This is a genomic window from Mucilaginibacter sp. PAMC 26640, assembly GCA_001596135.1.
Classification (GTDB): Bacteria; Bacteroidota; Bacteroidia; order Sphingobacteriales; family Sphingobacteriaceae; genus Mucilaginibacter.
In genome coordinates, this window is the sequence record CP014773.1 from 1,614,804 (window position 1) to 1,672,474 (window position 57,671).

At 43.1% G+C, this 57,671-nt stretch carries 61 protein-coding genes and 1 pseudogene (2 of these 62 cut by a window edge); 14 read left to right on the forward strand and 48 right to left on the reverse strand.

Features of this window, described 5'->3' with window-relative positions:
* The 4 genes from A0256_06990 to A0256_07005 form a co-directional block, all read left to right on the forward strand.
* A protein-coding gene (locus A0256_06990) for a tRNA-specific adenosine deaminase (protein AMR31187.1) crosses the window boundary here: on the forward strand, positions 1-128 show its final stretch. 340 nt of this gene lie to the left of the window's left edge; only the last 128 of its 468 coding nucleotides appear in the window; the start codon falls outside the window, past its left edge; it ends in the stop codon at positions 126-128.
* 242 nt (positions 129-370) lie between these two features.
* Entirely contained in the window at positions 371-982 is a 612-nt protein-coding gene (locus A0256_06995; GenBank protein AMR31188.1) for a superoxide dismutase, read from the forward strand.
* Between the two features lie 72 nt (positions 983-1,054).
* Entirely contained in the window at positions 1,055-2,047 is a 993-nt protein-coding gene (locus tag A0256_07000) for an alcohol dehydrogenase (protein AMR31189.1), read from the forward strand.
* Positions 2,048-2,271: 224 nt separating this feature from the next.
* A complete protein-coding gene (locus tag A0256_07005) occupies positions 2,272-3,930 on the forward strand; it encodes a glutamine--tRNA ligase (GenBank protein AMR31190.1) in 1,659 nt (552 codons plus the stop codon).
* A 78-nt stretch (positions 3,931-4,008) separates the two neighbouring features.
* Here the strand turns inward: A0256_07005 and A0256_07010 are convergent, their stop codons facing one another.
* From A0256_07010 to A0256_07065, 12 genes are all read right to left on the reverse strand, one after another.
* Positions 4,009-5,487, reverse strand: coding sequence for a hypothetical protein (locus tag A0256_07010; protein ID AMR31191.1), 1,479 nt, complete (start codon positions 5,485-5,487; stop codon positions 4,009-4,011).
* A gap of 4 nt (positions 5,488-5,491) precedes the next feature.
* The gene (locus tag A0256_07015; protein AMR31192.1) at positions 5,492-6,289 is read right to left on the reverse strand and encodes a hypothetical protein; all 798 of its coding nucleotides are present in this window, start codon (positions 6,287-6,289) and stop codon (positions 5,492-5,494) included.
* Between the two features lie 22 nt (positions 6,290-6,311).
* Positions 6,312-6,809, reverse strand: coding sequence for a hypothetical protein (locus tag A0256_07020; protein AMR31193.1), 498 nt, complete (start codon positions 6,807-6,809; stop codon positions 6,312-6,314).
* Between the two features lie 56 nt (positions 6,810-6,865).
* Positions 6,866-7,261: a hypothetical protein gene (locus tag A0256_07025; GenBank protein AMR31194.1), complete on the reverse strand. Its 396-nt coding sequence runs from the start codon at positions 7,259-7,261 to the stop codon at positions 6,866-6,868.
* Positions 7,262-7,324: 63 nt separating this feature from the next.
* Positions 7,325-7,822 (reverse strand): hypothetical protein, encoded by a 498-nt coding sequence (locus A0256_07030; GenBank protein ID AMR31195.1) that lies wholly within the window; start codon positions 7,820-7,822, stop codon positions 7,325-7,327.
* Positions 7,819-8,232 (reverse strand): hypothetical protein, encoded by a 414-nt coding sequence (locus A0256_07035; protein AMR31196.1) that lies wholly within the window; start codon positions 8,230-8,232, stop codon positions 7,819-7,821. Before A0256_07035 ends, A0256_07030 begins: the two co-directional genes overlap by 4 nt.
* A complete protein-coding gene (locus tag A0256_07040; GenBank protein ID AMR31197.1) occupies positions 8,222-8,446 on the reverse strand; it encodes a hypothetical protein in 225 nt (74 codons plus the stop codon). Before A0256_07040 ends, A0256_07035 begins: the two co-directional genes overlap by 11 nt.
* Before the next feature lie 36 nt (positions 8,447-8,482).
* Complete coding sequence (locus A0256_07045; GenBank protein ID AMR31198.1) at positions 8,483-8,923, reverse strand: protein tyrosine phosphatase; 441 nt, start codon at positions 8,921-8,923, stop codon at positions 8,483-8,485.
* A gap of 85 nt (positions 8,924-9,008) precedes the next feature.
* Complete coding sequence (locus tag A0256_07050) at positions 9,009-9,806, reverse strand: S1/P1 Nuclease (protein ID AMR31199.1); 798 nt, start codon at positions 9,804-9,806, stop codon at positions 9,009-9,011.
* Position 9,807: 1 nt separating this feature from the next.
* Positions 9,808-10,284, reverse strand: a complete 477-nt coding sequence (locus A0256_07055; GenBank protein ID AMR31200.1) for a hypothetical protein — start codon at positions 10,282-10,284, stop codon at positions 9,808-9,810.
* 151 nt (positions 10,285-10,435) lie between these two features.
* Positions 10,436-11,833 (reverse strand): class II fumarate hydratase, encoded by a 1,398-nt coding sequence (gene fumC / locus A0256_07060; GenBank protein ID AMR31201.1) that lies wholly within the window; start codon positions 11,831-11,833, stop codon positions 10,436-10,438.
* Positions 11,834-11,922: 89 nt separating this feature from the next.
* Positions 11,923-12,891, reverse strand: a complete 969-nt coding sequence (locus tag A0256_07065) for a hypothetical protein (GenBank protein ID AMR31202.1) — start codon at positions 12,889-12,891, stop codon at positions 11,923-11,925.
* 145 nt (positions 12,892-13,036) lie between these two features.
* Between A0256_07065 and A0256_07070 the strand changes: the two genes are divergently transcribed.
* The 3 genes from A0256_07070 to A0256_07080 all read left to right on the forward strand — a co-directional run bounded on the left by A0256_07070 (position 13,037) and on the right by A0256_07080 (position 15,423).
* Positions 13,037-14,245, forward strand: coding sequence for a serine hydrolase (locus A0256_07070; GenBank protein ID AMR31203.1), 1,209 nt, complete (start codon positions 13,037-13,039; stop codon positions 14,243-14,245).
* Between the two features lie 98 nt (positions 14,246-14,343).
* Positions 14,344-14,649: a hypothetical protein gene (locus A0256_07075; protein AMR31204.1), complete on the forward strand. Its 306-nt coding sequence runs from the start codon at positions 14,344-14,346 to the stop codon at positions 14,647-14,649.
* A 93-nt stretch (positions 14,650-14,742) separates the two neighbouring features.
* Positions 14,743-15,423 (forward strand): hydrolase, encoded by a 681-nt coding sequence (locus A0256_07080; protein ID AMR31205.1) that lies wholly within the window; start codon positions 14,743-14,745, stop codon positions 15,421-15,423.
* 49 nt (positions 15,424-15,472) lie between these two features.
* Here A0256_07080 and A0256_07085 read toward each other — a convergent pair whose 3' ends face one another.
* The 7 genes and pseudogenes from A0256_07085 to A0256_07115 all read right to left on the reverse strand — a co-directional run bounded on the left by A0256_07085 (position 15,473) and on the right by A0256_07115 (position 23,224).
* Positions 15,473-15,661, reverse strand: coding sequence for a hypothetical protein (locus A0256_07085; protein ID AMR31206.1), 189 nt, complete (start codon positions 15,659-15,661; stop codon positions 15,473-15,475).
* A gap of 68 nt (positions 15,662-15,729) precedes the next feature.
* Positions 15,730-16,992: a glucose-1-phosphate adenylyltransferase gene (glgC, locus tag A0256_07090; GenBank protein AMR31207.1), complete on the reverse strand. Its 1,263-nt coding sequence runs from the start codon at positions 16,990-16,992 to the stop codon at positions 15,730-15,732.
* A complete protein-coding gene (locus tag A0256_07095; GenBank protein AMR31208.1) occupies positions 16,989-18,413 on the reverse strand; it encodes a glycogen synthase in 1,425 nt (474 codons plus the stop codon). The genes glgC and A0256_07095 overlap by 4 nt, the downstream gene beginning before the upstream one ends.
* A gap of 205 nt (positions 18,414-18,618) precedes the next feature.
* Complete coding sequence (locus A0256_07100; GenBank protein ID AMR31209.1) at positions 18,619-19,170, reverse strand: hypothetical protein; 552 nt, start codon at positions 19,168-19,170, stop codon at positions 18,619-18,621.
* A gap of 236 nt (positions 19,171-19,406) precedes the next feature.
* The gene (locus tag A0256_07105; protein ID AMR31210.1) at positions 19,407-22,217 is read right to left on the reverse strand and encodes a DNA polymerase I; all 2,811 of its coding nucleotides are present in this window, start codon (positions 22,215-22,217) and stop codon (positions 19,407-19,409) included.
* A gap of 147 nt (positions 22,218-22,364) precedes the next feature.
* Positions 22,365-22,916 carry a DNA-3-methyladenine glycosylase gene (locus A0256_07110; GenBank protein ID AMR31211.1) on the reverse strand — a complete coding sequence of 184 codons (552 nt, stop codon included), beginning with the start codon at positions 22,914-22,916 and terminating at the stop codon, positions 22,365-22,367.
* Positions 22,909-23,224 (reverse strand): annotated as a pseudogene (locus A0256_07115) (hypothetical protein). The gene A0256_07110 and the pseudogene A0256_07115 overlap by 8 nt, the downstream one beginning before the upstream one ends.
* Positions 23,225-23,305: 81 nt before the next feature.
* Between A0256_07115 and A0256_07120 the strand changes: the two are divergent.
* The 4 genes from A0256_07120 to A0256_07135 all read left to right on the forward strand — a co-directional run bounded on the left by A0256_07120 (position 23,306) and on the right by A0256_07135 (position 26,024).
* A complete protein-coding gene (locus A0256_07120; GenBank protein ID AMR31212.1) occupies positions 23,306-24,535 on the forward strand; it encodes a hypothetical protein in 1,230 nt (409 codons plus the stop codon).
* Positions 24,536-24,547: 12 nt separating this feature from the next.
* Positions 24,548-24,934: a glyoxalase gene (locus A0256_07125; GenBank protein AMR31213.1), complete on the forward strand. Its 387-nt coding sequence runs from the start codon at positions 24,548-24,550 to the stop codon at positions 24,932-24,934.
* A 164-nt stretch (positions 24,935-25,098) separates the two neighbouring features.
* Positions 25,099-25,464: a hypothetical protein gene (locus tag A0256_07130; GenBank protein AMR31214.1), complete on the forward strand. Its 366-nt coding sequence runs from the start codon at positions 25,099-25,101 to the stop codon at positions 25,462-25,464.
* A 179-nt stretch (positions 25,465-25,643) separates the two neighbouring features.
* Entirely contained in the window at positions 25,644-26,024 is a 381-nt protein-coding gene (locus A0256_07135) for a hypothetical protein (protein ID AMR31215.1), read from the forward strand.
* Here the strand turns inward: A0256_07135 and A0256_07140 are convergent.
* The 16 genes from A0256_07140 to A0256_07215 all read right to left on the reverse strand — a co-directional run bounded on the left by A0256_07140 (position 25,981) and on the right by A0256_07215 (position 41,704).
* A complete protein-coding gene (locus tag A0256_07140) occupies positions 25,981-26,313 on the reverse strand; it encodes a cysteine methyltransferase (protein ID AMR31216.1) in 333 nt (110 codons plus the stop codon). The genes A0256_07135 and A0256_07140 overlap by 44 nt on opposite strands.
* Positions 26,314-26,318: 5 nt before the next feature.
* Positions 26,319-26,966, reverse strand: a complete 648-nt coding sequence (locus tag A0256_07145; GenBank protein AMR31217.1) for a tRNA (guanine(46)-N(7))-methyltransferase — start codon at positions 26,964-26,966, stop codon at positions 26,319-26,321.
* Positions 26,967-27,102: 136 nt separating this feature from the next.
* Entirely contained in the window at positions 27,103-27,585 is a 483-nt protein-coding gene (locus A0256_07150) for a hypothetical protein (protein ID AMR31218.1), read from the reverse strand.
* Between the two features lie 2 nt (positions 27,586-27,587).
* Positions 27,588-27,926, reverse strand: a complete 339-nt coding sequence (locus tag A0256_07155) for a hypothetical protein (protein ID AMR31219.1) — start codon at positions 27,924-27,926, stop codon at positions 27,588-27,590.
* Positions 27,927-27,973: 47 nt separating this feature from the next.
* Positions 27,974-28,240 carry a hypothetical protein gene (locus A0256_07160; protein ID AMR31220.1) on the reverse strand — a complete coding sequence of 89 codons (267 nt, stop codon included), beginning with the start codon at positions 28,238-28,240 and terminating at the stop codon, positions 27,974-27,976.
* Positions 28,241-28,356: 116 nt separating this feature from the next.
* Positions 28,357-29,400 carry an AI-2E family transporter gene (locus A0256_07165; GenBank protein ID AMR31221.1) on the reverse strand — a complete coding sequence of 348 codons (1,044 nt, stop codon included), beginning with the start codon at positions 29,398-29,400 and terminating at the stop codon, positions 28,357-28,359.
* A gap of 76 nt (positions 29,401-29,476) precedes the next feature.
* Positions 29,477-29,671: a hypothetical protein gene (locus A0256_07170; protein AMR31222.1), complete on the reverse strand. Its 195-nt coding sequence runs from the start codon at positions 29,669-29,671 to the stop codon at positions 29,477-29,479.
* A gap of 24 nt (positions 29,672-29,695) precedes the next feature.
* Positions 29,696-31,126: a sigma-54-dependent Fis family transcriptional regulator gene (locus A0256_07175; GenBank protein ID AMR31223.1), complete on the reverse strand. Its 1,431-nt coding sequence runs from the start codon at positions 31,124-31,126 to the stop codon at positions 29,696-29,698.
* Between the two features lie 193 nt (positions 31,127-31,319).
* Positions 31,320-32,102 (reverse strand): enoyl-CoA hydratase, encoded by a 783-nt coding sequence (locus A0256_07180; GenBank protein AMR31224.1) that lies wholly within the window; start codon positions 32,100-32,102, stop codon positions 31,320-31,322.
* Positions 32,103-32,111: 9 nt separating this feature from the next.
* Entirely contained in the window at positions 32,112-32,534 is a 423-nt protein-coding gene (locus A0256_07185) for a methylmalonyl-CoA mutase (protein AMR31225.1), read from the reverse strand.
* A 294-nt stretch (positions 32,535-32,828) separates the two neighbouring features.
* Positions 32,829-33,995, reverse strand: a complete 1,167-nt coding sequence (locus A0256_07190) for a hypothetical protein (protein AMR31226.1) — start codon at positions 33,993-33,995, stop codon at positions 32,829-32,831.
* A gap of 2 nt (positions 33,996-33,997) precedes the next feature.
* Positions 33,998-36,484, reverse strand: a complete 2,487-nt coding sequence (locus A0256_07195) for a hypothetical protein (GenBank protein AMR31227.1) — start codon at positions 36,482-36,484, stop codon at positions 33,998-34,000.
* A gap of 93 nt (positions 36,485-36,577) precedes the next feature.
* Complete coding sequence (locus tag A0256_07200) at positions 36,578-37,165, reverse strand: crossover junction endodeoxyribonuclease RuvC (GenBank protein AMR31228.1); 588 nt, start codon at positions 37,163-37,165, stop codon at positions 36,578-36,580.
* A 22-nt stretch (positions 37,166-37,187) separates the two neighbouring features.
* Entirely contained in the window at positions 37,188-37,826 is a 639-nt protein-coding gene (locus A0256_07205; protein ID AMR31229.1) for a leucyl/phenylalanyl-tRNA--protein transferase, read from the reverse strand.
* 10 nt (positions 37,827-37,836) lie between these two features.
* On the reverse strand, positions 37,837-39,768 hold the full coding sequence (locus A0256_07210; protein AMR31230.1) for a hypothetical protein: 1,932 nt from the start codon (positions 39,766-39,768) through the stop codon (positions 37,837-37,839).
* A 7-nt stretch (positions 39,769-39,775) separates the two neighbouring features.
* On the reverse strand, positions 39,776-41,704 hold the full coding sequence (locus tag A0256_07215) for a hypothetical protein (protein ID AMR31231.1): 1,929 nt from the start codon (positions 41,702-41,704) through the stop codon (positions 39,776-39,778).
* A 126-nt stretch (positions 41,705-41,830) separates the two neighbouring features.
* Here A0256_07215 and A0256_07220 point away from each other — a divergent pair, with 126 nt between their 5' ends.
* Both A0256_07220 and A0256_07225 read left to right on the forward strand, forming a co-directional pair.
* Complete coding sequence (locus A0256_07220) at positions 41,831-43,213, forward strand: hypothetical protein (protein AMR31232.1); 1,383 nt, start codon at positions 41,831-41,833, stop codon at positions 43,211-43,213.
* A gap of 88 nt (positions 43,214-43,301) precedes the next feature.
* Positions 43,302-44,501 carry a twin-arginine translocation pathway signal gene (locus A0256_07225; GenBank protein ID AMR31233.1) on the forward strand — a complete coding sequence of 400 codons (1,200 nt, stop codon included), beginning with the start codon at positions 43,302-43,304 and terminating at the stop codon, positions 44,499-44,501.
* A gap of 12 nt (positions 44,502-44,513) precedes the next feature.
* Here A0256_07225 and A0256_07230 read toward each other — a convergent pair whose 3' ends face one another.
* The 11 genes from A0256_07230 to A0256_07280 form a co-directional block, all read right to left on the reverse strand.
* Entirely contained in the window at positions 44,514-45,884 is a 1,371-nt protein-coding gene (locus A0256_07230) for a histidine--tRNA ligase (protein AMR31234.1), read from the reverse strand.
* Between the two features lie 196 nt (positions 45,885-46,080).
* Positions 46,081-46,758: a hypothetical protein gene (locus A0256_07235; protein ID AMR31235.1), complete on the reverse strand. Its 678-nt coding sequence runs from the start codon at positions 46,756-46,758 to the stop codon at positions 46,081-46,083.
* 208 nt (positions 46,759-46,966) lie between these two features.
* Complete coding sequence (locus A0256_07240) at positions 46,967-48,295, reverse strand: hypothetical protein (GenBank protein AMR31236.1); 1,329 nt, start codon at positions 48,293-48,295, stop codon at positions 46,967-46,969.
* Between the two features lie 4 nt (positions 48,296-48,299).
* On the reverse strand, positions 48,300-48,983 hold the full coding sequence (locus A0256_07245) for a DNA-binding response regulator (GenBank protein AMR31237.1): 684 nt from the start codon (positions 48,981-48,983) through the stop codon (positions 48,300-48,302).
* A gap of 9 nt (positions 48,984-48,992) precedes the next feature.
* On the reverse strand, positions 48,993-49,901 hold the full coding sequence (locus A0256_07250) for a hypothetical protein (GenBank protein AMR31238.1): 909 nt from the start codon (positions 49,899-49,901) through the stop codon (positions 48,993-48,995).
* A gap of 24 nt (positions 49,902-49,925) precedes the next feature.
* Positions 49,926-50,270 (reverse strand): hypothetical protein, encoded by a 345-nt coding sequence (locus A0256_07255; GenBank protein ID AMR31239.1) that lies wholly within the window; start codon positions 50,268-50,270, stop codon positions 49,926-49,928.
* A 153-nt stretch (positions 50,271-50,423) separates the two neighbouring features.
* Entirely contained in the window at positions 50,424-51,344 is a 921-nt protein-coding gene (locus tag A0256_07260) for a thiamine biosynthesis protein ApbE (GenBank protein AMR31240.1), read from the reverse strand.
* A gap of 183 nt (positions 51,345-51,527) precedes the next feature.
* Positions 51,528-52,601, reverse strand: coding sequence for a peptide chain release factor 1 (locus A0256_07265; GenBank protein ID AMR31241.1), 1,074 nt, complete (start codon positions 52,599-52,601; stop codon positions 51,528-51,530).
* Positions 52,602-52,903: 302 nt separating this feature from the next.
* On the reverse strand, positions 52,904-53,659 hold the full coding sequence (locus tag A0256_07270; GenBank protein AMR31242.1) for a UDP-2,3-diacylglucosamine hydrolase: 756 nt from the start codon (positions 53,657-53,659) through the stop codon (positions 52,904-52,906).
* A 59-nt stretch (positions 53,660-53,718) separates the two neighbouring features.
* The gene (locus tag A0256_07275) at positions 53,719-54,276 is read right to left on the reverse strand and encodes a hypothetical protein (protein AMR31243.1); all 558 of its coding nucleotides are present in this window, start codon (positions 54,274-54,276) and stop codon (positions 53,719-53,721) included.
* A 19-nt stretch (positions 54,277-54,295) separates the two neighbouring features.
* A complete protein-coding gene (locus A0256_07280; GenBank protein ID AMR31244.1) occupies positions 54,296-55,237 on the reverse strand; it encodes a protease in 942 nt (313 codons plus the stop codon).
* 157 nt (positions 55,238-55,394) lie between these two features.
* Between A0256_07280 and A0256_07285 the strand changes: the two genes are divergently transcribed.
* Positions 55,395-55,916 (forward strand): hypothetical protein, encoded by a 522-nt coding sequence (locus A0256_07285; GenBank protein AMR31245.1) that lies wholly within the window; start codon positions 55,395-55,397, stop codon positions 55,914-55,916.
* 279 nt (positions 55,917-56,195) lie between these two features.
* Here the strand turns inward: A0256_07285 and A0256_07290 are convergent, their stop codons facing one another.
* Both A0256_07290 and A0256_07295 read right to left on the reverse strand, forming a co-directional pair.
* Positions 56,196-57,191, reverse strand: a complete 996-nt coding sequence (locus tag A0256_07290; GenBank protein AMR31246.1) for a dimethylhistidine N-methyltransferase — start codon at positions 57,189-57,191, stop codon at positions 56,196-56,198.
* A 21-nt stretch (positions 57,192-57,212) separates the two neighbouring features.
* Positions 57,213-57,671: the 3' end of a sulfatase maturase gene (locus A0256_07295; protein AMR31247.1), read on the reverse strand. 696 nt of this gene lie beyond the right edge of the window; only the last 459 of its 1,155 coding nucleotides appear in the window; its start codon lies beyond the right edge, outside the window — the gene reads right to left on this strand; it ends in the stop codon at positions 57,213-57,215.

Below are 57,671 nucleotides of genomic sequence, written 5' to 3' on the forward strand. Positions count from 1 at the left end.
ACGATGCCCAGCGCGGTTTCGGCAGGCTCAATCAAAAGATCACCCACCCAAAAACGGTTGTAACGGGTGGCATTTTCGAGAACGAATGTTCGCAGCTGGTGAAGGATTTTTTTAAATCGAAGAGATAGATTGTAGTGGGGCAGTCGGAAGTCCGAAAGTCGGCAGCTCGAAAGTCCGCAGTGTGGGGTCCGAAAGTCCGCGGTCCGAAAGTCAGTAAAGACGCTCACTGGTTTGACTTCTTCTTCCGGACTTACCGACTTTCGGACTGCAGACTCATATAAATGACAATCCTTTAGAACAAAAAGCCGTTTCGTCTCTTATATTTGCTCAACACGAATTGTTTAACCACAAATACTAAATATTAAACATTATGGCATTTACACTACCGGCGTTATCTTACGCTACTGATGCATTAGAACCGCATATTGATAAAGCTACTATGGAAATTCACCATGGCAAGCACCACCAGGCTTATGTTACCAACTTAAACAAAGCTTTGGAAGGTAAACCAGAAGCAGATGCGAAAATCGAAGACATCATTAAAAACATCTCTAAGTTTCCGCCTGCTGTACGTAATAATGGTGGTGGTCACTATAACCACACTATGTTCTGGACTTTGTTATCTCCAAGCGGTGGTGGCGAGCCAACAGGCGCATTAGCCGATGCGATCAAAAGCACGTTCGGTTCATTTGCTGATTTCAAAACTAAAGTATCTGAAGCTGGTGCAACCCGTTTCGGTTCGGGCTGGGCATGGTTAATTGTTACTGCTGATAAAAAACTGGCTGTAACTTCAACCCCTAACCAGGATAACCCTCTAATGGATATTGCTGAAGTAAAAGGCACACCGATTTTAGGTATTGATGTTTGGGAACATGCTTACTACTTAAAATACCAAAACCGTCGCCCTGATTATTTGGCGGCTATCTGGAATGTAATTAACTGGGCACACGTGTCTGAGTTATACACTAAAGCAATCGCTTAATAAGCAAATTGATATAAAGGGAAGCGGCAGATTGGCAACAATTCTGCCGCTTTTTGGTTAAGTAAAATACCTATGAAAGCTATCGTTCTCGAATCTGCAGAAAACCCGATCGTATTTAAAGAAGTTGAAAACCCTGTTGCCGGCCCCGGTGAGGTTTTGGTGAAAATAAAAGCTGCTGCCCTTAACCGCCGCGATTATTGGATCACCATTGGTAGGTACGCGGGCATTAAATACCCAACCATTTTGGGTGCCGATGGCGCTGGCATTGTAGCCGAAGCCGGCGAGGGTGCCCAGGAATGGCTGAATAAAGAAGTGATCATCAATCCATCGCATCACTGGGGTGAGCACCCGGAATATCAGGGGAAGGATTTCAAGATCCTCGGCCTGCCGGATGATGGCACTTTAGCCGAATATGTGAAAGTAAAGGCGGAGTACTTACTGCCAAAACCCGCTCATTTAAGCTTTGAACAGACTGCTGCTTTACCTTTAGCCGGCCTTACCGCCTACCGCGCCTTGTTTACCAAGGCCCGGATCAAGAAAGGTGATAAAGTCTTGATCGTCGGCGTGGGTGCGGGAACCGGTACTTTTTTGTTGCAGATGGCTGTAGCGGCAGGTTGCCAGGTATTTGTAACATCGGGCACCAGTGAGAAGCTGGCGAGGGCCAAACAGCTGGGCGCTGCAGCGGGTGTAAACTATAAAGCGCAGGACTGGGCCGAAGAACTTAAACACCTGGCCGGTGGTTTTGATGCGGTTATTGACAGTGCCCTTGGTGAGGGCTTTGCCAAAATACCTGACCTGTGCAACCCCGGCGCAAGGATCGTTTTCTTTGGTGGAACGGCGGGCAATATTCCCGAACTGGGTGGCAGGGTTATCTTCTGGAAGCAATTGCAGATCTTGGGTACCACCATGGGTACGCAGGAAGAATTTGAGGCCATGCTGGATTTTGTTGCCACGCACGGAATTGTGCCGGTGATAGATGAAGTTTTTCCTATTGCGCAAGCCAAAGACGCTTTTGAGCGGATGGGTAATTCGGCACAATTTGGCAAGCTGGTTATTACAGTTTAGGTACTGGTTTTAGCCACAGCGCCCGCAATAGCGATTGCAGCGGATACCGGCCATTGTGGCTAAGGCCCGTGCAGTATGAGCGTAAAGCGCGGGCCGGAGGCATTGCCAAAAAACGCTTGTTTCTCTGCAAAACTTTCCGCAAACTGCAGAATTTTGCGGAAAAATAGAGGCGCACTGCAAAAATTTTCGTATCTGCCTGATACTATACTTACTTTTGCGCCACCATGAGCGAAGAAAGATCACTGAATTTTATAGAGGAAATTGTTGAGGGCGATATTGCTGCCGGCAAGAATGATGGCCGGGTTTTAACCCGTTTCCCGCCGGAACCTAACGGTTATCTGCATATCGGGCACGCTAAGTCGATATGCCTTAATTTTGGTTTGGCGCAGCGCTACGGCGGTAAAACCAACCTGCGCTTTGATGATACCAACCCTGTAAAGGAGGATGTGGAGTATGTGGACAGTATTAAGGAAGATGTAAAGTGGCTGGGGTTCGATTGGGCCGAAGAACTTTATGCATCTGACTACTTTGATAAACTGTACGACTTAGCTGTAGAACTGATTAAACAGGACCTGGCTTATGTTGACGATAGCACTGCCGAAGAAATTGCCGTACAGAAAGGTACGCCAACCGAGCCTGGGGTAGCTAATGCATTCCGGAGCCGCTCTGTTGAGGAGAATCTGCAGTTGTTTGCCGATATGAAAGCCGGTAAATACCCGGACGGCGCTAAAGTGCTGCGTGCTAAAGTTGATTTAGCCGCGGCCAATATGCAGCTGCGCGACCCATTGATGTACCGCATTAAGCATGCTCACCATCACCGCACGGGCGATGCCTGGTGCATTTACCCGATGTATGATTTTGCACATGGGCAAAGTGATGCCATTGAGGAAATTACGCACTCTATCTGTACAGTGGAGTTTATACCTCACCGCCCGCTGTATGAGTGGTTTATAGAGAAATTAAACTTGTTTCCGAGTAAGCAATATGAGTTTGCCCGCTTAAACCTTAACTATACGGTAATGAGCAAGCGCAAGCTGCTGCAATTGGTTACCGATGGCCATGTGGATGGCTGGGATGATCCGCGGATGCCCACCATTAGCGGTTTGCGCCGCCGTGGCTACACACCCGCCAGTATCCGTGAGTTTTGCGAGCGCATTGGCGTGGCCAAGCGCGAAAATATGATAGATGTTGGCTTGCTGGAATTCTGTATCCGCGAGGATCTGAACAAAACCGCATGGCGCCGTATGGCAGTGCTTGACCCGGTTAAGCTGGTGATCACTAATTACCCGGAGGGCAAAACGGAGATCTTTCATGGAGAGAATAACCCTGAAGCAGAAGGTGGAGATGGCAGCCGGGAGTTTGGTTTTGGTCGCGAGATATGGATAGAACGCGACGACTTTATGGAAGTACCTACCAAGAAGTATTTCCGCCTGGGTGTTGGCCTGATGGTGCGTTTGAAGAGCGCCTATATTGTTAAAGGCGAAAGCGTAGTGAAGGATGCAGACGGTAATATTACGGAAATTCATTGCACGTACATCCCCGAATCGCAAAGTGGGAACGATACCAGCGGTATCAACGTAAAGGGTACCATCCATTGGGTGAGCGTTGCACATGCCAAAACTGCCGAAGTGCGCCTGTACGACCGCCTTTTCCAAGTGGAAGACCCTAGTAACGAGGACGGTGATTTTAAGGACTATATTAACCCAAACAGTCTGCACATATTGCCGGCTGCCTTTATAGAAGCCGATTTGGCTAATGCCAAAGTGGGTACCCCGGTACAGTTTATGCGTAAAGGTTACTTTACATTAGATAAAAATTCAACTGCAGATAAGCCCGTATTTAACCGTACGGTAACGTTGAAGGACGGTTGGGTGAAGAAATAGCAGCCTCCCTTCAAAAGGTGCTTTTAAAAAATAAAATAAGCCGGCCATGTTGTTAGTGATAACTTGGCCGGTTTTATTTTACATATCCATATCATCCATCATTTTACCATTCATTTTATGTTTGCCGCCCATTTTCATGAGCGCCGGTGTTACCCGCAGGTAAACCTGGAAACCAACCGGACTGCTGCCATACAACGGCTTTAGTTGATTTGGGGACAGGTTAAGGGTTGCTTGTGCCCCAACGGTAAGGTTGGTTTGCTTAAATGTAGTAACAATGCGGTTGGTGCCTAAAGTAAAAGCATTGATGTTGAACCGCGGATCGGTTGGGTAAATTTGTTCCAGGTCCAGTTCTTCTGCATCTTTTTGGACAAATTCATAACGGCCGTAAATGGCTGTTTTATGCAGCTGCAGTGCATTTTCCAATAATAGGGCAGGCTCATTCCGGCCGGTGCTGTTGTGGTGGTTTTGCCCGAAAACTAATGTAGTGGCAACATAGCTATCCCCGTTAAGCATTTTAGTGTGGATAGCAGATGCTGAAAACCGCCTGATGTTTTCCAGCGGCTCGGCCTCTTCCGGGCTTTTTAACCAGCCGTTGGATACCTGCAGCGCCCATTCTTTAGATGGGTTGACCGACAGCCTTACAGAATAAGAATCAAACTTAGCTTTATCAAAATCGTAGCGGTGCTCGTCAGGTTCGCGCCCGGTAAATACTGATCCTTCCAGTTTTACATTTTTATACCTGAAACCCAGTGTGGCAGTACCAAAAGTAATATGGGTAGCATCGGCATAATGATGGCTCAGGGGCGCATCGGGGTTGTTCATGGCCGAGAGCCTGTGCATAAATACCGGTGGGCCTAAAGCAGGTTCGCCAGGGTAGCCAACAGACAGCGACAGATCTGTATTTTTAGCCACTCGCTGGGTATAAGCAATACTTAATTCGGCAAACAGATCATGCGGATGCTGGCGATCTACCAGTTTTCGGCCCTTGTATGATTCGCCCGTTTGATAAAGCAGGGGATAGCCACCTGCACCAACCGTAAAAGGATCGAATGAGAACATGGTATTGATAGCGAACAGGCCGTTATGGCCTACTTTACGCTGCGCCATGTACATGAGCCAGTTGGGTGCATCAACCTGGCTGCCGCCACGGCTGCCTTTATTAAAAAGGTCCTGCTTATTGTATCTGGCGAATACACTCCCATGAATCATCTGCATCCATTTTCTACCATGGATCATATACATATACATGGGTGTTTCGTCCGGCACCCATGATGTGCCCGAGCCATCACGGTTCATCGGCAGATCCAGCGAGAACTGGCTGCTCATCGTATTCATTTTCTTAACGGTATCCGCCTGCATATGCATCATGCCCATATGCCCGGAGTGCTGATCCATTTTGCCGGCGGTATCGCGTTTTATAGGTTTGGTGTCTGCAGATTTGCCCTTTACTGTCTTTTTCAAAACAGTATCTTTTTTCATGTGCATATTACGCATATCCTGGGCGTAGGTAAGCTGCGTAACAAGCGCGGCAATCACCAGTATTATATATTTCTTCATTTGGCTAAAGGTTAAAAAAATTGTACTCCAAACGTACCAGGTACATGTTTTGGCTATTGCGCTTCATGCTGTTATAGATTGGAGTGCGGTACGAAAAATCAACCCGGAAAACACTGTTAAAGATCAACTGTACAGCCGGTGCCACATCAAGGTAGCTTTGTGCATAGCCGGGATTGGATTTACCGAGCAATTCTGCATACACATTCAAATTGACCTGATTATAGCTGGTGTAGTTTTTAGGCAGCAATAAATATCCGGCCGACAGGGTATAAGCTACCGCGTTTTTAGCCCCTGAAACAGGCATTGCGTTGCCAGCATTATCAAAGGCATGCAGGTAACTGGCAGAACCTGATACAGCCAGTTTGTGGATCAACTTGGTAAAAACTACCCCGCCCTGCAAGCCACTGTTATCGCCCTCCAGTGCTATTTCCTGCAAATTGTACGGATTGCGGCTTATAGATGCTTTTCCAAAAAATGCTCCCCGAAAATGGGATTGTATCGTATCTGCAGAGTAGAACCTGTACTTGGCATAAAAGCTGCCGCCCTCAAAACTTTGATTTGGCCGGTACATATCAGAAACATAGGCCGAGCCGTGTACCATTAGTTTCCCTGTTGCACCATACATCATCTCGAGTGTTGTACGGTTTTTAAACGTGGGCGAGTAAAAGCTTTGATTCTCTAAGCGGATCCCAAGCGAACCGGTAGCCATATTGCTGGCCGGTTCGGTATTTACATACAATTCTTGCGCACAGGCGGAATAGGCCAATGCCGTAAGGCAAAAAGCCAATAAAATGGTCTTCATAAAAATTTAATTTAGAAGACGCTTAAATTGCTAAATGATAAGTTTTGCCTGCTGCTGCCGGCGTTTCCGGGGTTTTACCCAAGTATTTTTTAGATACTGAGTTTGGCGCAAAGCCTTTATCCACAATGGTTAATGATACTTCGCCATTTAATGGTTTATCAGCGTTTAAAACCTTAAAGGTATCGCCTCCGGAAGTAAATGCATTGTCGGCAAGGGTGGTGCCTGTGAAGTTATAGGTGGTTTTAAGATAGTTCACAAAAAAACCGGCACCCAACACTTTTTTGCTGATCTGCGAAAAATCGACAGGAACACCGCTTTTGAAGGTGATGTTGTAGATATTGTGGATCAGATCGGGCTTAATTTCGCTTACAAACGGCAAGGCTTTGATCGCTTTTTCGGTTGATTTTGCGCAAAGAGAACAGGTAAGGCCGCTAACTTGTAGCTCGGCTTTGGTGAATTGTGCTTTTGCAACGGTTACTGTTGCTAATAAAAGAAAGATATATACTTTAAGCGTTTTCATGTTTTTAAAATTGAATTTGAATTGATAGAATAACTAATGCAGCGATTGGTTATTTATCAGATCCTGAAAACGCAATTTTTTATAAACACAGCAATGCTTTCCGAGGGAACATCGGGAGGGCCGCGGCCGAAGACTTTTTCTAAAAAAGCCTGCTGAGCAGCAAATAAAAAGTCTGCTACCTGGAATTTAGGCAGATCGAAAGCAAACAGACGGGAGAAAAATGATGTCGATTCTTTTTGGTGACCATCTTTAACCTTAACGGTAAGCTTACTATTCTTGCAGCAATTCATTTTGCTTTTGGCCATCGCCATAGGTTTGGCACAGCTTTTAGCAGGGGCGTTGATCTGTACATCGGCTACCTTATTGCCGCAATAATGAAGATTCAAAGCAAAGCCGGCCACTGTAACGGTGTACAGTAACGCCAATAGCAACGCCCCTCCTCTTTTTATCATATTACAAAAATACTGTTTAACTTATTGATTACAAATATTATCGGTAGATAAAATTAATGCAGTTTATTTTCCGGCAGGTTTTAGCGTTGCCGTAACTTTGCCGCATTCCATCATTCCCTCGCCATAATATGGGTTGCGGATCTCCTCAGATTCGCTTAGCCAATACGATTTTTTCATCGGGCAGTATTGCTGGTAAACCGTGGTGGTATTCAATTTTAAGCCGGTGAGCAAGGCGTACATGTTTTTTGAAAGGCTGGCAAAATGTTCCCGCTGATGATCGATCACGGTTGTTTCGCTAATGTGGCGGCTATCAAACTTTAGTTTTTCCAGGTAGGTGGTGAGTAGCTTTTGCTGCTGTGCTGTCATTCCTTTGGCCTGCTGTGCAGTTAGCACCGAAAGCAGGTCCTTTGCGCGGCTTTTCGCTAAAGCAGCATTACTGCCTACCAAAGCATCTTTTAGGCCAATGTAGGAAGTCGTTATTTTGTCGATACTGTTTGTGTCCGTTGCTTTAGCGCTTACTATACTAAAAGCGAGGATGAAACTTAAAATGAGTGTTTTCATGAAAATTGATTTAAAAAACAATTTGCGGTGATGATATCGATGCCATGGAATGGATGTAAGCGTAAAAGATCTTTATCTCCCGATACCAATGTAGAACAGCCGCTATCAAATGCCAGGTTTAAAAATTTGTTATCTTTTTCGTCTCTGCAATCGGTAAATTGACTAATGATTTTGTATTTGCTTCCCCTTAATTCCCATCGTTGTACAAATTCCAGCCGCTCACTCACCGGGAGATATTTATCAAATTTAGTTCTTACGATAACTAGCTTCAATTCATCTAAAGTCTCAGTTGAGAAGGCTAATTTGCCAATATCGTCGGCTCTTCGTAATGCCTGCCTACTAACAGAAGTTGGAATAAGTAGGGCGCTAATTAATGCGTTTGTATCAAAAACGAACTCATTAATCTTCATTAAGCATTTTGTTGAGCTCGTCCTCCGTTAAGCCATTCTCGGTGGCCTGCTTTCCTGCTCTTTCCATAAAGTCCCAGAAATCATCATCGGATTTTTCAAGACTTTTGCTGAGCATCCTACTAACCACTCCTGTTATTTCCTTTTTCTTATCCGCAGAAGCATATCTATACTTTTTTGCTAAAGTGTCGTCAATATCGAAAACTACTCTATCCATAATTTCAGCGTTTAACGTGTGAATCAAATATACAACTTACTTGTCTTTATACTGCCTGATAATTTCTTTGCACCCGGTCTCTATTAGTTTAAAAACAGGTGCAAATTGCGTATCGTCATAATAAGGATCGGGCACTATTTTATCGCCCAGTAGCATCTTCACTTTTTGCCTGTCGGAGTCATTACGTGATAACGCTAATATATTGGATAAATTACTTTTATCCATCACCAGGATAAGATCAAATTCATCAAAATCGCTGGTAGTGAACAATCTGCAAACTTGTTTGCTGATATCCACACCCTGTTCATAAGCGGCGCGGATAGATCGCCTGTCGGGAGGGGAGCCGACATGCCAGTTGCCCGTTCCGGCAGAATCCACCTCCCAATTTAAACCTTCCTTATCGGCAAGGTGCTGCATAATACCCTCCGCCAGCGGCGAGCGGCAAATATTGCCGAGGCAAACCATCAGTATCTTCATTTAGTTGTGCAAATGTGCAAATAGGCAGATGTGCAAATCAAACTCGTGTGCATTCATTTGCACATTTGAAATCTGCACATCTGCGTTATCCAAATATCTGGTTCAAAACACCCGCCAGTCTAACCCCGCCTTTCAAAAGCTGATCATTAAGGATGGCAATAAATTTAAAGTTATACTTATAGGTGTTGATCTTGTCGCCCGGTTTAGCATCCGCATAAATTTTATCGGCTAACTGGTTCGATTCAAATAACCACTGGCTTACCGGGGCCTTTTGAAGGGTAGCCCTGCCGGCTGGTGTAGTGTGATTGATCCAGGATACGTATTCGGTATAACTTAATTGCTGTGCATCTATCAGCTGCGAATCCCAGATAGAGTGCAGGTTGCTTTCCTTATCAAACCACATCACTTTCACATCGTTGCCGCCTTTATCGCTCAGGTGCCCGGTATGCAATGGCTGGTGCACATCCTCCACAATATGGATCAGCATTCTTAGATAAAGCAATTTGCTTTCCTGAGGCAGGTTTTTGTTTTTTAGCTGGCCGGTTAAAAAGTTTATTTTGGTATAAGCATTTGTGGTGGTGTCCGCTTTTAAGTAAGTCTCCATCTCAGGATAAGTAAGCGTTTTATCAAAATTTATAAAATGCCAGTTATACAGGTAATTGAAATTTGGATCTGATTTGATAAAATCAGCCCAGTTACTGGTAATGGCGATGGATTCATTGCCGAGAATGGCTTTAATTGCTGCACGGGCCTTGGGTGTAAGGTAGCTGTCTGCTATTTGGCCGCAAATCCGGTGTCCGTTGGTACCCCATGCCATACTTTGTATGGGCAGATACATTACGGCTACTGCCAGTATTAATTTTTTTAACAATTTGATTTTCATGTTATAGTGGTTTTGGGATGCAGGTATAATGCTTGATTAAGCGAGCACTGAAGGGTACAACGCTGGATGTTGGTGTAAACTGAAAAACGGAATCGCTTTTTTTATCTATCTTAAAAAACTCTTCGTAATTGCCGTACCGGAAGCAGCCGCCTTCGTCTTTATAGCTATAATTGGCGTTACAAAACAAGCCTTTTAAATGCAGCGTGTCGTTTTGTTGATTGTAATAGCCCTTGGCATATTCGCTCCATTGCCCGTTTTTAACGCAGCTATCCGGATTGCCGCCATTGGCTTTGCTGAATGATTGCAGGCTTACAAAAAAAGAATCGCAGGTAAACTTAAACCGGTACAGCGAATAATTAAGCAATTTCTTTTGCAAAGCGGATGTGTCCTGTTTCCATTCACCCTGCAGGTATTTTTCGCCCTTGCCTTGCAGGTTGGGATTAAATTTGCAACCGCAGGCACTCAACGCCATAAGCATTATGCAAAAAACTATTGGTTTATTTAGGAGCAAGGGGAGTTTAATGAGGGACTGGTGCATAGCATGCTTTGGACAAGTTTCTAAAAAACCCTCTCTTAAAGCAGAGAGGGTTTATGTAGTGCTTTATTCCCTTTTAGGGGGCTGGAGCGCGTTATTTTAAACCGCCGATCATGTCTTCCGGGCGTACCCACTCGTCAAATTGTTCATTGGTGAGGTAACCTAAACCAACAGCGGCTTCACGAAGTGACTGGTTTTCTTTCAGCGCTGTTTTGGCAATTTTGGCCGCTTTCTCGTACCCGATGTGCGGGTTAAGTGCAGTAACCAGCATCAGCGAATTTTCAAGATGCTTTTTGATGCCTTCGTAGTTTGGCTCAATGCCTACAGCGCAATGATCATTGAAAGAAACGCAAGCATCACCAATCAGGCGGGCCGACTGCAAAAAGTTGGCAGCCATTAATGGCTTAAATACGTTGAGTTCATAATGCCCGTTTGAACCACCGATAGAGATAGCTACATCGTTCCCCATCACCTGTGCAGCAACCATAGTTACCGCTTCGTTTTGTGTAGGGTTAACTTTGCCGGGCATAATAGATGATCCCGGCTCGTTATCCGGAATATGAATTTCGCCTATACCCGAGCGTGGGCCAGATGCCAGCATCCGGATATCGTTGGCAATTTTCATTAGCGATACTGCAATTTGTTTTAATGCACCGTGGCTCTCCACAATAGCATCATGTGCAGCTAAGGCCTCAAATTTATTTTCGGCAGTAATAAATGGCAAATTGGTGAATTGCGCAATGTATTCGGCCACCTTTACATCATAACCTTTAGGCGTGTTGATACCGGTGCCTACGGCGGTTCCACCAAGTGCTAATTCGCTTAAATGCTCGAAAGTATTACGCAGGGCCTTTAGGCCGTGGTTCAGTTGTGATACATAGCCCGAGAACTCCTGTCCCAATGTTAATGGGGTAGCATCCATTAAATGGGTGCGGCCAATCTTCACAACCGATTTAAAAGCTTCGCTCTTTGCTTTCAGTGTGTCGCGAAGTTTTTCGATCCCGGGTATCGTTACGTCGATCAGGATCTTATAGGCGGCAATGTGCATTGCGGTTGGGTAGGTATCGTTTGATGACTGGGATTTATTTACATCATCATTTGGGTGGATAAAGGTTTTGCCTTCGCCTAAAGTATTACCCTGCAATACGTGGCTGCGGTTAGCTACCACTTCGTTTACGTTCATGTTTGATTGCGTGCCCGAACCGGTCTGCCAGATTACCAGAGGGAATTCTGCATCCAGTTTACCAGCCAGGATCTCATCACATACCTGCGCAATCATATCGCGTTTCTCTGCAGGTAGTACACCCAGGTCTGTGTTGGTATAAGCGGCAGCTTTCTTTAAAAAAGCAAATGCTTCTATGATCTCCTTCGGCATAGATGCCTCGGGGCCAATTTTGAAGTTGTTGCGGCTGCGTTCGGTTTGTGCGCCCCAGTATTTATCGGCCGGTACCTGTACCGCGCCCATGGTATCATATTCGGTTCTGAAACTCATAACTATACTATGTTTTTGCGGTGGCAAATTTATGGTTTTATATGGAGTACGCGGAATGCAATGTGGTAATCTTTTTGGTACAGAAAAATTTAATAGGCAGGTTGATTTGCAGCTACCCAATTGTTTAGTGCTTTCGCTTTTTCGGGGTTATCCATTAGCCACTTTGCGTTAGCCGCGTTAGCAGGCTGGCTGATATAACGTACAAAGGCGGGCATGTTTTCGGTTTGAGAAAGCTGATTAAAATAACCCGAAAACAGGAATTGCCCTATGGATGTATCGTTTACGGAAAATACAGCGCTAAGCTGCCCGGCAAGCAAATCAGCAGAAGAACTGTATCTCCTGGACGCCAGGGGTGAAAGTGCTTTCTTTAATAACAATTTCTGCCTGTTTGCTTCGGTAAGCGCAGCACTTGATGGCTTGTAACCCGGTTCGGGCTTAAGCTGCCCGCCCTGCAGGATATTTTGCAGATTATTGAAAGCCTCCGAACTTTGCGGTGAATTGGGTTGTAGGGTTAAAAACCTGCAAAACCCATAAACGGCTTCCAATCTTTTGTTTTGATGGAAAGCAGCTAACGCATACATGCGGGTGCTGCCGGCGTCATTCGCATCTTTTGTTATTGCCGCAGCAAAGGTGAGGCCGGCCTCGTTGTATTGTTTGTTGCGAAAGTATGCAATGCCTAAGTTGTAATAAATGCGCTGGTTAGTTGTATCAGCCGCAATGCCCTTTCTATACGCTTCGATGGCGTTAAGCAATTGGTTGCTGCTGCTATAAATGCTGCCAGACAGGCTGTACGCAGCTGCTGTAAATTTAGCGTTCGTGCTTAACCGGATTGTCCGTTTGATATAAGGGATCGCCTCCATATTTTTTCCACTTGAAAAAAGAGTAAAGGCCAGCTGATAATTGGCTTGGATATGATTGCTATCGACGCCTAAGGCGGCCCTGAATTTTTCAATAGCATCGGTATATTTTTTTTGGCTGGTCAGCCCGATGCCTTGCTGCACCAGGTCATTAGTATTGTTTTGCGCCTGCCCATAAACCAAACCCGTGCCAGCAACCATCGAGGAAACAATTAAAACCCTAACCCACACACTCATGCCTAAAATTAACCTGTTTTTAATTATGTTGAAACATTAATTGAATTTTAATCTAATACGTGCTATATAATTTCCATTTTTGCTTTCGTTTAACGAAGTATTTTTTCCTATGAATTTTGTTCTAAAAGCTACTGCTACCTTTGTAGCTTCTTTGTTTATATTGGCTTCCTGTTCCAACGGCAAAACTGATAAAAAATCCAATGCCGATCCGCTAAAACCCTTTGATTCTTCGGGATTATTAAAATATGACGCTAAAAAAGGCGACAAAAAGATAGATGATTTTATGCAACACCTGCACAAGGTGAGCGGGTTTAACGGGAATGTGCTGGTAGCAAAAAAAGGTAAAATCCTGTACGAGGGTACCTTCGGCTGGGCCAACCACCTCACCCGCGACAGTTTGAAGATCAACTCTCAATTTGAACTGGCATCGGTTACTAAAACCATGACGGGTACTGCCATCATGCAGCTTTGGGAACGTGGCAAAATAAAACTGGATCAGGATGTACGAGATTTCTTCCCGGATTTTCCATACGAAGGTGTAACGATCAGATTGCTGCTCACCCACCGGTCTGGCATGATGAACTATGTTTACTTTGTAGATAATATTTACCGTACCCAGCATTTAAATCAAAAAAAGGGTTTAACGAATGCCGAGGCAATGGCCATGATAGCGAAATACAAACCGGCCCGGTTTAATAAGCCCAACGTTAGGTTTTTATACAACAACAGCAATTTTATGGTGCTGGGTGCTATTATAGAAAAGGTAACCGGTAAAACCTATGCTGATTATATGATGGAGAATGTGTTTAAACCTGCTGGGATGAAGCACACGGCCGTATATTCCAAAGCGGTTTATGAAAAGATACCCGCGGATGTTGTAGGACACGACCGTAACAGCTGGAAATATTCGGTAGCGCAAAACTACCTCGATGGCCCTGTGGGCGATAAGGGGATTTACAGTACAGTAGGAGACCTGTATATTTTTGACCAGGCGTTAAGGGCTGGGCACTTGATCAAACCTGCCACACAAGACTCTGCTTATACCCCGCATAACCCAATGGTTCGCGGGCACTTTAACTATGGTTATGGCTGGCGCTTATTTGAAGCACCAGGCCAGAAGGTAGTTTATCATACCGGTTGGTGGCACGGCTTTCGCCACATATTTTTGCGCGATATGAAAAACGATGTTACGATTGTTTTGTTAGGTAATATGGTTAACGGGAGCCTTTTACACTTGGATGATCTGTTTAAAATTACAGGAATGCCAGTGGTACGTAAAGGAGCCTACAACGGGGCAGGTGATACGGCGGAAGATTAGCGTGCCCCCCGCCCCCCTGAAGGGGGAGTTAATATTTGAGATGTTTATAATAAATCCCTACTCCCCCTTCAGGGGGCTAGGGGGCTTTAGGAGGTAATATGTTTGATAAATTAATGGAAGCTCAGCAAAAAGCTGGCGAAGTAAAGCAAAGGTTAGATGCCATTACCGTTACCGGTACGGCAGAGGGTGGTAAAATTACGGTTCAGGCCAACGCCAACAAAGTGGTGAAATCGATCGCTATCGACGAGTCGTTTTTAAAAGAAGCGGATAAAGAGGAATTGGAAGAATTGCTGGTTGTTGCCATAAATAAAGCAATGGCGGAGGCTGATAACGTAAGCCAAAGTGAAATGGCGGCCATGACCAGTGCCATGTTTGGCGGTATGGGTGGTTTGTTTGGTAAATAAATGTTGCAACATTGTAATATTGATGATATAGCAAACAGGGTATAGTTTTTACCGTTGTGTACTTGATAGTTTACCAAATTTAAAAAATTAGCTATGAAAGTTACCTATTATGGCCAGTCGACAATAGAACTCGAGGCCGACGGCAAAAAATTATTGTTCGATCCATTTATCACCTACAACGAATTAGCAAAAGGTATTGTTGAGGTTTCGGCTTTAAAGCCGGATTATATCCTGGTATCCCACGGCCACGGCGATCATGTTGCCGATTTGGTGGAGGTGCAAAAACAAAGTGGCGCAAAAGTTATCTGTATTGCCGAAATAGCCGATTGGCTGGGCAAGCAAGGCATTGACAATGTGCACGGGATGAATATCGGCGGCGGCTTTAATTTCGATTTTGGACGTGTGAAAATGGTGAATGCCATACACTCCAGTGCACTGCCCGATGGTTCTAACGGTGGCAACCCTGCCGGTTTTGTGATTTATAGCGAAGGTAAAGTAATTTACTTTGCAGGTGATACAGCACTTACCTATGATATGAAGCTATTGGAGGGTGAAAACCTCGATTGGGCTTTTTTACCATTAGGCGATAATTACACGATGGGCGCGGATGACGCTATTAAAGCAGCAGGTTTTATCAACTGTAAAGACATTATTGGTATCCATTACGATTCCTTCCCGGTGATCAAGATAGATAAGGAAGAGGTGAAAGGAAAATTCATTAAGGCCGGGCTAAATTTAAAATTGCCGGCTATAGGCGAAAGCTTAGATCTGTAATAAAACAATAAAGGCTCCGGGTTACGGAGCCTTTATTGTTTTGGATGAATTACATCTTCATGGTGTCTTTCTTCATTGTTGAATCTTTCATCATTTTGTGTTTCTTCATCATTTTTTTCTTCACTGGCTTCTTCTTCATCGTAGTGTCTTGCTGAGTTTGCACTGGCGTTGCCGCGAATGCATTAATGCTGCCAAACGAGATCGTAGCGACAGCAACCATACAGATAGCTTTTTTCATGATTAGTAAGTTTATTTAGTTGTTGTTATATAACAAATTAACCTGGGAATGTTCAATGCTATTGCAGATTAAATCACCGTCCCGCTCGGTATAACTGCACGTTTTTTAACAATAACAATACCATCAACTACTGTGTAGGTTGGGAAGTCTCCATCCGGTAACCTGCCGCCACAATTAATTTTCACATCGTCTCCAATATAGGTGTTCTTATCTATAATGGCATTTCGCAATGTACACCGGTCGCCTATCCCCATAATAGCTTCCCCTTTTGCTTTTGCTGCAGCAATTTCATCAAGGGTTTGATAATTATCGCTGCCCATTATATAACAGCTGTCGATGGTGGTGTACAAGCCTATCCGGGTACGGATCCCAACGATTGACCGGGTTATTAAACTGGCGTTGATAATACAGCCATCTGCAATGATTGATCTGTCCAGATGCGTGCCAGAGATCTTTGTTGGCGGCAGCATACGCGCCCGTGTGTAGATGTGGTTTTTATCAAACAGATTAAACTGCGGGATATCATCTGTAAGGCCGAGATTCGCGTCAAAGAAAGAAGGGATAGTACCAATATCTGTCCAGTAACCTTCATATTGATAACTAACTACTTTATGCCCTTCTATAGATTGCGGGATGATCTCTTTGCCGAAATCGGTATGGTCGTTACCTTCCAACAATTCATATAAAAGTTGACGGTTAAATATATAAATACCCATCGAAGCCAGGTAAATACGCCCCTGCGCCTTCATTTCCGGACTAACTTCTGACACCCAATTTTCAAAACCGCTTTTTGGTTTTTCGATAAAAGAAGTGATCAGATTGTCGCTATCGGTTTTTAAAATCCCGAAACCAGGAACATCGCTTACATCAACGGGTATAGTAGCTATAGAAATGTCAGCCTTCTTTTCGATATGCTGGTTGATCATTTCTTCAAAATCCATCTGGTATAGCTGATCGCCGGATAGAATCAGCACATAATCAAATTCGTGCACGGCCAGGTGGTGCAAACTTTGCCTTACTGCATCGGCAGTGCCCTGGAACCAGCCTGCACTGGTAGGGGTTTGTTCTGCAGCCAATATATCAACGAAAGCAGTGCTGAACGTGCTGAAGTGATAAGTGTTTTTGATGTGTTTATTTAACGATGCTGAGTTAAACTGCGTTAACACGAAGATCCTGTCGATACCTGAGTGTAAACAATTAGAGATAGGGATATCAACCAAACGATATTTACCAGCAATTGGCACTGCAGGTTTTGAGCGTGTTTGTGTTAGCGGTGCTAAACGGCTGCCCTGGCCGCCGCCAAGTACAATGCTGATTACTTTTGATGTCATATTTTCGGGATTAAGCTTTCATAGAGGTCAATATATTCTTTTGCCGACCGGTACCAGGAAAAATCGAGGCCCATCATGCGCTTGCGCAATAGTTGCATTTTTTTAGTGTCGCGGTACAATTCAACCGCCCGCGTAACTGATGTACTGATGTCATCAACACTCGTATTATTAAAACGGATGCCGTAACCACCCTCGTCGGCGAAATCGATAACGGTATCAGCCAGCCCCCCGGTGGTGCGTACCATCGGCACCGTACCGTATTTGATGGCGTAAAGCTGGTTGAGTCCGCATGGTTCCACACGTGATGGCATCAATAAAAAATCGGCCCCGGCATAGATCAAATGTGCAAGCGATTCATCGTAGCCTATAAATACATTGCAATTATCCGGGTACAAATCTTTTAGTTTTTGAAGTGCCATTTCGGTTTCGGCATCGCCGGCACCTAATATCAGGAAGTTAACTTCATCACCATGTTGCTGGATGCTTTTTTCGATAGCAGCCGGCAGCATATCGGCTCCTTTTTCAACCACCAGCCGGCCTATAAATACAATCAGGGGTTTGTCCGGTGAAAGATGAAAACGTGTGCATAACTCTTCTTTATTCTTTTGTTTGCCCTTACTAACCGTAGCCGCGCTGAATTTGTTTGGCACCATCGGGTCTGTTTCTGCATTCCAAACATCGGTATCAATACCATTGATGATTCCGTGCCCCTTAAAGCGTTCTACATAAAATAGATATTCCAGTCCGTTTGAGCTAACGGATAGTTCTTTTAAATAATTGGGCGATACCGTAGTAAACTTCCAGCAGCATTTAACCGCACAGGCAAGGGGATTTATGCCGCCGTTCCAATCCAACAGGCCGGTTTTATAAAAATCAACTTCGGGTAACAGGTGGAAGTGTTCCCAGCCAAAAGCCCCGTGGTATTGGCCGTTATGGATGGTAAATATGGTTGGGATATGTGCCAGCCTGCGATACAATGCGGAGTGATACATCAGGAAAGGAACCAGCCCGGAATGGTGGTCGTGGCAGTGCACCAGGTCAGGGGTTTGGCCGCTCCAATTGATCCAATCCAGGAAACAGATCTGAAAGGCCAGGAATTGCTCGCGCTCATCAGGGTAGCTGTAGATATTTTCACGATCCAGTAAACCCGGGATTTTGATCATATACAGCTCAAACCCTAGTTCGTCGGTGCTTTCCTTTATTACTTCGAAATAAATTCTCCGTGTGCCCAATAATGTAGCTCCCTGGAAAACTATATCAAAAGTATGCTCATGTACAAATTTGCGGTTATAAAAAGGCATAACCACTGCCGCGTTTTGCCCGGCCTGGTTTTGGTATTTTGGCAGTGCGCCAACAACATCTGCAAGCCCGCCAACTTTGGCAATTGGGTAGCATTCGGCACTGAGGTGGAATATTCTCATTTGGGTTTATATAGAGGTTAAGGTACTAAACATTTCCCCAAATGAACAAACACATTATTTGAAAAATGTGTTTGAATTGCTGTTATTATTTAATTAAAAAGGTTCAATAGTTGTCATTTCAATATTTTTTGAAAATAGGCAGATACCCCAATTGCCAATTTCGAAATCTGCTGTAAAGCGGTAGGATAGAAAAAGAATCTGGAATTTAAAACGTTAGATCACAAGCCAACACGGCAGACCTTAAGACGCCCGTTTCTTCATAAGTTTGCTGGTAAACGCCGGTAGTAGCTAACGTAAGCAAAGTTGTTTTTTTGTTTTCAGGATCAATTAAGAAATATTCTTTGATACCTGCTTTTTCGTAAAGTGAGCGTTTACGCTGGGGATCATAAGTGCGGTTTCGTGACAATATTTCTAAGGCAATATCTGGTGAGCCGTATATACCGTCGTTTTTAATTTTATTTAGGTTGTGATTTAAAAGCACAATTAAATCCGGCTGTACCACAGAATCCATAGTTACCAGATAAACATCAATAGGCGAGGGGATCACTTTGCCTAAATTCGAATCTTTTAAAAAGAAATAAAGTAAAGCATGCAAATCCGACAGTAAAAGCTGATGCAAGGGTGTAGGCGATGGCGACATAGTTAGCTCGTTAAATATAACTTCACAGCGCGTACCCTCGGGGAGCACGCGGTAAATATCCACTGCTGTAGCAGGTATTTCTGTTATTACTTGTTGATATTTATGCTTGTCGTCCATACAACTCCTAAAGCGCCTTAAACAAATATAACCATTGTAATAAATAAACCTTAAGTGGATAAATTATTTGAACACTCATTTTTCGAACATCGATACAGTGGGCGTGCGTTGGAGTCGGTCGGTCTGAATTATTTTAAGTTCGCCATAGTGGATATCATTAAAGCTTTGAAATGAGTAAACTTTTAGAAATATAGCCTATCATCGCCGGCAGGCAAATATTAAATTTCTGAAATTTATCAATGTGCCTCCAGCCAGTTCTTTCCCGTGCCTATTTCCACCATGATCGGTACTTCGGTTTTAATGGCGTTCTTCATGTTTTCCAGTATGATCGGCTTTACAATCTCAATCTCATGATTCGGCACATCAAACACCAGCTCATCATGCACCTGCATCGTCATACGGGCATCCAATTTTAAGGTTTTAAATTCACGGTGAATATTGATCATGGCTATTTTGATCATATCTGCAGCCGATCCCTGGATAGGGGCGTTTATAGCGTTTCGTTCGGCAAAGCCGCGTACAGTTTGATTGGCTGAGTTGATATCGCGCAAATACCTGCGACGGCCCATCAACGTGGTTACATATCCGTTCTCACGGGCAAAGTTCATGGTATCGGCCATGTATTGTTTTATGCCGGGGTACTGGGCAAAATAGTTTTCGATGATATCGGCCGCTTCTTTCCTCGGGATACCAAGGTTTTGCGATAAGCCAAAGGCAGATTGCCCGTAAATGATTCCGAAGTTTACCGCTTTGGCGTTTCGGCGCTGGGTGCTATCCACATCTTCAATACCCACACCATATACTTTAGCTGCAGTAGCCGTATGGATGTCGATGTTATCGATAAAAGCCTGGCGCATGTTAGGGTCTTTGCTGATCTCAGCAATAATGCGTAACTCTATCTGCGAATAATCCGCAGATACGATGCTGTGATTTGCGTCGCGGGGGATAAAAGCTTTCCGCACTTCGCGCCCCCGTTCTGTACGGATCGGGATATTCTGCAGATTGGGATTGTTGGAGCTTAAACGCCCGGTAGCCGCAACCGCCTGGTTATAGCTGGTATGAATGCGGCCGGTTTTGGTATTTACCATTGTTGGCAATGCATCCACATAGGTAGATTTAAGCTTTTGCAGCTGCCTGAAATCAAGGATGTCTCTCACGATATCGCTTTTAGCCGCCAGGGCCAGCAGCACATCCTCCCCGGTTTGGTACTGGCCTGTTTTAGTTTTTTTAGCTTTAGGGTCAAGCATTAGCTTCTCAAACAGCACTTCGCCCAATTGCTTTGGAGAGGCAATATTGAATCTGACGCCCGCCTTTTCAAAAACGGTTTTTTCCAGTTTGGCTATATCAGTTTCTAGTTCTTTACTAAATTCCTTCAAAGTTTCATGGTCTATTTTTACACCTTCGTGCTCCACATCAGCCAGTACATATATCAGTGGGTTCTCAATCTCATGCAGTAGTTTTTCGGCACCAACTTCTTTAATCTTAGGTTCGAAAATGGTTTTCAGCTGCAGGGTAACATCTGCATCTTCTGCGGCGTAATCTTTAATTTTTTCAATTTCCACATCCCGCATGTTACCCTGATTTTTTCCTTTAGGTCCAATTAGTTCGGTGATGGAAACCGGTTTATAATTCAGGTAATTCTCTGATAATACGTCCATGCCGTGGCGGGTATCCGGATCGATCACATAGTGCGCCATCATGGTGTCAAACAAATCACCTTTCATTTCAACATCGTACCACTTCAGCATCAGGATGTCGAATTTTAAATTCTGGCCTGTTTTGCCGATCGTTTCATCTTCAAACAGCGATTTAAATTCTGCAACAATGGCTTTAGATTGCATTTCATCAATGGGTACCGGTACATACCAGCCCTGGTTATGTTTTACAGCGAAGGAAAGGCCCACCAATTCACATTGATTGGCATCTGTGCCGGTAGTTTCGGTATCAAAACAAAAAGTTTTCTGCTGTTTTAAAATGTTGATGAGTTCGGCCCGTTTTTCAATTGTATCTGCTAAGATATAGTCATGCGGTACGGTGTTTATGTTTTTAATTTCAACCGGCGTAGGGGCTTCATAAATATCTTCTACATCCACCGTGAGCGTAGTGCGCCCGCCTGCTACCGCATTGCCGAACAAGTCGGTTTGTACCGATACGGCCCGGGTTTCGGTAATGCTAAAATCGTCACCAAACACGCGGCGGCCCAGTGTTCTAAATTCCAGATCAGCAAATAAGGGCTCCAAAAGATCCTTACTTGGCGCACACATTTCCAGCCCTTCTTCATCCAGCTCCACCGGGGAATTCAAATTGATAGTAGCCAGCCTTTTAGACATCAGTCCCTGCTCGGCAAAGTTCTCTACGTTCTCGCGTAGCTTCCCTTTTAATTCATGACTATGCGCTATGATCTCTTCAACAGAGCCATATTGTTTAATCAACAGCTTTGCGGTCTTTTCGCCCACACCGGGGATGCCCGGGATACCATCAACGGCATCGCCCCACAAACCCAATATATCTATCACCTGTTCCGGGCGTTCAATTTCCCACTTGGCCAATACTTCCTTTACACCAAGGATCTCCATATCGTTACCCATGCGGGCCGGTTTGTATATGCGGATGTTCTCGGAAACCAGCTGTGCAAAGTCTTTGTCAGGGGTCATACAATAAACCTGGTAGCCTTTTAGCTCAGCTTTTTTGGCGAGGGTGCCAATGATATCATCTGCTTCGTAGCCATCACTGGTAATGAGCGGAATGTTGAAGCCCAGCACCACTTTAAATATGTAAGGCAATGCTTTGCTCAAATCTTCGGGCATCGCTTCGCGGTGAGCTTTGTACTTTTCGTATTCGGTATGGCGTTCTGTTGGCACATCTGTATCAAATACCACGGCCATATGCGTAGGTTTTTCTTTTTTCAATACATCCAGCAAGGTATTGGTAAAGCCCATAACTGCCGATGTATTGAGCCCGCCGGATGTAAAGCGGGGAGATTTACTTAATGCAAAATGCGCCCGGTAAATTAGGGCCATACCATCAAGGAGAAAAAGCTTCTTCATATATAGAGTGAATTACACTGATTGTAAAAATGATTACACCGATTGGCGTTTGTTTTCAAAAGTACGATTATTGTTGCCGACGGCCCAAAATCTAACGCATCATTTTTACAGTTATGTTATCGGTGCAATTGTGAGAAACCAATGCAATTATCTGAAATCGCACTGCGGTACATGGTCGTTAACCATACCGGTAGCCTGCATAAAAGCGTAGCAAATGGTAGTGCCAAAAAATTTAAAACCTCGTTTTTTCATGTCTTTCGCAATCGCGTCAGACTCGGCTGTGCTAACCTGCGGGCCATTATAAACCGTTACAGGCTTCCCATGCGGCATAAAGCCGTATAGATAGTTATCGAAGGAGCCAAATTCTTTTTGCACCTCCATAAACAATTGCGCGTTCCGGATGGCCGACGATACTTTTAACCGGTTGCGAATAATGCCTGCATCCTGTAATAAACGCTGTTGGTCCTCATCAGTGAAGGCCGAAACCTTTTCTACATCAAACCCGGCAAATGCATTTCGGTAGCCATCGCGCCGGCGCAAAATGGTAATCCAGCTTAACCCGGCCTGGGCAGATTCCAGCGTCAAAAATTCAAAGAAGATCTTATCATCATGCACAGTTTTGCCCCATTCTTTATCATGGTACTCCATATAAAGCGGATCGGTGCCGCACCAGGTGCAGCGGGTTAATTGTTTAGCCATTTGCGAATAAATTTACTAATTTTTGTCTAGCCATTACAACCGCATTCAGTTGATCCAAGTATTCCACTGCTGTAAAGTAGTGCGGGGTAAAAATAAAGCCGCCCGCCAGGTTGGCAATCATTAATACATTGTTGAATTCATTATTTTTTATACCTGTTTCGTGGTATTTGATTAGGTGGTATTTAATACAATCGTCGAGGGGTAATACCATAGAGGCAACAAGGCCAGGCATCACTTTAGTTTTAGTATCCTATAAGCCATCAGCGTAGATGATATTCGTATTGGCAATATATTATGCTGTAGTTCATTGTAGTACGACAGGCTTCAAAATCATATATTTAATCGCCATTTGTTGTTATATTTGATGTTTTACAAACCTAAATATATACATGAAGTATTTTTACCTTACCTTATTATTAATCATTTCTGCGCCTGCACTAATTAAAGCGCAGAGCAATTTTAAACCAGGCTACCTAATAGATTTAAAAGGTGATACGATTAGGGGCCTTGTTGATATAAAGGAATGGAACCAAAACCCTGATAGAGTTGACTTTAAGCTAAATGACAATTCTCCGGTAAATCACTATTTGCTTGATAACATGCTTGGCTTCGGCGTGCCTGGTAATTCTGATTTTGAAAAATTTGAATTGCCGGTTAGTTTAGATTATGCGGATGCCAACAATACTACTTTTAGGACCATTGATTCAACTGTAAACAGGAAAATGTTTTTAAAAGTTGTTTCAACAGGTAAACTTGCAAATCTTTACAGCTATACAGATTTAATTAAAACAAGATTTTTTATACGAGATAATGATGATAAGCATATTGAAGAACTGATCTATCATTTTTACTATTCTGGTGGGTTGTTAAAAACCGTAACCCGTTACAAAACGCAGTTGCAATTTGTTGCTCAAAATACCCATATGGCTGGTAATACACTCGCCAGGAGGATACAAACGGCAAATTATCTGGAGAGTGATTTAACAAAAATTGTGCAAATGATTAACCAAAATAAAAGTGGTAGTTTTTCAGCAGAGAAGCTTTTCGCCTCAAGGTTTTTTATTGGTGCCAGTTACGTTAATACATCTTTATCCTACAACCACTCCAATCCTAATGCATCAGGCACATTACATCACTCTTCGCCCAAGCTCAATGCGGGTATCGATTTAATATTTAACAAAAAAACACAACAGGTATTTTTTAGGGTAGAGACTGGCTATAGCGAGAATAAGTTTAGTTTCCCCCTTTTAGTTAACTCTTTTGCCCGGTATGATAATTATGTTAATCAAAAAGTACTGTCACTAGCACCTGTTGTAGTATATAATGCCTATGCTAGTGACAATTTCAAGATTTTTGTGGCGGGTGGTTTTTTGTATAATTATTATAATTACGACAATTATGACATTTATTCATACTCAACGGACGCGCCAAAAAGGGAAGTTAGTCCCGATTTGAAGTTTCAACGGTCTTCTGTACATATACTTTTAAAAACTGGAGTAATGATTTACAGACACTTGGAATTAAACTTTGGGTATGCAACAACCACAGAAGTATCAGTAACTAATTCAGCCATTTTTAAAATGGGATCTTACCAGGCAGGATTTAATTTTTTATTCTAATAATTGAACCTTATGCAAAGTCTTTCTCCCAACTTTTTCGTTAACGACATTGATAAAACTATCGAATTTTATACCATTTTAGGTTTTGATTTGGCAATGAGCGTCCCTGAGGGCGGCCCTGATTTGGTTTGGGCCATGATGGTAAAAGGCAGTGTAACGGTGATGTTCCAAACTTTTGAAAGTTTGGCTCAAGACTTGCCGGAAATTAGCCGGAGCAACGGGGGCTCGCTATTATTCTATATCAAATTAGAGGATATCAGAGCTTTTTTTGAGGATATAAAAGACAAGGTAACCGTATTAAAGGGCCTTGAAAAAACCTTTTATGGCGCAACAGAGTTTTCTATCCTTGATAATAACAACTACGTTTTAACTTTTGCTGAAGACGAAAAGGCTCACTAATTGACCGCTTTTGTTTAATCAGGCCATCCCCGAAAAATGATCATCAAACTTATTTTTACGTTGGCTATTCGCCGCCTGCAAAAATAGCTGGTTACCTTGGTTTGGCGGCAACCGTGTCGTCTTACCGGGCGGGGGTGACTTATATATTTAAGAAATTTTAAATCATGATAACGTTTAAAAGAGTTGATCATTTCCACGTTTGTGTGTCACCAGAGTTATTAGAGGAGGCGCGGGCTTTTTATGGCGGTATACTTGGTCTTGAACAAATCTCCCGCCCGGATCATCTTTTTTCATCTCGTGGGTATTGGTTTAATATTGGGGATTCGCAGTTACATATTGGGGTGGAACCTGTATCACCACAATCCATCAGGCATACCGCCCTGGAGGTGCTTGACATAAGCGCCGCAGAATTGCATCTAAAAAACAATGGTATCCAAATACTGGAAGAGCCGGTTATACCCGGTAGAATCCGTTTTGCGTTTATAGATCCGTTTGGAAACAGAATGGAATTACTGCAAATAACTGCTTAAGTACTGGCTGAGGGGTGTGATTAAACCGCTCACTCTCGATAGATTTGCGTTGGTCGGGTTTTTGTGAAGATTTAATTTTAAGTGTTTATTCTGATGGAAATTCATCAGGCCCAAAACCAACTGACTGTTATTGCACGTGTTAAGTACTGATTTTGTTTATGAAGATACTTACTCCTTCCATGCATGGCCTCGCCGATTACCTGATCGTGCTGTTTCTTTGGTCGTCTCCTACACTTTTTGTATTGCCCGATGGCATATCCCGGTGCGTTTATATGCTGGGCTTTGCATTTTTGTTCTTTACGGTTTGTACCGATTCTACTTCAGGCATATTCCGGTTCTTTTCCATGCCGCTTCACGGATTGATAGAATTTGGAATAAGTATTATCCTGCTCATAATAAGCTATACTTTCTTTAACTACGATGAACGCTCCAAAAACTTTTTTATAACGCTGGCCGTGATACAGCTGGTACTATATATCGTTACCGATTATACATGGGTAGCCCACCCAAAACGAACTAGACGCCTAATTCAACTGCAGGATTCCAATACAGCTCTTTAAAGTTCTGTACCTGGTTATCTAAAACTGTAATTCCCTCACTAGTCAAAAGCTCTTCCATTGTATTGCCACCAAAGTGAAACTTCCCGGTAAGCAGCCCATGCCTGTTGACCACCCGGTGAGCAGGAACAGGCGGTTTAGCATTGCCGCAGGCCATCATGGCATATCCAACCATCCTGGATGATTGTTTAGAACCGAGGTATGCAGCTATGGCTCCGTAAGAGGTTACTCTGCCTTTTGGTATCAGCCTTACTACATCATATACATTATCGTAAAAAGTGTAGTCGGGCATGATCGTTAAAATGAGAATTTAAGATAGTTAATGTTTTTGTTATGTTGGAGGTATTTTTTCTCGTAATAGGTTTTAATGCAAAGTACTTCGTCTGCAAATTCGGATTTGTAAAGGTCCTCAGTTCTGGCAAAAAGCGCCAATTTATGCTCTTCGATCTTTTCTACAGTGTAAGCATGCAAATCGTCATTATCTGTTTTAAGATTCACAAAGCCACCGGGTCTCAAAAGTTCGCGGTATTTTACCAGGAAGCGGGGAGAGGTAAGGCGCTTTTTTTCGCGACTGAGCTGTGGCTGCGGATCCGGGAAGGTTATCCAGATCTCATCCACTTCTCCGGGGGCAAAATAATCAGTTAGGTTCTCTATCTGGATCCTTAAAAATGCTACGTTGGTTACGCTTTCTTCTACCGCAGTTTTTGCTCCGCGCCAAATACGGTTACCCTTATAATCAATACCAATAAAGTTTTTTTCAGGAAACATACGGGCAAGGTTCACGGTGTATTCACCTTTACCACAAGCTAGTTCCAGTATTACAGGATTGTCGTTTTTAAAGAAATCTTTTGCCCAAACACCTTTGTGAGGTTTTCCCTCATCAAGCTGCAACACATTTTCAAAAGTATCTATTTCCGCAAAGCGTTTTAATTTGTCTTTTCCCATTAATGGGCAAAATTAAAAAATTAATTGTGTAATTGCTTTTTTGGCCGATGGCTAGGAGATGAAAACAAAAAGGGACAGACCATTACGGCCCATCCCTTTGCAATCGTGTTTCACAACAGGATTAAGTTTTTATGTATTAGCCAGCGTAAGCTGGTGGTTCACCTTCGTGGTTTTCTGATGCGCCTTCTTTATAATATTTAGCGTATGCAGGAATGATTTCTTTATGCACATCTTTCTTTTTGGTAAACTTACCAAAGAGGGCCTTCGCCTTATCCCAAACACCCGTTACTGCATCTTCGCTAACATAATGCGATGCCTTTTGAGAAAGTATACCTACCAATGTTTTAACTAAAAAATTGGAGTTTCTGAAAAGTGTCTTGTTAAGTGTCATTGGCAATGCAATCCGTGATATCAACCCTAAAAAATCCTGGCTAAAAAAGCTGCCATGCTTTATGCCGTCAATTGTTGGAGATTTTGGGAATAAAGACATCGCAGTGGACATTACGGCCGACGGACTCGCAAAGCGCGCTTTTAGCGCTATCGACTGATGCGATTCCAGATTTTTCAACCGAGCTATTTCAACCTTCAGGTCGTCTATATTATGTACGATGATTTCCATGTTTATTTAAATAGCTTTCTTACTAATATGTTAACAATAGGCCGCTCAATGGGTTTTTTTGCAACAATTAAAATTACCGCAATTAAAAGGTACAGCAGGGCAACCGAGCCAAAACCTTTCCAATAGGAATGAAAAACATCTCCCAGGAATAAGGCCAACGTAAAGCTGGCGAATAGGAATGTTAATATCAGGGATATTACCACCACTAATTCAACCACTATATTGGCTATTATTGAGGTGCTGCGCTCAATGGCTTCCAGCTTTAAAAGCTTAAGGCGCGTTTCTACGTACTCTTTCGCTTGATCAATTATTGGGCGTGCTGCCTCTTTGTGTTGTTCCATATAAGTAGCTATGGCCGGGGGTGTTGATCACCCGCAACCGGTAAAATTTAAGCGTGCTCCAGGTCGTCCTGATATTCTTCTTCGGTAGACTTTACTTTACTTTTAATGTTATCTACTACCGTATCTTTCAGGCTTACTAATCTGTCAATTTCAGATGCTGCCGTTTCTTTAATCGTATCGCTCAAATTTTTTAACGAATCTGATAACTTGTCGCGGGTTTCTGTTCCTCTTTCCGGTGCGAATAAAATTCCAAGTGCCGCTCCTGCTGCTAGCCCTGCCAGCAACGCGACAACTACTTTAGTGTTATCGTTCATATTGTATTAATTTATAAGTTGAATATTTGTTTTATTAATTATTAAAATTATTCGTTTTATTGGTTTATATGGCGCTTTTTCTGGCTTGCTAATGTAACGCCCGAGTCCGTTAAATGTTACAGCTCGGGCCCCACTCTTATTCGCTCCAGCCTTTCCGCAGCTAATCGGTTAGTTTCATATATTTCCAGCAATAATAAGAAATAAGACAACAACACCGGACCAAAAACCAAGCCAAGTATTCCGAAAAGAGGTAACCCTATAAATACTCCTATTACGGAGATGATAGGGTGGGTGTTGCCAATGCGCTTGTTGATGATCACCCGCAATACATTATCCACATTTCCAATAAACAGTAAGCCGTAAGCCAGCAATAGCACCCCTTTGAAATTTTGCCCCGATGCAAAAAAGATAATACTTGCCGGGATACACATTGTTGGCGCACCAACAACGGGCAAAAACGACAGGAAAACACCGATCACTCCCCAGAAGATTGCGTCGGGTATCTGGAAGGCATAAAAGCCCATGGCTAGTAAAACGCCTTGGGTTATAGCAATGATGCCCTGGCCCAAAACATTTGAGTAAGTGGAATCGCGGAGGGCCTGTGCAAATTTTAAAGCGTGCTGTTCTCTAAACGGGGCGTATTTTAGTAGCCCGGTTTCAAACTCCCGCATTTGGGTAAACATAAAATACATCAAAAAGTACATCACCAATAGGGTGAGTATGATGCTTGCTGCACTGCCAAGCAGTGACGGAAACAAATCGGCCACATATGCACCCAGTTTCTGTAAGGTATCTTCAGCAAAATGTGGCTGGTTTAAATTTGACCCGGTAAAGGCATCTATCTTGGCCGTCCATTGGTCTATATGGATGGATTCTTTATTAATGCTTCCTATTTTACCGATCACCATAATGCTGAGCGAAAGGAACGGAATAACGATTACGATAAGGGATATGAAGATAATGATGAGCGCTGCGAAAGCTGTATTAAGCTTTTTACGCTCCACCATGTATAAATAAAAGGGCCTAAAGATGGTGAACAGTACTATTGCACCAAGTATGGAGCTGAAGAGTTCGCTAAGGGCGTACAACAAAAAACAGCCAAGCACAATAATGCTTACCAATACGATATTGTTGCGCTGTTTATAGTTGAAGATAGACATGCCCGTGAAAAGCCTTAGTTGTATAATATAAACAAATAAGTGAGAAATAGTTTTGGCAGTATGGCCGCTTTTGGGGTTATTTATCTTCCCGTATCACATTCAGCAGTTCGTCGATTTTTTGTGCCGACCGCAGCATGGTATCGATATATAGACCTATATCGCCGCCAATGTCGTCAACCTCATACCGCAAGCCTTCCAGAGCAAGGTGGATATTGGAAAGTTGATTCTTAATATCATGCTTCAGCATCTGTAGCGCCGGGGCATCAGGCATGCCTGAATTTAAATTTGCCATAACTTATTTAAGGTTGATCGCTTTCATTTTATTATAGAGCGTCTTCCTGTCGATATTAAGGATCTCGGCAGCCTTTGTTTTATTGAAGTTAACTTCGCGCAGCACCCGTAAGATCGTGTCATGCTCAGCACCCAAGGCCGCATTTTTTAGATCATGCTTCGCTGTTTCGCGCGTTTCGAAAACTGCAGGGGTAGCCTGCGCACTTTGGTAACTTGTAGCAGGTTCGTATCCGGTAACCTTAAAGTTAGAGATTTCCAGGGGCAGCGTCTTCATGGTTACTTCTGTACCCTCAGTTAACAACGTTGCGCGGCGTACTACATTTTTCAGCTCGCGAATGTTTCCCTGCCAGCGATAGTTCATAAAGCATTCAATCACTTCCGGCGCAAAGGTGGATACATTGCGGTCCAGTTCCTGGTTGGCAATTTTCAGGAAATGCTCGGCAAGCATCATTATGTCATTCCCCCTGTCGCGCAGCGGCGGCATATAAATACTAAACTCGTTAAAACGATGGTACAGGTCCTCGCGGAAACGGCCTTTAAGTATGCCATCCTGCAAGTTTTCGTTAGTAGCAATGATAATGCGTACGTCCAGATCGATCTCCCTGGTGCTGCCGATGCGTTTTACCTTACGTTCCTGAACGGTACGCAGTAAAGCCGCTTGTATGTCGTAAGATAAATTGCCTACTTCATCCAAAAAAAGGGTGCCGCCATTCGCCATTTCAAAGTGGCCGATCTTGGTGTACAGTGCTCCGGTAAACGAGCCTTTTTCGTGGCCGAAAAATTCGCTAGCCGCCAGTTCTTTAGTTAAAGAACCGCAATCCATTGCTATAAAAGGCTGGTTTGCACGTAAGCTGTTTAAATGGATGCTTTTAGCAACGGATTCCTTTCCGGTACCACTCTCTCCCAGGATTATAACGCTGTAGTTGGTAGGGGCAACAAGTTCTATTTGTTTAAGCAAATCTTTAGATGCACGGCTGGTGCCCGCAACAAACTCGCCTGAAAGAATCTGTTTTTTTACTTCTTTTTGAGGTTTTTCTGTGTTGAATTCGTTTTGAGCGATTTCCTCTAACGCATATTGGGTCTCGATGGCTTTGTTAATGGTAGTTAAGATCTCATCGGGATAAAGCGGTTTTGTGATGTAATCGAATGCGCCCATTTTGATCAGTTCCACGGCCATTTTTATGTCCGAGTAACCCGTAATGATAATTACCCCCGTTTTTGGATAAAGGGCTTTGATATTTTTAAGCATTTCCCGGCCATCGGTGTCTTCCAGCCTGAAATCACAAAGAACAAGATTATACGCTTTATTTTTAAGGTGCTCCATGCCATTGCTCCCGTTTGCAGCGGTATCCACTTCAAACCCATTGCGGGTTAAGAACTTGGATAGTAACAACCCAACATTCACTTCGTCATCAATGATGAGAATTTTCTTCATAGCAAAAATTACAGATTACAGGTAGCGTCTTGAGAATGTCAAGGTACAAATATTTGACAATTTTTAAGAATTATTTAAAATTGCCTAAAGAAATTTCTATTTCCTTAAGGGGTAAAACTTAGGCAGAAAGCCGGATCTTTTGATTCGGAAACTAAACGATACGTTTAAGGCTTTACTAACCTGTTTGCTTATATTACTTACCCTTAAAATCCGGCTTGCGTTTTTCCATAAAAGCAGCCACCCCCTCGGTAAAATCTTCCGTTGAAAAGCATTTACCAAATTCGGCTATCTCTACATCAAATCCGTTGATACCCTCAGTTGCGGAGGCATTCACCGCCCTTATGGCGGCAGCTAGCGCAAGTGGCGCACGGGTTAAAATTTTGGTAAGGATCTCTTCGGCTTTTAGTAATAGATCGGTTGGTGGTACAACATGGTTGACCAACCCCCATTGCTGCGCCTGCTGGGCGGTAATCATATCTGCAGTCATGATCAATTCCAGCGCTTTGCCGCGGCCCACTAATTGGGTTAACCGTTGCGTGCCACCATAACCTGGAATAAGACCAAGCGTAACCTCGGGCAAGCCCATTTTTGCATTATCACTTGCAATACGCAGGTGGCAGGCCATAGCAAGTTCCAAGCCCCCGCCAAGTGCAAACCCGTTAACAGCTGCTATAACAGGTTTGGTGCCATTGGCAATTACATCAAAAACCTGCTTTTGGCCGTTATTGGCTATTTTAGCTCCCCCGGCTGCATCTACACCAACAAATTCGGCAATGTCTGCTCCGGCAACAAAGGCTTTAGTGCCGGCGCCGGTGATGATCACTCCGCCAATGCTTTCATCGGTAAAGGCAGCAGTAAAAGCCTGGTGCAATTCATCAAGTGTTTGTTTGTTTAGGGCATTCAGCTTGCTTTCGCGGTTAATAATAATGTAGCGAATGCGGCTTTTGGTTTCTATAAGCAGGTTTTGGAAATCCATAGTAGAGATTTAAAAATTGCGGTTGGTGTGTACCCAGTTGGTTATGTATTTCACAATATCCTGCGTGCTGGTACCAGGGGGGAATAGCTCGCCAACACCAATCTTTTTCAATTCGGCCATGTCATCTGCCGGGATGATACCGCCACCCGTGAGTAATACATCGCTGATGCCTTTTTCTTTTATCAATGCCATTACCTTGGGGAAAACCGTCATGTGAGCGCCGGACAAGATGCTGATACCAATAGCATCCACATCTTCCTGCAGTGCGGTATTGACGACCATTTCGGGGGTTTGGCGTAGCCCGGTATAAATTACTTCCATACCGGCGTCGCGCAGTGTGGTGGCAATGATCCGGGCGCCGCGGTCATGCCCATCCAGGCCTACCTTAGCTACTAAAACACGAATGGGGCGGTTAAATTGGTTCTCGCTCATTTACAAACCGGGTTGGTTGGATGTAAAAGTAAGCAATTTGTTTTGTTTGCTTTCAAGGCTTAAATAACGGCTGTGGCCATTATTTTTCGATAACAATCAGCACCGTGCTTTGCCAATTAAAAGGGCGCAATAATGGCTAGAAAGCAAGAAACTGTGCCAAATATTTCAAAATGACACAGTTTCTTTTCATGTATTGTCTTAGGGTAAGTTTACGTTTTTATAGTTTCTTACTTCCGCCGCTTTACACCCGTATGTTAAGTTTTGGTTCTCCGCGGGTGACTCCACTATTTAAGATTAAGTAGTTCTCAATTGCCTCGTATGCGTTTTTCGGTGCGCAACTGTGCGCACTTTTTTGGTTTTACTTTTCTTGCGTTTACCCAGCCAGATAATAAATCCGGTTATTGGCAAACTGGCACAAATCAGGCTTACCAAAAAAGCAATGATCTTGCCCGGCAGGCCAATGATCTGGCCTACGTGGATATCGTAATTCATCTCATTCAATTTTAGTCCGGCGCTCTTTTTTTCGTACAGGTACGATTTTAGCAGTTTGCCATTGTACTTATCAAATTCAAAGCCGGTGGCGAAAGCATACCGCATAGATTTTGGGTAGGCTCCTACACCTATAGCGCCGGATGGCGCAGGATCGTTATGGATTAAAAACATCTCGGCATTTGGTGCCTGTTTGCGTGCGTAAGCAAAAGCCAGGTTTATTACCGGCTGTTTGGCAATACCTGCCCGTTGCAGCGAATCTGACTTTACTTCTTCAACTTCATTTTTAATATTCTTACCCAGGTTAGCGGCCAGGTAAATAGCTTTATTAACCGGCTCAAATGCGATAGCCAGGCCGGTTATGGCCAAAATAATAGCGATAGCGGTTGCATAAAAACCCAGCACGTTGTGCAAATCATAATTAACGCGGCGCCAGCGGCTTCCCCACTTAATGGTAAAGCTCCTTTTTCTGTCGGTTTTGCGTTTTGGCCACCATAGTATAATACCCGTAATCATCAGAACAATAAAGATAACAACAGATATGCCGACAATCCATTTACCGATAGCAGGGGGCAGCAACAGGTATAGGTGCAGGTATTCTACAACGATAAAAAAGTTAGTTTGCGGTTTTTCATGATAGGTTATTTTAGCAGTGTATGGGTCCAGAAATACATATTCGAATCCTTCTTTGCCTGTATTGGCCAATACGCTTGCTGGCCTTTCGGGGCCGTAATAGTAAATATAATCCGGGCTTGCTTTGGGGTATGCCGTTTTAACAGCAGCTACCAGTTCTGATGGCTGTACATAGGGTGTTCCGGGGTTATGCACGGTGCGATACTCATACAAGGCATCCTGGATCTCATCCTGAAAACAAAAGATGCAACCGGTAATACTCACTATAAACACCACTAGCCCGGAGATGAGTCCGAGCCAGCGGTGGCAAAAAAGCATTACACTTTTAAATTTGGTCATACTTATAACTTGTAAGTTGCACTCAGCACAAACTGGCGTAACCGCTGCGGGTTTATGGTGGTGTAACCTGTGTAGTAATGTTTGTCGGTTAGGTTATTTACCGCTAAGCCAAATCGGTATTTAGCTCTGTCGAAAAATAAATTGCTGTTTAACACAGTGTAAGATGGTAATTCAAAAGTACCCTGGCTTACGCTGTTGATGATTTTGTTTTTGCTGGCGTAGTTACCACCAAAACCAATACCTAAACCTTTAACCGCAGTTTCGGGCAAACGGTAGCTAACGTAGAAGTTGCCAAGGTATGGTGAGCCCGCCGTATTAGGGCGAAGTCCTAAAACATCTGGTGCGCCGGCAATAAATTTTGAATTGTTATAGGCAAAACCAGCTACTATGTTAACGGAAGATACAGGGTTGGCGATAAGTTCTGCTTCAAAACCTTTACTGAGTTGCGTACCGTCCTGGATTTGACCAAATACCGCGGAGTTTGGATCTGCGCGTAATACGTTGGTTACCCTAATTCGATAATAGCTTAGCGTACCGTTCAGTTTTCCATTGAATAAGCCCATTTTAACACCACCTTCTATCTGGTTAGCATTTTGCAGGTTGGCAACTAAGGGGTTTCCCTGGCCGTCATTATAAACCCCAGGGTTTAGGAATCCGTTTTGATAGTTGGCAAATAACGATAGCTTATCTTTCAAAGGTTGGTATATCAGTCCGAATTTTGGCGAAAACGCAGTTTGATTAAAAGGCTGGGTGGTTTGCTGCCCGGAATAACTGTAATTGCCTTTGTTCTCGTAACGGTCTACACGTGCGCCAACTGAGGCAATGAGTGTTTCAGTAAGGTTAATTACATCAGAAGCGTAAGCGCTGTAGGTATTGGTTTTATAGATATATGGATAAATATTAGCTGCAGAGACCGGGTTTGCCGCCACGGTAGCATCAACCAATTGTTTGTTAAATGAGCCATAATCATAAGTAGGATCGTTTATCGGCACAACGCCATAAGCATTTCCGTAAAATATTTGGTTGGAATTTTGGCGCTGAAAATCCAGGCCCACAACAAAACGGTGGCGGATTGTACCCGTGTTAAAATCGCCGTTAAAGTTTTCCTGAATCTCTATAGCACCCAATTTGCTGTTGGCGGTTGATTGATCATTACGGTAAATGTAGTTGTTCTCACCCGGAAGATCCGCTAATGTTTTATTTTCTGCGGCCGCTATGCTAATTGCTGTTGCATCATTTACCAGGTAATAATAGGGGCTTGCACCGTTGGAAAAGCTATTGGATGATGAAAATACAGTTTGTGAGGTAAATTTATCAGAGAATTTATACTTCGCCTCTGCAAAATAATTCAAGCTACGGCTGTAGGCTGTAACGTTATCATTTGAATACGCGTTTTTGTAGTCGATATTTAACTGGCTAACTGCTGTAACCCCCATCTGTTTTGGGCTGTTGTAAAAGAAAAAGAAAGGTTTAGCTGAATTACGGCCGTAGAACATTTCAGCTTCTAACAGGAACGACAGCTTGTCATTTGCTTTTATAGCCAGACTTGGTGCTGCTGTAAAATTGCGGCTTTTCCCATAATTCTGGAAACTGCCTTCATAATTGTATGCCGAGTTTAAACGGAACGCAACATTAGCGCTTAGTGGCGTATTTAAATCAATGCTGGTACGGTTGAGGTCGTAATTGCCAACGGTATGGCCAATTTCCAGGCCGAATGCGTCATAGGGCTTCTTGGTGACCCGGTTTATTAAGCCGCCAAATGATGTTAAAGTACTACCAAATAGGGTAGCCGACGGGCCCTTGATCACTTCCACTTTTTCGATGTTAACCGCATCTATACCGGCTGTAACCAAGCCTGCAATACCATTGCGCACACGGGTTTGTGTTACAAAACCACGCAGGGTAAAATAACCACCGCCGTCGCCGGCACGGCCGGTAGCGTCCCACATTTTTTGGATACCGGGCGCATTTCTTAATGCATCATCTACACTAAATACCTGTTGTTCTTTCAATAGCTCGCCGGTAACCGTTGTGTAGCTTTGAGCATTCTCCAGTTGAGTTAGCGGTATTTTGCCTGCGTCATTACTTATTTTGCTGGTAAAGCGGTTTGTGCGGCTTGCAATAACGTTTACTTCAACTAATTGAGATTGGCTTGCATTTACAGTTATGGTTGGGATGGTTATTGTTTCACCGGCAGTAACCATTACCGGTACTTCAACCCGCTGAACACCAACATAAGAGATAATTATTTTATAGGAGCCTGCAGGAGCGCGAAAAGAAAAATCGCCATTGTCTGTTGTAGTAGTACCATAAGTGGTGCCTTCCAGGCCGATTGATACGTTAGATGCCGGTTCGTTTTTTGAAGCTATTACACGGCCTTTGATAGTGCCGCGTGTTTGTTGAGCAAATATGGTTGAAGGGGCTATAAGAATAAGCAGCGTTAATGCCGCAGGTAATAATTGTGTAAGGAGGAGTTGAAATTTCTTCATGTTTATTAAGACTTATTATAAATAATGCGTCAAAAGTACACGAAGATGACTGTTTATCCAAATTATTTAGAAAGATTATAAATAAATAGTCATTTATTTTGCAGAACCCTTTACCCGCGAGCCGTTATCCTTTACAAAAGTCTCCCATCCCGAATAAGATTTTTTGCTTTTTCCTGATGACGTTGTCGGTATACGCTGAAAGGAATGGCAAACTGCAACAGCAAGCCCATCGGTGGCATCTAAAAAATCGGGTGTCTCGGTAAATTTTAACAGCGTTTGCAGCATAGCAGCAACTTGTTCCTTTGTGGCATTACCGTTGCCGGTGATAGATTGCTTTATTTTACGGGGCGCATACTCAGTTATGACAATATTGCGTGAGAGCGCTGCGGCGATGGCCATCCCCTGGGCACGCCCCAGTTTCAGCATTACCTGGATGTTTTTACCATAAAAAGGGGCTTCGATGGCAAGGCAATCCGGTTTGTAATTATCAATCAGAGCAACGGTTTTTTCGAAGATGCGCTGGAGCTTCAGCATATGATCATCTATCTTCTCCATTTTCACTACGCCCAGGCTGATCAACTCTATTTTCGGTCCTTTTTCCAGCACAAGTCCGTAACCCATCACGGCTGTACCAGGGTCAATCCCTAAAATTATACGCTCTTTATTGTTTAGCTGCTCCATCAATTGCCAGCAAAACTAAGGTTTACGCAATGGTTTTGTGCAGGATGCCGATATATTGTTGACGCGAAATCATTTCGGCACCCATACTAGCCAGGTGTTCCGTGTAAACCTGACAATCTATCAGGTCATACAACCCGGTGTTGCACAGCCAAATGAGTGCTGTTTTTGAGGCGTTGCTTACCTTGCTAAACATACTTTCCCCACAAAATACCCGGCCGACTTTTACACCATATAAGCCTCCGACTAACCTATCTCCTTGCCACACCTCAACCGAATGTGCATAACCCTGTTTCTGCAATTCAATGTAAGCCGCCTTCATTTCGGCTGTAATCCAGGTGCCATCCTGGCCTTCTCGCGGCGCTGTAGAACAGGCAGTAATTACGTCGCCAAAACGCTGGTTTGTGGTGATCCTGAATGTATCTCCCCGCAAAACTTTGCGCATGGATTTTGAGATTTGCAATTTACCGGGGAAGAGTACAAACCGTTCGTGCGGGGAAAACCATAGGATGGGGTCGTCATCGCTATACCACGGAAAGATCCCGCTGGCGTAGGCCAGCAGCAGGCGATCGGTACAAAGGTCGCCCCCTATTGCCAGCAGGCCATCCTCCTCGGCGAGGGCAGGTTCCGGAAACAGTATACGTTCATCAAGCTGGAAGATCATCGGGGCAAATTTATGCCTTCTTACGAATCACCAGTTTTTTATTTTGTGCTTTTGCAATATTATCCATGTATTGCTGCATTTCGGTGTATTTACCAGCAGGCACCTTTTGGGTGGTTAAATTGAATTTGGCAGTACTGATAATTTGATTTTTAGCAGCATCAAACACATAATTGACCTCGTAGTTTCCGTAACTGAATTTCAAGCTTTGGTTTACCGGGAGCGTTTCAACCTCAAAGCCGGCAGGAAGATCGATGGTAGTTGTGCAGGATTTCTGCATAGGCTGGTCAAAGTAAAAATCGGTTTTTCTGTTCTCTAAAGTCGGCAGTGTTAATTTCCAAAGATCAAAAAGCCGTGGCCGGTAGAATTGCTTGCTCCCCGACGCCACTTCACAAAACTTATCATATTCCACATTTAGATCCAGTTCTCTAATCCCGTCTTTATCCTGGCCGGGTACTAATTCAAGGGTAGAGGGTTGTTTCATATTGAGCGTTTTTATCAGCATTTCTTTTTGCTGATCCGTTTTCAATGACGCCATACTTACATAATCGCCCCTATACTCACCGGTGCTTAATATTTTTACAAGTGCTTTAGCACTTCCGTCAGTATTTAAAATTAAATGTACTTCGCTATTAAATTGATTATCACTGTAATTGCTTCTTGGCGTATTAATCAATTTGCCGCCAGTTTCAGTCACCAACAACGCATTACGGTTCTCCGTAAAGCTTCCTAATTTACCAAATGGTTTATTGTTATTAGTGCACTCCAGCCAGGTTGTATCTCCTTTAAAGGGTATGCACAATATAACATGGTTAAAAGGATCGGTTGGGAAGGCTGCATCGGCCGGTTCTTCATTTACACCAGCCCTAACCATAGCATAATACGACGGAATGTTCACCGCTTTTAAAAGTGCATACATATAATTGGATAGCGCCTTACAATCACCATATTTTTTTTCATCTACGAAAGTCGCAGGGAAAGGTTTCAATCCCCCAATGCCCAGCTGGATGCTTACGTACCGCACGTTTTGTTGCATGTACTCATACAAAAACTTAGCTTTCTCCTTATCGGTACTTATAGCCGCAGTCATCCGTTGAATTTCCGCAACCCGCGCCGGGCTTAACGTGCATACATCATTATTTAAAATTTGCTGCCACTTGCCATAATTTTCCCAGGTACTGAAGTCGCCTGGGATGCCATCAAATTTGAATTGATTGGTTGCAAACATAACCTTCGGGAAGACCTGCCAGTTCAATGCATCGTCTTCCGGCTTAAGCGCCTTTAAGTTGGCTACTTTCCAGCTATACTTTTCCAAATTGCCCTCGGTTGTTTTCTCGGGTTTAATATTGGTGTTTTTGTTTTTATATCTAAAGCCAACTAACGGGTCTGCAATTACAGTATATTCAGCATTTTGTACAGAACGTTCGGGGTGAAGAATGTTCCATTCGCCTAAATCGAGATAACTATTTAGGCCGGTTTCATAAGTAACTTCGATAGTTGCCGGGTACGATGCCACGGTGTGGTTTAATATAAGCAAGCGATAGTCCATAATGGTCGACATACCATCGGCAGCAGCCCGATCATACATATCGCCCTTTTTGTACTTTTTTATTTGTAACCCCGCCGCGTTATAAACAATCATTTCTGCACTGTTTACCGTATTAAAGTTTTTATCATAAGATAATATTAGCTCTGCTTCGTCATCCCCTTTCTCGTTCAAAATGGTGACGATGCTATGGTGTTTTTTAATGGCTTTTCCCGGTCCTTTTACAATGATTTCATCAAAAGAATAACGCACCACTGCGTTTGCTTCCTCCTTTAGTGAGTCGGGTATATTAGATGCCAGGTAAATTTCCTTTGCTATTTTTTTATCTTGCGCTAAAACAGTACTTAAAAATGATGTTGTAAGGAACACCAGGTATAGCAGCTCTTTTTTAAATTTCATGGTGTGACTACGATTTTTTAAGAACTACCGGTTCATTTAACATTTCATACATCTTCTTAAAAAATTCATGAAATTCGGCGTAATCTTCTTTGAAAAATATCGATTTTTTCCGCTCAATAATGTACCTCACTGATAGACTACCATCTTGTTCACCCAGAATTCGTTTGAAGGAAATACTGGCATCGGGCATTGTCATAGAGATGCTTTTTGGGAGCGACTCTACCTTAAAACCAGCCGGTAGTTTATAAATCCCTATCAGCGAATAATTGTTGCTGTAGCCAAAGTCGATATCACTGGAGCGGCTGGTTTTTAAAAACGGACTAGTTTTTGAAACGCCCAAGACGTTTGGATTAAAATAGATGTAATTGTCGTCTGATCCGGTAAGTTCAAGGTTGAAATCAACTATTTCTTTAAGAGGCAGCGTATCAATATCCATGTTTTCAAATTTGATAGACGAGATTTTAAGATTGCTGTTATCATCCTTCAGGTAGTCTATATATTTTTTTTCTCCATCAGTTTTATATCTCTCTACTGCATTCATCCTTTTGTAGGCAAAATCAACAACATTAGCAATACCTGTAACTTTGCTATCCGGCTTTATTTCGGCATTTACCATGATTACCTGTCTTACAGGTGTTGTATTTTGCAGGAATAACATGTCATAAGCTTTATCATCCTTATTAAGGCAAAGGCCGAAAGTATTAAGCAGGTTGGTAGGCACCTGGTTGTACAGATTGTATTTGTTGCTTGCATCAAGCACGTACGAGCGGGTACTATCCACCGGTACATAAGCTACGAGGCTGTTAAATTTATAAGAGTTGGGATAGGCTGGGTTTACCTTTCCATTGCCCCGGGTGCTTACGATCATAGGATAAACTTTAACTCCAGATTTTTTTAGCAAGTGGCAAACAATCATATTCAGTTCACCAGAATTTCCCGTCTTCTTTTCCCAAGCCCGGTACACGCCATCATAGGAAGATTTGCGGTAAGCGTTGTTCCATTTCATTGCGTTTTTCACCTCGCCGAATACAAATGCAATTTTTTCATCATTACTGGCAAGCGTTTTAGCTTTAGCGATTATAGCTTCTTCGCCGTTAAGCTTTTTACCCAATTGAGTGCCCAGGTATTCGCTCTCCATTAGGCCTTCTCCAACCTTTAACCAGGTTGCAGAAAAATTCTGCGAATAGACAGCTGAACTGCCGGTATAGCTAAGTAGTTGAAAAAGAATGCGTTCGCAATTATCCTCACGGGAGGTCATAAACGGCTCATCCGGTATGGAAGGTATATTTTCCATTGCCCTTGTATGCGTACCGGAGTTATCCTCTTTATCGATAGTGTAGGGCTGAAAACGGCTTTCGAGGTTTTTATAATATAGTTCATTTGGAACAGTTGTTTTTAAAATACTGTACCGATTGGGTAAATTGCTTTGGAAATACCAATCCGGGAAATCAAAAGGGCTATTGGCCGTTATCGTGTATTTAAATTCTAATACTGATCCTGGCTGCACATTAGGAAAAGAAAAAACGAGGGCAGATCGGTCATCATCTACCACTTCAGTGAATATCTGTTTTTTGTCAACCTTTATTATTTCAATATTACCATTGTTTAAGTTTATAGTTTGAGCCTGCAAACCTGTAATAGATTGGGCCCGCCCGCCGCTGAAATACTCCAGACGGATATCTCCCTCCTCTTTGGCGTTGACGTTGAATATTTTAATACGTTTGTGTATTTCTGTAATAACCTGATAAGAAGTAGTTAAGAAAACATTGGCTTTATCAAATAATACCATCGCGTTCGCGTCCTTTTCAAAATCGCATGATTTTAATTCTAGGTCAGCTTTATCGATTTTACCAAATGGTTGTACGAGCAATGGCGTCTGCGCTTTCAGTATAATTGAAAACAGGCAGGCGAGGGCGAGGCAAAAAAACTTGTGCATAATGCAATTGAATAAGGTTTCACGAATATAATTGCCGGAATTCAAATTGTTGCCTTTTTGGTTAAATATTTTAAATTAAAACCTTAGTTAATTAAACCCAACAACTCACATCCAGTCAAACCCGGTATGGGGAGCAACTTGAAACATATCAGGCATTTGTATGCAAGGGCGGGGTTTGGGCTCCGCTTTGAAGATCTTAGGCAGGTAGAGGGGCTTTCTGTCAAACAAGCGGTGGATCTGCTATTGGCCCAAGCTGACCGGGTTGACGATGCCTCTATTATTGCGGGCAACATTAATTACAAAGATTTTCTGATGGCCAATGAGGGCACAAAGAAGATGTTTTTGCAGGAACAGCGCCAGCAGGAAAAGGCATTGAATATTGATTGGGTTAATAAAATGAGTACCAGTAATGCGCAGCTGCGCGAGCGGATGACCCTTTTTTGGCACAATCACTTTGCCTGCCGTACCCAAAATGCCTGGTATGCCCAGCAACTTAATAATATTCAGCGCAAACATGCTTTAGGGAACTTTAAAACACTTCTGCTGGAGGTATCTAAATCGCCGGCAATGTTGCAGTTTCTCAATAATCAACAGAACCAAAAGAATCATCCGAATGAGAATTTTGCGCGGGAGCTGATGGAGCTTTTTACCATTGGTCGGGAAAATTACACCGAAAGTGATGTAAAGGAATCTGCCCGGGCTTTTACAGGCTGGGGATTTACCAAAGATGGCGAGTTTAAAGCGCGGCCTGCGCTGCATGATGCCGGAAACAAAACATTCCTTAGCCAAACCGGCAATTTTGCGGGGGAGGATATCATTAATATACTGCTGGATAAAAAGGAAACTGCCCGTTTTATTTGCAATAAACTTTACAAAAACTTTGTAAATGAAACGCCCAGCGCCGTTCATGTTAATGCGATGGCTGATGTATTTTATAGCAGCAAATACGAGATAAAGCCACTGCTTACCTACCTGTTTAATGCAGATTGGTTTTATGAGGAGAAAAATATCGGCAACCTCATTAAGTCGCCGGTGGAATTTATTGTTGGGCTAAACCGGCAATTTTATATCACCTATCAAAACCCTGATGTAGTATTGCAGTTTGAGCGCGCACTGGGACAGGTACTTTTTTATCCACCCAATGTTGCAGGCTGGCCGGGTGGCCGCAATTGGATAGACAGCTCATCGCTGATGTATCGCTTAAAAATCCCGTCTACGGTATTGAACGGAGGGGTGATTGATTTTAGCGGGAAGGTAGACCCGGAAGACGAGGCCTTTATTGCCACCACCCGCAAGCAGAAAGAAGCTGTAACAACTAAAGTGCAGGCAACGGTAGACTGGGATAGGTTTACTGCCAATATCCCGGCAAAGGCCAGCCCGCTAGCTATTGCGCAAACTATTTTAAACACCGGACTAAGTGCCGGTTTAACAAACCTGATTAACAAAAGTACGGATACAAAAGCAATGGTGATAGAACTGGTCTCCACGCCTGAATATCAGCTTTGCTAGATAGTTAGTGAAGGACTGGATGAGTGATTTACTGAATTAGTAGTCACCCGAAGCCACAAATTGTCAATCACTAAATCAATAATTAACTATGAAAAGGCGAGATTTTTTAAGAAATTCAGCATTGGCCTCGGGGGCATTCTTGATCCCATCGTTCCTGAAACCGTTGGAGGCAATGGCTATAAATAATCTGTCGGGCCACAAAAACCTGGTGATCATACAGCTATCCGGTGGTAACGACGGATTGAATACTATTGTACCTTATGCCAATGATATCTATTATCAAAAACGGCAAACCATTGCTATTAAACAGCCTGATATTATAAAGCTGACGGATTTGCAGGGCCTTAACCCCAACCTTGGCGCATTAAAAGAAATTTATGACCAGGGTTGGATGAGCGTGATCAATTCAGTAGGGTACCCTAACCCGGATCGCTCTCATTTTCGCTCCATGGATATCTGGCAAACCGGCAGCGACGCCAACCAATTTTTAACCACCGGCTGGATAGGCCGATACCTCGATTCTAACTGCAGCACCTGCCAGCATCCCTATACCGCAATCGAAGTGGACGATACCCTATCGCTGGCCATGAAAGGGGGTAAAATGAAGGGTATAGCTGTAGAAGACCCCGGCAAGCTATACCAGGCAACCCGCAACCCTTATTTTAAGCAGTTGATCAACGAACACGCCCATTCGAATTTTAATGAAGATAACCTGGGTTACCTGTATAAAACCATGATTGAGACCAATGCATCGGCAGAGTATATCCAGCAGACCTCTAAAACATATACCACTAACTCGCAGTACCCGCAAACGCCTTTTGCCAACCAGCTAAAAACGGTTGCCAAATTCATCAATTCGGGGTTAAAAACAAGGGTGTATTATGTATCGTTAAGTGGTTTTGATACGCACACCACGCAGCAAAACCAACAGGGCCGCCAGTTGAAGATTTACGGTGATGCGGTGGCTGCTTTTGTAAAAGACCTTAAGCAAGCCGGCAAACTGGATGATACGCTGGTGATGACATTCTCTGAATTTGGCCGCAGGGTAGAGCAAAATGCCAGCAACGGCACAGATCACGGTACGGCAAACAACGTAATGATATTTGGGGGCAAATTGAAAAAACAGGGGATTTACAACAATGCGCCAAACCTTTCGCAATTGGATAACGGCGATTTGAAATACGAAATTGACTTTAGGGATGTGTATGCCACCCTGCTTGATAAATGGCTGGATGTTAATAACAGCCAGGTGCTTAATAAAAATTTTTCGGGCCTGGGTTTTGTGTAATCAGGCATTAAATTAAATCATTCTGCTGACGATATCTGCGGCCGATAATTTTTCTTGTTCACCGCTTTCCATGTTTTTAAAAGAAAGCAGGCCGGTTTGCATTTCGTCACTGCCTATCAATACTGCGTAAGGGATGTGTTTGCTGTTAGCATAATCCATTTGTTTTTTAACCTTGGCTCCGGCGGGATATAATTCTGCATTTATATCATGATCACGTAGCTGTTGCAGTAAAGGCAACGCATAGGTTTCGGCCGGGGTATCAAAGCAAATGAGCAATACTTGCGTGCTTTGCTCTGCCGATGCAGGGAACAAGTTCAATTCTTCCAATACATCATAAATACGGTCCGCGCCAAAGGAGATGCCTGCACCGGTTAATCCGTTTAACCCAAACATGCCGGTTAGGTCGTCATAACGGCCTCCTCCGCCGATGCTACCCATAGCTACCTCGTTGGTCTTCACCTCGAATATTGCACCTGTATAATAATTTAAGCCGCGGGCCAGGGTTATATCCAGCTCTATGGTTGCTTTTTTTAGCGGTGTGTAGCTGAGGTAATTAAATACAGTTTCCAGTTCATTACAACCCTGCAGGCCAATTTCTGAAGATTGTAATGCCAGGCGCAATTTTTCTAGTTTCTCTGAATTACTACCTTCCAGCAAAATAACAGGCTTTAGTTTATCGATATCGGCATCGGTGAAACCACGCTCCAATAGTTCTTTGGTAACACCATCCAGTCCTATTTTATCCAGCTTATCAATAGCAACGGTCAGGTCAATTATGCTATCGTATTTATCTATAACCTGGGCTATACCAGATAGTATTTTTCTATTATTAATTTTTATTGTAAAGTCTTTTAAGCCGAGCAGACTCAGGGCTTCATCATAGATCATTATAAATTCTGCCTCGTTTAATAATGAGGCTGACCCTACCACATCGGCATCGCACTGATAAAATTCGCGGTACCTGCCTTTCTGCGGGCGATCCGCACGCCATACCGGCTGCACCTGGAATCGTTTGAACGGGAAAGTTATTTCGTTTTGATGTTGTACCACGTAGCGTGCGAAAGGCACCGTAAGATCGTACCGGAGGGCCTTTTCGGAAATGGAACTCGTAAGCAGGTTGGAATTACGTTCAGTTAATTGTTGTTCGTTCGCTTTCGCTAAATAATCGCCGCTATTTAATACTTTAAAAATAAGCTTATCGCCCTCATCACCGTATTTGCCTGTTAAAGTGCTCAGGTTCTCCATGGTAGGCGTTTCTATTTGCTGATACCCATATTTGCGGAACACGCCTTTAATGGTATCGAAGATAAAATTACGTTTAGCCATTTCGGCCGGGGAGAAGTCACGGGTGCCCTTAGGTACAGATGGTTTGATGGATGCCATGCCGCAAATGTACAAAAAATCAGGCCTTCGCTAATCTTCTCCGGAATTGAGGCCTTTAAAAAAACATCACTTATAGCTGGCTATGCCTAGCGGTATTGTACTTACATTTTTTTAGAGAGCGGGAGGTTTATAAAAAACAAACCCTCTTGCTTTTGGCAAGAGGGCTGCTGAAACTATTAATCGATCTTATTAAAGACTATTGAGTAGAACGTGCCTGATTTTTCATTTGCTCGTTTGCTACAATTACAATTTCCACCCGGCGGTTTTGTGCACGGCCTGTTTCGGTTGTGTTGTCACCTATTGGCTCAGACTCACCTTTGCCTGAAGTTGTCAAACGTGAATTGGCAACATTTCCGGCGGCAATGAATGCTTTTACTGATTCAGCTCTACGCAAAGAAAGCGTCATGTTGCTGGCATCAGTACCAACGTTATCGGTGTGGCCAACGATCAAAATATTCGTCTGTGGGTTATTTACCAAAGATGTTGAAAGATTTTGCAGGTTGGTACGGGCTTCACCTTTAAGGTCTGACTTACCGGTATCGAACAAGATGCCTGAATCGAACTTTACAAGGATACCTTCGCCTTCGCGGATAACAGTTGCACCCGGTACAGTTTGTTTTATTTCGGCAGCTTGCCTGTCCATATTACGGCCAATGAATGCTCCGGCTGTACCACCAACTGCTCCACCAATTATTGCACCTAATGCAGTATTACCGGCTGCTTTTCCTATAAGCGCACCAACTGTACCACCGGCACCTGCACCTATAGCTGCACCTTTTTGAGTTTTCGTTAACGAATTACAGCTGGTTGCGAATAAACCTACTGTCGCAATTGCAATACTGAATGTTGCTATTTTTAGTTTTAGAGTCTTCATGATTTTACCTTGATATATATAACGGACTATTTGCAAAGTGAGTGCCAAAGGTGTAAACTAAATTATATGTGAAATAGTTGGCCGATTATCGAGTGAAATACAACTTTGGCAACAATTTTTTAATGATTACGAAAAGCGGCCAATAATGGCCAGGTATGGTATATTCAAATGCATTTTGTGTGACCGTTATTTAGGACAAAGATTGTTGCTAAGATCTTATGAGTCGGGCTGGAATGATGATAGAGAAGGTGCTCCCTTTATCTTTTTCAGAACGTACGTTAATTTCGATATTGTGAAAAACGGCGATGGATTTAACTATTGGAAGCCCAAGTCCGAAACTATCCTGCGTAAGTGATTGCTTAATTTTTTTAAACCGGCGAAAGATGTACGGCAGTTCTTCTTCTGATATTCCGATTCCGGTGTCGTTGATATTGATCTGGTAGTAGTCTTTCACTAATTCACCAGTGATCATGATGCGGCCATTAGCTTTATTGTACTTAATAGCATTGTTTACCAAGTTAAACAAGAGGTTGAAAAGCAGGAATTTGTTTACGTTGATGAGCGTTATATCTTGCGCTAGTGCCAGTTCATAACTGATGTTTTTATCCTGTAACCTGATGGAGATTTCCTCATACAGATCCTGGAGTAAATAGTTCAACGAAATTTCGTCTTCTTTTAAAAACTGCTCATTTTCTATCTGTGAGATCAATAGCAATGTTTTGGTGATGCTTTTTAAGCGGTTGAGGATCCTTTGCATCTCCAGCATTCTTACCTTCAACTCGTCGGCTATGTCTTCCTGCTCAAACAAGTTTTCAATTTTAGATTGCAGAATGGAGATGGGCGTCATCAATTCATGTGATGCGTTGGAAATAAACTCGCGTTCTTTTTGAAAGGCCAGTTCTATCTGCGCAATCATCCGGTGGATACTTAGATCCAGATGCCGAAAATCTGATGTGCTTGTTTTTACCTGGTTGTATGTAGTAAAACTCGGGAATTTGGTACCGACCAGTTTGGTTTTAATAATCCGGCTCAGTGGCGCAAGTATATAGTTAGAGTATACGAGGTCGGCCAGGATGGTGAGCAAGATCATCCCTAAGAGGATAAGAAAGGCGATAGTTTGCAGCGGGCCTGTGGTGTCATTTATTGTTTCGGTGCTTTTCCCTATCTCCAATAGGTAGTTTCGCTTGCCGGCTTTAAAAGTATGGCTGAGGATGCGGTAATCAATGGTGTCGCGCTCAACCGAACGGCGGTCATTATAAATTGTATCGGCAAAGTAGTCTGGTTCTACTTCGTCCAGGCTAATGTATTCCTCTTTAAGCGGTAAATAGCTACCATAGCTTTCACCATCTGCTATATAGTTTTTTATGCCCTTTTCTTTTACTATTTGTAAAAGTTTGTCACGTTGTTTAATGAGGCGGCTATCTGTGTAACTTTTATTGATGCTTTCTATTACCGATGGCAGCAGCAGTACGAAAAGGGTTACGATAACCAGTTTCGACAGGGCATTAAACAGCGTAAGTTTGGTTTTAAGTTTCAAATACTTAAACGTTTGTTTTTATACGGTAGCCTAAGCCACGCACGGTTTCCAGCCAGTCGGCAGGGGCAAAGGCGCTCAATTTTTTGCGGATGTTTTTGATGTGAGCATCAATAAAGTTCGAGTCGTAATCATCGTTCACTACGCTTCCCCATATATGTTCGCTTAGCTGCGCACGCGTTAGCGTTCGGTTTTTATGGAGAATCATATAAGCGATCAGGTCGAATTCTTTCTTAGTGATATTAGTAACAGAAGTGGTTAGATAGGTAATTGTCCGGTCTGTTAAATTTACCAAAAAACCGTCGAGGTTGACAGTTTGGTTTACCAGTCCGAATTTTCTGCGGGTAATGGCCTGCATGCGGCTTTGCAGTTCTAAGAGTGAGAATGGTTTTGGCAGGTAATCGTCGGCACCCAGGTCTAGCCCCATTATACGATCATATACTTCTGCGCGGGCAGTTAAAATAATACAGGCAGCTTCCGGGCGATTTTTTTTGGCTTCCTTCAGCAGGTCCAGGCCATCGTAATCCGGCAGGCCAAGATCGATCAGGATAAAATCATACAGATTTACGGCAATTTTTTCTGATGCGGATGTGCCATTAAAACATACCTCGCAAATATAGTTGTGCTTCGAAAGGAATAATTCCAATTCGTAGGCAAGCGCTTTTTCGTCTTCTATAATTAAAACATTCATTTGGCACAATTAATAAAAAACGTAATAAAATGTTAAATTATAAAAAGATTCACGGCGGTTAAGTAATGCACCCTCCACATTAACAGGAATAGAGTATTTGTATGAAAACTCGAGTGTATAATGAGGGCGGTTGTATGATATTGGAATCTTAAAGCTGTAATTAAGCATAGTAAACTTGGCATTATCGCGCGCGCCCAGGCCGTTCTCGTTTTTAATATAAATATTGTTCGCCTCCAGGCGGTATTTATGATCTATCGAATATCGCTGCACAAAGTTTTGTGTGCCCAAAATGAAATTAAATGATGGGTTGATAGATAAGTAATCCTGATCGTCGAAAATGCTCCAGCTGCTTTCCCAGTATCTTGAATTACTAACAGTTGCAAAAATATCATAAGATTTGCCAAAAAGATAATCTCCTATCAGGCTGGTTTTCAGCAGACCCCAGTCGTACGAGTTTTTTAAATTGATATCGTTCGATGATGCCGATTTGATGATCTGCGAGTCGTCATTGAAAAAGAAGCGGGTGTAACTGATCGTCCCGGTGAACTTTTTCGAGAAACGGTAATAATACCCGCCACCAACGTCAATTTCATCAACAACGGGTTTGTAGCCCAGTACCTTCAATGCCGACCCATATACAAAGAAACCGGATTTATAATTGATCACCATGTCACCAGAAACAAATGGATATCTATACGGGCCTGTGCGGCCAAAGAACAAGGCATCGCTGCCATAATTAACACCTGCTGATAGAGAATTTTTGCGGACTAATACCGCTGTGGTATCGGCAAGTTTTGTTACCACAGTATCGCTATCAGCAACTAGTGCCTTTTGCGGAAAAGCAAAAAGCAATGCGCTTGGCGATGCACTTAATGCACTGCTTGTGATAAAAAAAAGTAATATGCCGAAGTATCTCATTAACAAAGTGCTGTAAACTTAATATTAATTATCATTTCTTCTTGGTATCTCAGGTGGCCTTTCTAAACCATCAGGCCTGCGCTGCCTTTTAGGTTTAGGTTTTGGCTTTCCGGTCGCCGGGTCTATTTCTTCTAACTTCTCTGGTTTCGGCTGCTTTTTGGCTTTCGCCACTTCTTTAATTTTCTTTTTATCTTCTTCAAGCTGGCGTTGCCTGGCTTTTGTGGTAGTATCGCGCTGCAAAGCTGCAGGCATAGCAAAGTGTATAGCCGGGCTGGTAAATTCGGGGCTTTTAATAGCATTATTTTTTGCAGATAGAAGGCGTGGCGCGGATATCATCAGGAGTACAATATACAAAAACCACTTTATCATTTCAGACGCATGAACAAATGCTTAACTATTAAACGCAAAAACGGCCATTACGCCGTAGTGCATATTCAATAATTAGCGGGGGTAAAAATTAAGCCAAATAGGTTTGGTTGTATTTAATGTAAATATATAAATAGAACGGATAGCGTAATACGCTTACCCTGCTAAATTAATTCCTTTTGACGTATAGATACGTGCATGGTCATCAACGATAATACAAGCCATTTGGTTAAGCTTATTAATGAGATATAAACCCGCATTTATGCCCATGGCAATAATTGGCGATGCCATTGCATCGGCAAGTTCTGCACCGGGGGTGATCATGCTAACGCTTTTAATTTTGCTTACAGGGAAGCCGTTCTCCGCGTTGATCTTGCCAATAACGGTATTGCTGGTAATAGGGGTGAGTTTTTCTGAATTGAAAGAGGTGGCGAAAGCCATATTACTGATGTTGATGCCCGCAAATGGCTGCCCGGCCTTTGATGGGTCCGCTGAACCGATGGTCCACGGGGTGTTATCAGGCTGGAGGCCCCAGCTGAGCAGGTCGCCGCCGGCGTTAATCACACCGCTGTTTACCCCATTCATCTGTAAAATATATTTTGCCCTGTCGGCAGCATACCCACGACTGATGGCGCCAAAACCAATCCGCATCCCTTTATTTTTAAGGAAAACCGTTTGCTTCTCAGCATTCAATACTACATTCTTATAGTTGGTTAGGCTAATTTTACGTTTTGCCGCTTTTGTATCAGCATTGCTAATAGCAGGGTAGGTGATATCAAAAGTACCGTAAGTAAGTTCGGAGATTTGAATTGAGCGGTCAACAAGTCTGTATATTTCAGCATCTACATGCACCGGGCGGATACCGGCGTTGCGGTTGATCTCGTTTAAGGTGCTGTCGTCTGTAAAAGTGCTGAGTAATTTTTCTACCCTATTAATTTCGGCAATAGCATTGTCGATCCGATCATCTGCCCAGGCAATATTATCAGCTAGGAGGCTAATTTCAAATCTGTTTCCCATTAACCTAATTTCGCGAGCGAAAATGCTATTGTTACCTGTTAAGTTTTTTACTGCCAGCATACATCTTAAAATTAAATACAGTTAAATAAGCTACAGCCCAAAACATTAAAATTCAGTTAGGGGCTAACTTATTGATACTAAAGTACAGGGGCAATATGAAATTGAGATGAAAAGAAACCCGGCTAAACAAATAAAGCACCTTAAATTAAGGTGCTTTACTTACAAGTATCATGATGTTACGTTTTATGCCGCGGTACCTTCTTTTAAACGCTCGGCATTTTCAGCAAATTGCAATGCTTCCATTATCTCTTGCAGATCGCCGTTCATAACGCCTACCAGATTATAAATAGTTAAGCCTATGCGGTGCTCGGTTAAACGGCCCTGAGGATAGTTGTACGTTCGCACTTTGGCACTCCTGTCGCCCGTTGCCACCATGGTTTTACGCCTTTTCGAAGTTTCTTCCAGATGCTTCTGCAGTTCCATTTCGTACACACGTGAGCGTAATACACCAAGGGCTTTATCGTAATTTTTCAATTGCGATTTTTGGTCCTGGCATTGCGCAACAATACCGGTAGGTAAGTGGGTTAAACGCACGGCAGAGTAGGTAGTATTTACCGACTGGCCGCCCGGGCCCGAAGCACAGAAAAGATCCTTACGGATGTCACTCACCTGCAGGTCAATATCAAACTCATCAACTTCAGGCAAAACTACCACCGATGCAGCTGAAGTATGTACACGGCCCTGAGTTTCGGTATCCGGCACGCGCTGTACGCGATGTACGCCAGATTCGTATTTAAAGTTACCGTAAGCATCTTCCGCATTTACGTTAAATACAATTTCTTTATAACCGCCCGATGTGCCCTCGGTGTAATCGATCAGCTCGGTTCTCCAACCCCTCTTTTCACAGTACCGCATATACATGCGGTAAAGGTCTCCTGCAAACAAAGCAGCTTCATCTCCGCCTGTGCCGCCACGGATTTCGATAACCGCATTTTTAGAATCTTCCGGATCTTTCGGGATCAGCATTAAACGAATAGCTTCTTCCATCTCTTCCTGCTTGGTTAGCAGCTCGTCCAACTCCATCTTGGCCATTTCGCGAAACTCGTCATCCTTTTCGGTAGCCAGGATCTCTTTATTGGTATCTATGTTGCTCATGATGTTACGGTATATGTTATACTCGTCAACAATCTTGGCAAGGTCTTTATATTCCTTGTTCAGCTGGGCAAAGCGTTTCATGTCGCTCATGGCATCCGGGCTGCTTAGTTCAACTTCTACTGCTTTCCAGCGTTGAAATATTAATTCTAATTTCTCTAACATCTTATTTTGAAAATCAATGCAGTGCTAATTGGTTACTATAGCCCCGCTTTTTATTACAAGCTTTTGCCCCGGTAATTGCTAACCCAAAGTTTTCCATTTCAATCGGGTTTATTTTAGGTAATGCGGTGCAACAAACATGCAAAAATACGTAATTTAAAGCAGATTATATATTCAGGGTATTGTAAAGAGAAATCAACTTCTTCTTTAATTTTTAGTAGGCCTATGTTAGGAAGAATGTTAGTGAGATTACCGCAGCGATCATCTCCGTAACCCTGATTGTTTAAATATTGCAATACGCTTAACTACCTGGCAGGCTCAAAATGCTTTAACTCCAGCGTAGTGCCGTCAAATACAGTATAAGTGCTAAAGTTTACCCACTCCCCTAAGTTAATATAGCGGCTGGTTGGCGATAGTATTCTATCCAGCGGGAAATGACGGTGACCGAAAATTAAATAATCGTAATGTGTTTTTGATAAAAGCTGCCTGGAGTAAGTAACCAGCCATTCGTTTTCGTGCTTGCGTAAATGTTGGGTTCGCCCGCCTTCCATTCTGCTGGCTCTTGACCACCTGTTGGCAATCCCAACCCCAAGGTTTGGATGGATCCTTGCAAAAAGCCATTGGCAGAGCTTGCTGCGAAATATGTTTTTTAGCAATTTGTACTTTTTATCGCCAGGGCCAAGGCCATCGCCGTGGTGCAGAAAAAACTTTTTGCCCCCACGTTCCATAACCATTTCGTCAGATATGATACGCGCATTTAATTCTGTAACCAGGTAATCAAACATCCACATGTCATGGTTGCCCTTAAAGAAGTAAATTTTGGTACCATTATCGGCCATTTGCGCCAATCGACCTAAAAAGCGGATATAACCTTTGGGAACAACTGTGGCATATTCGAACCAAAAGTCGAAAATATCACCAACCAGGAAAAGTTCGGCGGCATCGGGCATGATCATGTCTAGCCAGCGCACAATCCGGTCTTCGCGTTCACGGCTGGAGGTATGGGATACGGCACCTAAATGAAAGTCTGAAGCAAAATAAATATTTTTACCCGTTGGCATAGCTGTCAAAAATACAGGATTAATTTACAGTGCACAAATTTGATTTTAAAAGAAATAGCTTACCTTGAGGCTGCTACAGGCGGTAAAAATTCCATACGCTTGGCGAAATATACATCCCAGCTATGCTGCTGTTGTTTGTTGGTGCTATGTTCCGTATCATCGTCATAATCAAGATTAAGCTGCTTGTATTTGGCATCAACCCGGTTAAATATAGCCATCGCTTCATTTTGATAATTTGCAGTGAAACGAGTGCGGTTAACTATACGCAGTACCTCCTGCTGCTCCAGGTAGGCAATGTTGTAATGGCCTTGCTCATGCTTCAGAATCTCGGCAAGCTGAATTTGCGATGAGATGCGCGACCTGTCTATCCATGATTTGTAATTGTTCATGTTTAGCGTCACATTAAAATGCAAAATGTACTCTCCATCTGTATGCGATGCCTGGAATCGAAAATCAATAGTACAATTGGTATAAGCAACCACTCCGCGGCTGTTAGCACGGGGCGATCCTCTGAAATCGTCGGCGGTTAATTGCCTGAAAGATTGGGCAAACAGCGTAGCAGAAACCAGCATCAAACCTAAACACAGGATGCCGCCTTTCAAAAGTTTAAATGTCATCGAAGCCGTTAAGTAAATTTTACTTTTGGACTTTATCGGTATGCAAAAGGTTTAAGGCCATCATTTCTTTCATGGTACGCTCCATTCCTTCGGTAGATCCGTCAAGGAAAATGACATTGCCCCTGGAGTTTTCGGCAAAGTGCTTGATGGATTCCGTCCACATGGTAAACAGAATCACCGAGGTATCCATGTTGGCCTCCTGCATCTCTTTGGCTGCAGTCGTCATACCCTTGGCTACTTCCTCACGGAACAAGGCAATACCCTGTCCGCGTAATTGCGCGGCCTGGCGTTCTGCCTCCGCAGAGATCTTGATAGCGTTACCTTCAGCCTCCGCCGCTTTGGTCTTGGTGATCAGCAGGGCCTGGCCTTCATTCTCGGCAGCGGCTTTTAAATTGTTCGATGCTACCACCTGGCTCATCGATTTCATGATCACCTCATCAAAGGTGATATCATTCAGCTGCAGGTCCTGCAGGTGATAGCCCCAGCCCTCCAGTATCGTATCCAGTTGGTCTTTTACATGCTCCACAATATCGCGGCGTAATATCAACACTTCGCTTTGTCGTTTGGTGGCCACAAATGCGCGTATGGAGCCTTCTACCGTACGAATGAGCGCCTGCATAAGGTTACGGTCGTCTACAAACTTAAACGCTACATTTTTGATAGCTTCTTCCGACTGATCCAGTACGGAGTAGAGCAACATAGCTTTGAAATATACATTCGCCTGATCGAACGTAACGGCCTGGAACTCCAATTCTACCGACCGGTTCTGGATGGAGATCTTGGAATGAATATTTTCGATGAAAGGGATCTTGAAATTCAATCCCGGCGTTAAAATCCGGCGATATTTACCAAAAATGGTGATCACTACGATAGTGCCCTGCTTAACAGTTACAAAGCAGGATATCAGAATAATAAAAATAAAAAAAGCGATAAGTAAGAGAGCGATTGATGAGGTTCCCATTGATTGTGATATATTGATTAAATATAGCTTTATTAGTTGATGTTACAATACCCCAAATGAATCTGCTATCTTGGTTAATGAATATGAGCTTTAGCACAACTAACAATTTCACGGATTATTGTGAACGTCCATGAGTAACAGAATTAATTAAAATACATTGAATAGAGAACAAAAAAGCAGACGGGTACTGCAATCAGCATTTATTAGCTATTTAATTGGCTGCGTTTTATGGTACTTTATTTCTTACAAAAACGCTGAGATTATTCAAATAGCAATTGTTGCGTTTATATTAGCAAGCGCTGTTTTATTTATTTCCGAATTTAAATCACGCAATGTGATATCAAAAAATGTAAACGGATATAAAACGGTTTTCGTCGTGATTTTTTTGATTGTATTTATAACCGTTTTTGGGGTAATAGATAACTTGGCTAAAGTAAGGGTTGATAATATTTTATCTAATGGACCAATAAAATCCACTACTGCAACGGTTGTAAAAGTTGATATGAGGAGTACAAGATCTGGTAAACAGGCTTGGTCAATTATTAATTATAAAACGGCAGGAACAATAATTGAACAATCTTTCGCTGATACAAGTGACCCTCAAACAGGGAAGAAATATTTAATTGAATATTCAGTACAATACCCTGATATGTTTAGGGTATTAAAAACAGTAAAGTGAAGTGTAAAACCTAGCTTATATATTAAGCTTTAAACGCATTTTTGCTGCCCACACGGTGTCCTACAAAAAGCGCCAACGGGACGTTCTGCCGTATGGCAGCGAAAACACTTGGACGAAGATTTAAAGTTTATCTGTTGTGTGTAATGGCATCCAGCGATTGTTAAAATGTTTCTTGTAATCCGTTTTTTACTCAAATAGCTTGATTTCAAGTTTGCATTAATGGCATTAGAGAGCCAAAGCCTTAAACAGCTTAGTTATTAAGGTCAATTGTGCTCCTAACTACTCCGCCATCCAAACCGCATCAACAAACCAGCCTTTACTATCCAGTAATTGATTAAGCGGCTTAAACCCGGTTGCCTTAGCCATCTTACTTACCTGGTCCAACGTATACTTCTGCGAGATCTCCATGTAAATGTATTCGTCTTTAGCAAAGCTGATATTGTCGGCACCATTTATTTTAACCTGCTGATCTTGCAGGCTTACCAAATAGCTTCGGCAAGCGCCGCTTTCCGGGTCATACATTGCATAATGGTCAAATTGCTCAGTATCGAAATCTGCATTGAGCTCCCGGTTAATGCGCTCCAATAAGTTAAGGTTGAAGCGTTTGGTAATGCCTTCTTTATCGTTATAAGCTGCCAGTACCGTTTTCGGGTTCTTTTTCAAGTCGACACCAATCAGCACCATATCACCGGGGGAGAGGTGGTCGCGCAGTATTTTACAGAAATCTTCGGCCTCTGCCACAGGCATATTGCCAATATTAGAGCCAAGGAACATCACCACTTTGCGCTTATCAGAAATAGCAGCGGCTTTTTTCAGCATATCAAAGTATTCGCCCTGCAAGCCGGTTATTTTGATACCCGGCAAAGTAACCGGCAACGTGATGTTAAGATAAGAGATCACATTGCCCGAAATATCTATCGGAAGGTAGGTAAAATCAGCTTTTTGATCTATCAGGTTTTTAAGCAAATGAGAAGATTTTGTGGCATCACCTGCACCAAGTTCTATCAAATCAAAACCATCACCAGCGGCAATCAAAGCATTGGCCAATTCCGCGGTTTTTTGAGTGAAAATCTCCATCTCGCAGTTTGTAGGGTAATACTCGTCACAGTTCATCAGGTCCTGGAAAAGTTTATCACCCTGTGCATCGTAAAAATATTTCGATTCCAGGCGCTTTGGTACAGACAGCAGGCCCGCCAAAATATCATTGTGAAATTGCTTGTCTATTACTTCATTTTGTTTAGCGGCCGATTGTTGGCAGGTGGTAGTGTTTTCCATATGGATTAAATAGTGATCGTCTTATTTAGCAAGACGTATGCCAGTAAATTGCCAGCGTAACTCCGGCTGAAAAAAGTTTCGGTAAGTAATTCGGCTATGGTCCGGAGAGGTCACTTCAGAAGCTCCCCGGAGCACCTTTTGCCCCACCATGAATTTGCCGTTATATTCGCCAATAGCACCCGGTGCTTTGGCAAAACCAGGGTAAGGTAGGTAGCTGCTTTCTGTCCATTCCCAGCGATTGCCCCAGGCAAATTGTGTTGCCGCTACTTCCCATTCAAATTCGGTTGGCAATCTCATACCTTTCCAAGAGGCATAAGCATAGGCTTCATAATAGTTAATGTGGCACAATTCTTCATGCATTACCAGTGGCTCCAGGCCATGGTAATTGTAGTACTGCCATGCGCCATCTATCTGGTGCCAGTACATAGGGGCCTCTATTTTATTGGTATTTACCCAATCCCATCCGGCGGCGTGCCAATG

Coding starts and splice junctions, on each gene's coding strand:
- A0256_06995 (AMR31188.1), top strand. CDS start 371: ATGGCATTTACACTACCGGCGTTATCTTACGCTACTGATGCATTAGAA.
- A0256_07000 (AMR31189.1), top strand. CDS start 1,055: ATGAAAGCTATCGTTCTCGAATCTGCAGAAAACCCGATCGTATTTAAA.
- A0256_07005 (AMR31190.1), top strand. CDS start 2,272: ATGAGCGAAGAAAGATCACTGAATTTTATAGAGGAAATTGTTGAGGGC.
- A0256_07010 (AMR31191.1), bottom strand. CDS start 5,487: ATGAAGAAATATATAATACTGGTGATTGCCGCGCTTGTTACGCAGCTT.
- A0256_07015 (AMR31192.1), bottom strand. CDS start 6,289: ATGAAGACCATTTTATTGGCTTTTTGCCTTACGGCATTGGCCTATTCC.
- A0256_07020 (AMR31193.1), bottom strand. CDS start 6,809: ATGAAAACGCTTAAAGTATATATCTTTCTTTTATTAGCAACAGTAACC.
- A0256_07025 (AMR31194.1), bottom strand. CDS start 7,261: ATGATAAAAAGAGGAGGGGCGTTGCTATTGGCGTTACTGTACACCGTT.
- A0256_07030 (AMR31195.1), bottom strand. CDS start 7,822: ATGAAAACACTCATTTTAAGTTTCATCCTCGCTTTTAGTATAGTAAGC.
- A0256_07035 (AMR31196.1), bottom strand. CDS start 8,232: ATGAAGATTAATGAGTTCGTTTTTGATACAAACGCATTAATTAGCGCC.
- A0256_07040 (AMR31197.1), bottom strand. CDS start 8,446: ATGGATAGAGTAGTTTTCGATATTGACGACACTTTAGCAAAAAAGTAT.
- A0256_07045 (AMR31198.1), bottom strand. CDS start 8,923: ATGAAGATACTGATGGTTTGCCTCGGCAATATTTGCCGCTCGCCGCTG.
- A0256_07050 (AMR31199.1), bottom strand. CDS start 9,806: ATGAAAATCAAATTGTTAAAAAAATTAATACTGGCAGTAGCCGTAATG.
- A0256_07055 (AMR31200.1), bottom strand. CDS start 10,284: ATGCTTATGGCGTTGAGTGCCTGCGGTTGCAAATTTAATCCCAACCTG.
- fumC (AMR31201.1), bottom strand. CDS start 11,833: ATGAGTTTCAGAACCGAATATGATACCATGGGCGCGGTACAGGTACCG.
- A0256_07065 (AMR31202.1), bottom strand. CDS start 12,891: ATGGTTGCTGGCACGGGTTTGGTTTATGGGCAGGCGCAAAACAATACT.
- A0256_07070 (AMR31203.1), top strand. CDS start 13,037: ATGAATTTTGTTCTAAAAGCTACTGCTACCTTTGTAGCTTCTTTGTTT.
- A0256_07075 (AMR31204.1), top strand. CDS start 14,344: ATGTTTGATAAATTAATGGAAGCTCAGCAAAAAGCTGGCGAAGTAAAG.
- A0256_07080 (AMR31205.1), top strand. CDS start 14,743: ATGAAAGTTACCTATTATGGCCAGTCGACAATAGAACTCGAGGCCGAC.
- A0256_07085 (AMR31206.1), bottom strand. CDS start 15,661: ATGAAAAAAGCTATCTGTATGGTTGCTGTCGCTACGATCTCGTTTGGC.
- glgC (AMR31207.1), bottom strand. CDS start 16,992: ATGACATCAAAAGTAATCAGCATTGTACTTGGCGGCGGCCAGGGCAGC.
- A0256_07095 (AMR31208.1), bottom strand. CDS start 18,413: ATGAGAATATTCCACCTCAGTGCCGAATGCTACCCAATTGCCAAAGTT.
- A0256_07100 (AMR31209.1), bottom strand. CDS start 19,170: ATGGACGACAAGCATAAATATCAACAAGTAATAACAGAAATACCTGCT.
- A0256_07105 (AMR31210.1), bottom strand. CDS start 22,217: ATGAAGAAGCTTTTTCTCCTTGATGGTATGGCCCTAATTTACCGGGCG.
- A0256_07110 (AMR31211.1), bottom strand. CDS start 22,916: ATGGCTAAACAATTAACCCGCTGCACCTGGTGCGGCACCGATCCGCTT.
- A0256_07120 (AMR31212.1), top strand. CDS start 23,306: ATGAAGTATTTTTACCTTACCTTATTATTAATCATTTCTGCGCCTGCA.
- A0256_07125 (AMR31213.1), top strand. CDS start 24,548: ATGCAAAGTCTTTCTCCCAACTTTTTCGTTAACGACATTGATAAAACT.
- A0256_07130 (AMR31214.1), top strand. CDS start 25,099: ATGATAACGTTTAAAAGAGTTGATCATTTCCACGTTTGTGTGTCACCA.
- A0256_07135 (AMR31215.1), top strand. CDS start 25,644: ATGCATGGCCTCGCCGATTACCTGATCGTGCTGTTTCTTTGGTCGTCT.
- A0256_07140 (AMR31216.1), bottom strand. CDS start 26,313: ATGCCCGACTACACTTTTTACGATAATGTATATGATGTAGTAAGGCTG.
- A0256_07145 (AMR31217.1), bottom strand. CDS start 26,966: ATGGGAAAAGACAAATTAAAACGCTTTGCGGAAATAGATACTTTTGAA.
- A0256_07150 (AMR31218.1), bottom strand. CDS start 27,585: ATGGAAATCATCGTACATAATATAGACGACCTGAAGGTTGAAATAGCT.
- A0256_07155 (AMR31219.1), bottom strand. CDS start 27,926: ATGGAACAACACAAAGAGGCAGCACGCCCAATAATTGATCAAGCGAAA.
- A0256_07160 (AMR31220.1), bottom strand. CDS start 28,240: ATGAACGATAACACTAAAGTAGTTGTCGCGTTGCTGGCAGGGCTAGCA.
- A0256_07165 (AMR31221.1), bottom strand. CDS start 29,400: ATGTCTATCTTCAACTATAAACAGCGCAACAATATCGTATTGGTAAGC.
- A0256_07170 (AMR31222.1), bottom strand. CDS start 29,671: ATGCCTGATGCCCCGGCGCTACAGATGCTGAAGCATGATATTAAGAAT.
- A0256_07175 (AMR31223.1), bottom strand. CDS start 31,126: ATGAAGAAAATTCTCATCATTGATGACGAAGTGAATGTTGGGTTGTTA.
- A0256_07180 (AMR31224.1), bottom strand. CDS start 32,102: ATGGATTTCCAAAACCTGCTTATAGAAACCAAAAGCCGCATTCGCTAC.
- A0256_07185 (AMR31225.1), bottom strand. CDS start 32,534: ATGAGCGAGAACCAATTTAACCGCCCCATTCGTGTTTTAGTAGCTAAG.
- A0256_07190 (AMR31226.1), bottom strand. CDS start 33,995: ATGACCAAATTTAAAAGTGTAATGCTTTTTTGCCACCGCTGGCTCGGA.
- A0256_07195 (AMR31227.1), bottom strand. CDS start 36,484: ATGAAGAAATTTCAACTCCTCCTTACACAATTATTACCTGCGGCATTA.
- A0256_07200 (AMR31228.1), bottom strand. CDS start 37,165: ATGGAGCAGCTAAACAATAAAGAGCGTATAATTTTAGGGATTGACCCT.
- A0256_07205 (AMR31229.1), bottom strand. CDS start 37,826: ATGATCTTCCAGCTTGATGAACGTATACTGTTTCCGGAACCTGCCCTC.
- A0256_07210 (AMR31230.1), bottom strand. CDS start 39,768: ATGAAATTTAAAAAAGAGCTGCTATACCTGGTGTTCCTTACAACATCA.
- A0256_07215 (AMR31231.1), bottom strand. CDS start 41,704: ATGCACAAGTTTTTTTGCCTCGCCCTCGCCTGCCTGTTTTCAATTATA.
- A0256_07220 (AMR31232.1), top strand. CDS start 41,831: ATGGGGAGCAACTTGAAACATATCAGGCATTTGTATGCAAGGGCGGGG.
- A0256_07225 (AMR31233.1), top strand. CDS start 43,302: ATGAAAAGGCGAGATTTTTTAAGAAATTCAGCATTGGCCTCGGGGGCA.
- A0256_07230 (AMR31234.1), bottom strand. CDS start 45,884: ATGGCATCCATCAAACCATCTGTACCTAAGGGCACCCGTGACTTCTCC.
- A0256_07235 (AMR31235.1), bottom strand. CDS start 46,758: ATGAAGACTCTAAAACTAAAAATAGCAACATTCAGTATTGCAATTGCG.
- A0256_07245 (AMR31237.1), bottom strand. CDS start 48,983: ATGAATGTTTTAATTATAGAAGACGAAAAAGCGCTTGCCTACGAATTG.
- A0256_07250 (AMR31238.1), bottom strand. CDS start 49,901: ATGAGATACTTCGGCATATTACTTTTTTTTATCACAAGCAGTGCATTA.
- A0256_07255 (AMR31239.1), bottom strand. CDS start 50,270: ATGATAAAGTGGTTTTTGTATATTGTACTCCTGATGATATCCGCGCCA.
- A0256_07260 (AMR31240.1), bottom strand. CDS start 51,344: ATGCTGGCAGTAAAAAACTTAACAGGTAACAATAGCATTTTCGCTCGC.
- A0256_07265 (AMR31241.1), bottom strand. CDS start 52,601: ATGTTAGAGAAATTAGAATTAATATTTCAACGCTGGAAAGCAGTAGAA.
- A0256_07270 (AMR31242.1), bottom strand. CDS start 53,659: ATGCCAACGGGTAAAAATATTTATTTTGCTTCAGACTTTCATTTAGGT.
- A0256_07275 (AMR31243.1), bottom strand. CDS start 54,276: ATGACATTTAAACTTTTGAAAGGCGGCATCCTGTGTTTAGGTTTGATG.
- A0256_07280 (AMR31244.1), bottom strand. CDS start 55,237: ATGGGAACCTCATCAATCGCTCTCTTACTTATCGCTTTTTTTATTTTT.
- A0256_07290 (AMR31246.1), bottom strand. CDS start 57,191: ATGGAAAACACTACCACCTGCCAACAATCGGCCGCTAAACAAAATGAA.